Annotated in this window: 46 protein-coding genes and 1 pseudogene (1 of these 47 running past the window's edge); 31 read left to right on the forward strand and 16 right to left on the reverse strand. The window is 75.2% G+C overall.

Features of this window, described 5'->3' with window-relative positions; translation table 11 throughout:
• From D476_RS0107150 to truA, 3 genes are all read left to right on the forward strand, one after another.
• Positions 1–724 (forward strand): DNA-directed RNA polymerase subunit alpha (locus D476_RS0107150; RefSeq protein ID WP_017623265.1); only part of this gene is annotated, 724 nt, incomplete at its 5' end.
• A gap of 66 nt (positions 725–790) precedes the next feature.
• Entirely contained in the window at positions 791–1306 is a 516-nt protein-coding gene (rplQ, locus tag D476_RS0107155) for a 50S ribosomal protein L17 (protein ID WP_026123316.1), read from the forward strand.
• Positions 1307–1397: 91 nt separating this feature from the next.
• Positions 1398–2216, forward strand: a complete 819-nt coding sequence (gene truA, locus D476_RS0107160; protein ID WP_017623267.1) for a tRNA pseudouridine(38-40) synthase TruA — start codon at positions 1398–1400, stop codon at positions 2214–2216.
• A 47-nt stretch (positions 2217–2263) separates the two neighbouring features.
• Here the strand turns inward: truA and D476_RS0107165 are convergent, their stop codons facing one another.
• Positions 2264–3160, reverse strand: coding sequence for a hypothetical protein (locus D476_RS0107165; protein ID WP_239648620.1), 897 nt, complete (start codon positions 3158–3160; stop codon positions 2264–2266).
• Positions 3161–4444: 1284 nt separating this feature from the next.
• Here D476_RS0107165 and rplM point away from each other — a divergent pair.
• The 3 genes from rplM (at position 4445) to glmM (ending at position 6945) form a co-directional block, all read left to right on the forward strand.
• Entirely contained in the window at positions 4445–4894 is a 450-nt protein-coding gene (rplM, locus tag D476_RS0107170; protein WP_026123317.1) for a 50S ribosomal protein L13, read from the forward strand.
• 37 nt (positions 4895–4931) lie between these two features.
• Positions 4932–5441: a 30S ribosomal protein S9 gene (gene rpsI / locus D476_RS0107175; protein WP_017623270.1), complete on the forward strand. Its 510-nt coding sequence runs from the start codon at positions 4932–4934 to the stop codon at positions 5439–5441.
• Positions 5442–5604: 163 nt separating this feature from the next.
• Positions 5605–6945, forward strand: a complete 1341-nt coding sequence (glmM, locus tag D476_RS0107180; protein WP_026123318.1) for a phosphoglucosamine mutase — start codon at positions 5605–5607, stop codon at positions 6943–6945.
• Between the two features lie 74 nt (positions 6946–7019).
• Here the strand turns inward: glmM and D476_RS0107185 are convergent, their stop codons facing one another.
• Positions 7020–8540 carry a M1 family metallopeptidase gene (locus D476_RS0107185; RefSeq protein WP_026123319.1) on the reverse strand — a complete coding sequence of 507 codons (1521 nt, stop codon included), beginning with the start codon at positions 8538–8540 and terminating at the stop codon, positions 7020–7022.
• A gap of 152 nt (positions 8541–8692) precedes the next feature.
• The gene (glmS, locus tag D476_RS0107190) at positions 8693–10546 is read right to left on the reverse strand and encodes a glutamine--fructose-6-phosphate transaminase (isomerizing) (RefSeq protein WP_083939430.1); all 1854 of its coding nucleotides are present in this window, start codon (positions 10544–10546) and stop codon (positions 8693–8695) included.
• A gap of 299 nt (positions 10547–10845) precedes the next feature.
• On the opposite strand from glmS, the gene coaA reads away from it, so the two are divergent.
• The 3 genes from coaA to D476_RS0107205 all read left to right on the forward strand — a co-directional run bounded on the left by coaA (position 10846) and on the right by D476_RS0107205 (position 13450).
• Positions 10846–11751 carry a type I pantothenate kinase gene (gene coaA / locus D476_RS0107195; protein ID WP_017623274.1) on the forward strand — a complete coding sequence of 302 codons (906 nt, stop codon included), beginning with the start codon at positions 10846–10848 and terminating at the stop codon, positions 11749–11751.
• Positions 11752–11865: 114 nt separating this feature from the next.
• A complete protein-coding gene (locus D476_RS0107200; protein ID WP_017623275.1) occupies positions 11866–12273 on the forward strand; it encodes a hypothetical protein in 408 nt (135 codons plus the stop codon).
• 10 nt (positions 12274–12283) lie between these two features.
• Positions 12284–13450: a glutathionylspermidine synthase family protein gene (locus D476_RS0107205; RefSeq protein WP_017623276.1), complete on the forward strand. Its 1167-nt coding sequence runs from the start codon at positions 12284–12286 to the stop codon at positions 13448–13450.
• On the opposite strand, the gene D476_RS0107210 is transcribed toward D476_RS0107205, so the two are convergent.
• Positions 13418–13969 carry a DUF4913 domain-containing protein gene (locus D476_RS0107210; protein WP_017623277.1) on the reverse strand — a complete coding sequence of 184 codons (552 nt, stop codon included), beginning with the start codon at positions 13967–13969 and terminating at the stop codon, positions 13418–13420. The genes D476_RS0107205 and D476_RS0107210 overlap by 33 nt on opposite strands.
• 182 nt (positions 13970–14151) lie before the next feature.
• Here D476_RS0107210 and D476_RS32380 point away from each other — a divergent pair.
• Positions 14152–15611 (forward strand): annotated as a pseudogene (locus D476_RS32380) (NAD(P)H-hydrate dehydratase).
• Between the two features lie 36 nt (positions 15612–15647).
• Here the strand turns inward: D476_RS32380 and D476_RS0107220 are convergent.
• Positions 15648–16193 carry an NUDIX domain-containing protein gene (locus tag D476_RS0107220; RefSeq protein WP_017623280.1) on the reverse strand — a complete coding sequence of 182 codons (546 nt, stop codon included), beginning with the start codon at positions 16191–16193 and terminating at the stop codon, positions 15648–15650.
• A gap of 106 nt (positions 16194–16299) precedes the next feature.
• Between D476_RS0107220 and D476_RS0107225 the strand changes: the two genes are divergently transcribed.
• The 6 genes from D476_RS0107225 to tsaD are packed head-to-tail and all read left to right on the forward strand — an operon-like array spanning position 16300 to position 22362.
• Positions 16300–18480: a protease PrsW gene (locus D476_RS0107225; protein WP_020380438.1), complete on the forward strand. Its 2181-nt coding sequence runs from the start codon at positions 16300–16302 to the stop codon at positions 18478–18480.
• A 35-nt stretch (positions 18481–18515) separates the two neighbouring features.
• Positions 18516–19646 carry an alanine racemase gene (gene alr, locus D476_RS0107230; RefSeq protein WP_017623281.1) on the forward strand — a complete coding sequence of 377 codons (1131 nt, stop codon included), beginning with the start codon at positions 18516–18518 and terminating at the stop codon, positions 19644–19646.
• Between the two features lie 46 nt (positions 19647–19692).
• Complete coding sequence (gene tsaE, locus D476_RS0107235) at positions 19693–20145, forward strand: tRNA (adenosine(37)-N6)-threonylcarbamoyltransferase complex ATPase subunit type 1 TsaE (RefSeq protein WP_017623282.1); 453 nt, start codon at positions 19693–19695, stop codon at positions 20143–20145.
• Positions 20146–20156: 11 nt separating this feature from the next.
• Complete coding sequence (tsaB, locus tag D476_RS0107240) at positions 20157–20852, forward strand: tRNA (adenosine(37)-N6)-threonylcarbamoyltransferase complex dimerization subunit type 1 TsaB (protein WP_017623283.1); 696 nt, start codon at positions 20157–20159, stop codon at positions 20850–20852.
• The gene (rimI, locus tag D476_RS0107245) at positions 20840–21325 is read left to right on the forward strand and encodes a ribosomal protein S18-alanine N-acetyltransferase (RefSeq protein WP_017623284.1); all 486 of its coding nucleotides are present in this window, start codon (positions 20840–20842) and stop codon (positions 21323–21325) included. Before tsaB ends, rimI begins: the two co-directional genes overlap by 13 nt.
• Positions 21322–22362 carry a tRNA (adenosine(37)-N6)-threonylcarbamoyltransferase complex transferase subunit TsaD gene (gene tsaD, locus D476_RS0107250; protein WP_017623285.1) on the forward strand — a complete coding sequence of 347 codons (1041 nt, stop codon included), beginning with the start codon at positions 21322–21324 and terminating at the stop codon, positions 22360–22362. Before rimI ends, tsaD begins: the two co-directional genes overlap by 4 nt.
• A gap of 78 nt (positions 22363–22440) precedes the next feature.
• On the opposite strand, the gene D476_RS0107255 is transcribed toward tsaD, so the two are convergent.
• Positions 22441–24477 carry a hypothetical protein gene (locus tag D476_RS0107255; protein WP_020380439.1) on the reverse strand — a complete coding sequence of 679 codons (2037 nt, stop codon included), beginning with the start codon at positions 24475–24477 and terminating at the stop codon, positions 22441–22443.
• 375 nt (positions 24478–24852) lie between these two features.
• Positions 24853–26124, reverse strand: a complete 1272-nt coding sequence (locus tag D476_RS0107260) for a THUMP-like domain-containing protein (RefSeq protein ID WP_040725524.1) — start codon at positions 26122–26124, stop codon at positions 24853–24855.
• Between the two features lie 192 nt (positions 26125–26316).
• On the opposite strand from D476_RS0107260, the gene groES reads away from it, so the two are divergent.
• The 8 genes from groES to D476_RS0107300 all read left to right on the forward strand — a co-directional run bounded on the left by groES (position 26317) and on the right by D476_RS0107300 (position 36501).
• Positions 26317–26625 (forward strand): co-chaperone GroES, encoded by a 309-nt coding sequence (gene groES / locus D476_RS0107265; protein ID WP_017623287.1) that lies wholly within the window; start codon positions 26317–26319, stop codon positions 26623–26625.
• 105 nt (positions 26626–26730) lie between these two features.
• The gene (gene groL / locus D476_RS0107270) at positions 26731–28347 is read left to right on the forward strand and encodes a chaperonin GroEL (protein WP_017623288.1); all 1617 of its coding nucleotides are present in this window, start codon (positions 26731–26733) and stop codon (positions 28345–28347) included.
• 140 nt (positions 28348–28487) lie between these two features.
• Positions 28488–29114, forward strand: a complete 627-nt coding sequence (locus tag D476_RS0107275) for a sigma-70 family RNA polymerase sigma factor (protein ID WP_020380440.1) — start codon at positions 28488–28490, stop codon at positions 29112–29114.
• A 166-nt stretch (positions 29115–29280) separates the two neighbouring features.
• Positions 29281–30774, forward strand: coding sequence for an IMP dehydrogenase (gene guaB / locus D476_RS0107280; RefSeq protein WP_017623290.1), 1494 nt, complete (start codon positions 29281–29283; stop codon positions 30772–30774).
• Positions 30775–30802: 28 nt separating this feature from the next.
• The gene (locus D476_RS0107285; RefSeq protein WP_017623291.1) at positions 30803–31909 is read left to right on the forward strand and encodes a GuaB3 family IMP dehydrogenase-related protein; all 1107 of its coding nucleotides are present in this window, start codon (positions 30803–30805) and stop codon (positions 31907–31909) included.
• 124 nt (positions 31910–32033) lie between these two features.
• A complete protein-coding gene (locus D476_RS0107290) occupies positions 32034–33725 on the forward strand; it encodes a glycerol-3-phosphate dehydrogenase/oxidase (RefSeq protein WP_017623292.1) in 1692 nt (563 codons plus the stop codon).
• Between the two features lie 113 nt (positions 33726–33838).
• Positions 33839–36067 carry a glycosyltransferase family A protein gene (locus tag D476_RS0107295; RefSeq protein WP_239648622.1) on the forward strand — a complete coding sequence of 743 codons (2229 nt, stop codon included), beginning with the start codon at positions 33839–33841 and terminating at the stop codon, positions 36065–36067.
• A 134-nt stretch (positions 36068–36201) separates the two neighbouring features.
• Entirely contained in the window at positions 36202–36501 is a 300-nt protein-coding gene (locus tag D476_RS0107300) for a hypothetical protein (protein ID WP_017623294.1), read from the forward strand.
• Between the two features lie 176 nt (positions 36502–36677).
• Here D476_RS0107300 and D476_RS0107305 read toward each other — a convergent pair whose 3' ends face one another.
• On the reverse strand, positions 36678–37628 hold the full coding sequence (locus D476_RS0107305) for an NADP-dependent oxidoreductase (RefSeq protein ID WP_017623295.1): 951 nt from the start codon (positions 37626–37628) through the stop codon (positions 36678–36680).
• Between the two features lie 188 nt (positions 37629–37816).
• On the opposite strand from D476_RS0107305, the gene D476_RS0107310 reads away from it, so the two are divergent.
• From D476_RS0107310 to guaA, 5 genes are all read left to right on the forward strand, one after another.
• The gene (locus D476_RS0107310; RefSeq protein WP_017623296.1) at positions 37817–39223 is read left to right on the forward strand and encodes a 3' terminal RNA ribose 2'-O-methyltransferase Hen1; all 1407 of its coding nucleotides are present in this window, start codon (positions 37817–37819) and stop codon (positions 39221–39223) included.
• On the forward strand, positions 39220–41823 hold the full coding sequence (locus D476_RS0107315) for a polynucleotide kinase-phosphatase (RefSeq protein ID WP_017623297.1): 2604 nt from the start codon (positions 39220–39222) through the stop codon (positions 41821–41823). The genes D476_RS0107310 and D476_RS0107315 overlap by 4 nt, the downstream gene beginning before the upstream one ends.
• Positions 41824–41900: 77 nt before the next feature.
• On the forward strand, positions 41901–42920 hold the full coding sequence (gene galE, locus D476_RS0107320; protein ID WP_017623298.1) for a UDP-glucose 4-epimerase GalE: 1020 nt from the start codon (positions 41901–41903) through the stop codon (positions 42918–42920).
• Between the two features lie 86 nt (positions 42921–43006).
• A complete protein-coding gene (locus tag D476_RS0107325; protein WP_017623299.1) occupies positions 43007–44584 on the forward strand; it encodes a succinic semialdehyde dehydrogenase in 1578 nt (525 codons plus the stop codon).
• Between the two features lie 59 nt (positions 44585–44643).
• Positions 44644–46230: a glutamine-hydrolyzing GMP synthase gene (guaA, locus tag D476_RS0107330; protein ID WP_026123323.1), complete on the forward strand. Its 1587-nt coding sequence runs from the start codon at positions 44644–44646 to the stop codon at positions 46228–46230.
• Between the two features lie 40 nt (positions 46231–46270).
• Here guaA and D476_RS38410 read toward each other — a convergent pair whose 3' ends face one another.
• The 7 genes from D476_RS38410 to D476_RS0107370 all read right to left on the reverse strand — a co-directional run bounded on the left by D476_RS38410 (position 46271) and on the right by D476_RS0107370 (position 54591).
• Positions 46271–47110 (reverse strand): hypothetical protein, encoded by an 840-nt coding sequence (locus tag D476_RS38410; RefSeq protein WP_204366961.1) that lies wholly within the window; start codon positions 47108–47110, stop codon positions 46271–46273.
• A 1251-nt stretch (positions 47111–48361) separates the two neighbouring features.
• Positions 48362–49153 (reverse strand): SRPBCC family protein, encoded by a 792-nt coding sequence (locus tag D476_RS0107345; protein WP_017623302.1) that lies wholly within the window; start codon positions 49151–49153, stop codon positions 48362–48364.
• Positions 49154–49155: 2 nt separating this feature from the next.
• Positions 49156–50019 carry an FAD binding domain-containing protein gene (locus tag D476_RS0107350; RefSeq protein ID WP_017623303.1) on the reverse strand — a complete coding sequence of 288 codons (864 nt, stop codon included), beginning with the start codon at positions 50017–50019 and terminating at the stop codon, positions 49156–49158.
• Positions 50016–52382, reverse strand: a complete 2367-nt coding sequence (locus tag D476_RS0107355; protein ID WP_017623304.1) for a xanthine dehydrogenase family protein molybdopterin-binding subunit — start codon at positions 52380–52382, stop codon at positions 50016–50018. Before D476_RS0107355 ends, D476_RS0107350 begins: the two co-directional genes overlap by 4 nt.
• Positions 52379–52903 (reverse strand): (2Fe-2S)-binding protein, encoded by a 525-nt coding sequence (locus tag D476_RS0107360; RefSeq protein WP_017623305.1) that lies wholly within the window; start codon positions 52901–52903, stop codon positions 52379–52381. The genes D476_RS0107355 and D476_RS0107360 overlap by 4 nt, the downstream gene beginning before the upstream one ends.
• 109 nt (positions 52904–53012) lie before the next feature.
• On the reverse strand, positions 53013–53219 hold the full coding sequence (locus D476_RS0107365) for a hypothetical protein (protein ID WP_017623306.1): 207 nt from the start codon (positions 53217–53219) through the stop codon (positions 53013–53015).
• A complete protein-coding gene (locus D476_RS0107370) occupies positions 53206–54591 on the reverse strand; it encodes a PspC domain-containing protein (RefSeq protein WP_017623307.1) in 1386 nt (461 codons plus the stop codon). Before D476_RS0107370 ends, D476_RS0107365 begins: the two co-directional genes overlap by 14 nt.
• Before the next feature lie 171 nt (positions 54592–54762).
• Here D476_RS0107370 and D476_RS0107375 point away from each other — a divergent pair, with 171 nt between their 5' ends.
• Both D476_RS0107375 and D476_RS0107380 read left to right on the forward strand, forming a co-directional pair.
• Complete coding sequence (locus D476_RS0107375; protein WP_017623308.1) at positions 54763–55971, forward strand: ATP-binding protein; 1209 nt, start codon at positions 54763–54765, stop codon at positions 55969–55971.
• Positions 55972–56078: 107 nt separating this feature from the next.
• Positions 56079–56747 carry a response regulator gene (locus D476_RS0107380; RefSeq protein ID WP_026123325.1) on the forward strand — a complete coding sequence of 223 codons (669 nt, stop codon included), beginning with the start codon at positions 56079–56081 and terminating at the stop codon, positions 56745–56747.
• 155 nt (positions 56748–56902) lie between these two features.
• Here D476_RS0107380 and D476_RS0107385 read toward each other — a convergent pair whose 3' ends face one another.
• Positions 56903–57671, reverse strand: partial view of a nucleoside hydrolase gene (locus tag D476_RS0107385; RefSeq protein WP_017623310.1) — the 3' portion only. 167 nt of this gene lie beyond the right edge of the window; the window shows 769 of its 936 coding nt (coding positions 168–936); its start codon lies beyond the right edge, outside the window; its stop codon occupies positions 56903–56905.

Here is a 57671-nt window from a genome sequence, read left to right on the forward strand (position 1 = left end):
GCAGGGGCCCGGTGTGGTGACCGCCGCGGACATCGCGCCGCCGGCGGGGGTCGAGGTGCACAACCCCGACCTGCACATCGCCACGCTGAACAGCAAGGGCAAGCTGGAGATGGAGCTGACGGTCGAGCGCGGCCGCGGGTACGTCTCGGCGACCCAGAACAAGCAGCCCGGCCAGGAGATCGGCCGTATCCCGATCGACTCCATCTACTCGCCGGTGCTGCGGGTCACCTACAAGGTCGAGGCCACCCGCGTCGAGCAGCGCACCGACTTCGACCGGCTCATCCTGGACGTCGAGACCAAGCCGAGCATCCGGCCCCGCGACGCCGTGGCCAGCGCCGGCAAGACGCTGGTGGAGCTGTTCGGGCTGGCGCGCGAGCTCAACGTCGACGCCGAGGGCATCGACATGGGCCCCTCGCCCACGGACGCCGCCCTGGCCGCCGACCTGGCGCTGCCGATCGAGGACCTCAACCTCACGGTGCGTTCCTACAACTGCCTCAAGCGCGAGGGCATCCACACGGTGGGCGAGCTCGTCGCCCGCTCCGAGCAGGACCTTCTGGATATAAGGAACTTCGGTGCCAAGTCCATCGAGGAGGTCAAGCAGAAGCTCGTGGACATGGGCCTCTCGCTGAAGGACTCCCCGCCCGGGTTCGACCCGAGCAGCGCGGCCGACTCCTACGGTTCCGACGACGACGACCAGTCCTACGTCGAGACCGAGCAGTACTAGAAGACGTCGCCCCGAGGACCGCGGCCGTTCTGCGGCCGCGGCCCGCACCACTAGGAGAAGTACACGATGCCCACGCCGACGAAGGGGCCTCGCCTGGGTTCCGGCCCGGCCCATGAGCGGCTCATGCTGGCGAACCTGGCGACCTCGCTGTTCCAGCACGGCCGCATCAAGACCACCGAGGCCAAGGCCAAGCGCCTGCGCCCCTACGCGGAGAAGCTCATCACCCTGGGCAAGCGCGGCGACCTGCACGCGCGCCGCCAGGTGCTGCGCACCATCCGCGACAAGGCGGTCGTGCACGAGCTGTTCACCGAGATCGGCCCGCGCTACGAGAACCGCGAGGGCGGCTACACCCGCATCACCAAGATCGGGCCGCGCAAGGGCGACAACGCCCCCATGGCCGTGATCGAGCTGGTGGAGGCCCTCAACCGCCCGGCCGTCAAGAAGGCCAAGGCCGAGGAGGCCGCGGCCGCCGAGGCCGCGCCCGCCGAGGAGAAGGCGGAGGACAAGGCCGAGGACCAGGCCGCCGAAGCGGCCCCCGAGGCCGCGGCGGAGACCGCCGAGGACAAGAAGGACGAGGAGTAAGGGGACGCCCCTTGCCCGCTCGACCGCCGGTGCCCGGCCCCCGCAGGGGGCCGGGCACCGTTGTTTCGCCGCACACCAGGAAGGTCCCACGATGATCCGCCTGCGCCTCGACCTCGCCTACGACGGTTCGGGCTTCTCCGGCTGGGCCGAGCAGCCCGACCGCCGCACCGTGCAGGGGGTGCTCCAGGAGGCGCTGGCCAAGGTGCTGCGCCTGCCGCGGGAGCGGGCGCAGCTGACGGTGGCCGGGCGCACCGACGCCGGTGTGCACGCCGGGGGGCAGGTCGCCCACCTGGACGTGCCGGAGGAGGTGTGGGAGGCCGAGGGCGAGCGGGCGGTGCGCCGCCTGGCCGGGGTGCTCCCGCCGGACGTGCGGGTGCGGTCGGTGGCCCCGGCGCCGGAGGGCTTCGACGCCCGCTTCTCCGCCCTGCACCGGCGCTATGTGTACCGGGTGAGCGACGCGCCGTGGGGGGTGGAGCCGCTGTGGCGGCACCACGTGCTGTGGCACAAGCGGCCCCTGGACGCCGACCGGATGAACCTGGCCGCCGCGCAGCTGACCGGCGAGCACGACTTCGCCGCCTACTGCCGCAGGCGGGAGGGGGCGACCACGGTCCGCGAGCTGCTGCGCATGGAGTGGGTGCGCGAGGAGGAGCACCTGCTGGCCGGGACGGTGCAGGCCGACGCGTTCTGCCACAACATGGTGCGGGCCCTGGTGGGGGCGATGCTGGCGGTCGGGGACGGCCGCCGGGACCCGGACTGGCCCGCCGGGGTGCTGCGGGCGGGCGTGCGCGACTCGGCCGTCCACGTGGTGGCCCCGCACGGGCTGAGCCTGGAGGAGGTGGCCTACCCCGCCGGTGAGCTGCTGGCCGCCCGCGCGCGGGCGACCCGGCGGGTGCGCACCCTGGAGCGCTGATGAGCGGCCGCCGCCCCGGGTCCGGTGCAGGGGCGGCGGCCGCGGGCTCAACCCACCTGGTCGGCGAGGGAGCCCAGGGTGGACTCGACGAACCCGGGGGCGGCGTCCTCCAGGTCCGAGCCGTCTCCGGGCGGTGTGCCGTCGGCGTTGGCCGCGTACGAGAACAGCAGGTAGGGGCCCCACTGCCCGCCGGAGCCGATGCCCGGGGCGGTGTCCATCCCCTCGGCGCCGCTGCCGTCGGTGCCCTTCAGCCCGGCGAACCAGTCACCGGCCTGGAGGTCCTGGGCCTCCAGCGCGGCCCCGGCGTCGTCCGGTGAGCCCATCGCGGCGACCCCGGCGGTGACGGCGGTCTCCCCGCCGTCGGAGACGTAGGTCGCACGGATGACCTGGCGGCACCCGGCCTCGTCGAGGGCGGCGCCGTAGCCGCCGCGCCCGACGGTGGCGCAGTCGTCGGTGTCGTCGACCAGCGCCAGCGTGTACTCCTGCCCGCCGATCTCCAGGGTCTCGGGGAACAGGTCCCCCGACTCCAATTGCTGCGGGTCGGACGGCGCCTCGGCCGCCTGGGCGCCGCCGCCGTCCCCGCCGTCCCCGCCGCCGTCGGTGGAACCGCTTCCGGCCAGCATGAACGCGGCCGTGCCCGCGACGCCGAGCAGGGCGAGGAATCCCACTCCGGCCAGGACCTTGGCGGCCGTCCCGCCGCGCATCCCGGCGCCGCGGCGGCCGCGGCCGCGCGGACCCGGGTCCAGGTCCTCCATCTCGGACAGGTCGATCTCGGCGGTGGTGCCGCCCGGGTTCGGGGACTCGTCGCGGAACATCGGGCGCCCGCCGAACTCCTCGGAGGACGCGGGGGCGCCGGGGGCCGCCGCTCCGTCGGCGGGGACGGCGCCGATGGTCTGTGTGGCCTCCTCGTCCACGACGAGGGGTTCGTCATCGGCCGCGGGCATCTGCCCCGGACCGACCACGCGCCCCTGGAGCGGGGAGGCGGCGTCCTGCGGAGGCCGCGGAGGGCCGTCCGGTCCGGGAGGGTTCGGGCCGGGGGCGTTCGGAGGCGGGGGAGGCCCAGGCCGCGGCCCCGGGGCCCCGCCGGGAGGCGGTCCCTGCGGTGCGCCGGGCGGCGGACCCGGACGTCCGCCCGGAGGCGGGGGCGGGCCCTGCGGCCGTCGGCCCTGCGGCCCCGGCGCCCCCGGAGGCGGGGGCGGGCCCTGGGGGCCGTGGGGCGGCGGTCCCTGCGGTGCACCCTGCGGCGCCGCGGGTGGTGGGCCCTGTGGCGCGCCGGGCGGCGGACCCGGCCGCGCCCCCTGCGGGGGCCGGGGCCCCTGAGGCGCCTGCGGACCGCTGTTCGGCGCGCCCGGAGGCGGGCCGGGGCGCCGGGCGCCGGGCGGCGGCAGCGGGCGCTGCCCGCCGGTGGGGCCGCCGGGACCCGGGGCGCCTGGGACACCCGGAGCACCCGGGGCGCCGGGCGCGCCCGGGGGGAGCGCCCGCGGTGGTCGCGGAGGCGGTCCCTGCGCGGGGCCTTGCGCGCCGCCGGGCGGCGGGGGCGGCGGAGGGGGCGGCCCCTGGGGGCGCGCCCCCTGCTGCGGGCCGGGAGGGTTCGGCTCCTGGTTCATGTCGGGCTCCTGTCGCCCGGGCGCGCCGTCTCCGGGGCCGGGGCGGCCGTCGCTGGGCTCGTTCGGATGCGGTGAGATGGGACTCCTCCGTGGGCGTCCGGGAAAGGGAAGGCCGCGGGCCCGACGGGGTGAGCGCGCGGCCCGGGGGCGGGCGGAGTCGGCACGGGCGGCGAACGGCGGTGCCGGGCGCGTCGCCGGTGCGTTCGGCGCGCGGGAACGGTAGGCTCACCGCCGACTTTAGCGCCCGTCCCGCGCCGGTGCTTCCGCGCCCCGTGTGTGCGGGGCACGGCCTTCGCGCGCGCGGGGCGGACGAAGCACTCGCGCGGCGGGGCATAATGAGAGAAGGAGTAGTCACGGTAGGCGGGCCGCCGGACGGGGTCCGGCGCAGCCGCAGGCCGTTTTGACCTGCGGTGTCGTATGCCGATAGGATACTCCGTCGTTGTGCGTTGAGTTGCCGTGGGTTCCCGCGAGTCGTCGCCGGGCGCCGATCACGCATCATCGTCCGCGCACTCAACACCGGAACGCCTGGGTCCCGCCCGAGGCGGCCGGCCCAGGAATAAGTCCCCGGCCCTTCGCGCAGGAGGGTACGGACCACGCCGACAGAGACGAAGGCTTACGATCGTGCGCACATACAGCCCCAAGCCCAGCGATGTCCAGCGTCAGTGGCACGTCATCGACGCAAGCGATGTCGTGCTCGGCCGGCTGGCCAGCCACGTCGCAACGCTGCTCCGAGGCAAGCACAAGACCTACTACGCGCCGCACCTCGACACGGGCGACTTCGTGATCGTCGTGAACGCCGACAAGGTGGCGCTGACGGGTCGCAAGCGCGAGCAGAAGCGCGCGTACCGGCACTCCGGCTACCCGGGCGGTCTGCGCAGCGTGAGCTATGCCGAGCTTCTCGAGAAGCGCCCCGACCGCGCCGTGGAGAAGGCCGTGAAGGGCATGCTCCCCAAGGGCTCTCTCGGCCGCCAGATGGCCAAGAAGCTGAAGGTCTACGCCGGGCCGGAGCACCCGCACCAGGCACAGCAGCCGGTGCCTTTCGAGATCAGCAAGATCGAGCAGCCCGCCTAGGCGTTCGCGAGAGCCAACAGGAAGTACGAGGAGAACCGTGGTCGAGCCCACCGGCATCGAAGACGTCACCCAGGAATTCGACGGGAGCGAGGAGTTCCCCGCCGAGTACACCACCGAGTCGCCCGAGGCGCCCGACGCGGCCTACGTCCCCACGGCTTCCGGCCCGGGCGCCGGCACCGGCCGCCGCAAGCAGGCCGTGGCGCGCGTGCGCATCACCCCCGGGGCCGGGGAGTGGAAGATCAACGGCAAGCCGCTCGAGGTCTACTTCCCCGACAAGGTGCACCAGCAGGAGATCAAGGAGCCGCTGGTCAGCCTCGGGTTCGAGGGCGCCTACGACGTGTTCGCCCGCCTGGACGGCGGCGGCACCAGCGGCCAGGCCGGCGCCCTGCGCCACGGGCTGGCCCGCGCCCTGGCCGGGCTGGACCCGGAGAACAACCGCCCGTCGCTGAAGAAGTCCGGCTTCCTGACCCGCGACGCCCGCGAGGTGGAGCGCAAGAAGGCCGGTCTGAAGAAGGCCCGCAAGGCTCCGCAGTTCTCCAAGCGCTGACGCGCTGCCGAGGACACCGGCGCCCCTCGCGCCGCAGGCTGTGGCCCGCCGGTCCCCCGTACCACCGGGGTGGCCAGTGCGGGCCACAGCTGTTTCCCGGCTCCTGTCGGCGGCATCCCCTCTCCCTGACCCTTTTCCGCTTCGATTGAAGGGGCTATTCGCTGTGGCTCGCTTGTTCGGTACCGACGGGGTTCGGGGGGTCGCCGGGCGCGATCTCACCGCCGCCCTCGCACTGGATCTGTCCGCCGCCGCCGCGCGCGTCCTGGGGCGCGGGGCCGGTCCCGACCGCCGCCCCACCGCGGTGGTCGGGCGCGACCCCCGCGCCTCCGGCGAGTTCTTGGAGGCGGCCGTGGTGGCCGGCCTGGCCGGGGCCGGCGTGGACGTGGTCCGGCTGGGGGTGCTGCCCACCCCGGCGGTCGCCCACCTGACCGGCGAGCTCGGCGCCGACTTCGGCGTGATGCTCTCGGCGAGCCACAACCCGGCCCCGGACAACGGGATCAAGTTCTTCGGCCGGGGCGGGCAGAAGCTGCCCGACGCGGTGGAGGACGAGATCGAGGCGGCCCTGGCCGAGCCCGCCGAGGGGGCCGTCGGCGAGGGCGTGGGCCGGGTGAGCGAGGCCGGAGACGGCGCCGAGCGCTACATCGCGCACGTGCTCTCCGCGCTCCCGACCCGCCTGGAGGGCCTCAAGGTCGTGGTCGACTGCGCCAACGGCGCGGCCACCGCGGTGGCGCCGGAGGCGCTGCGCCGGGCCGGGGCCGAGGTCGTCACCATCGGCGACCGGCCGGACGGGCTGAACATCAACGCCGGGTGCGGCTCCACCCACCTGGAGGCGCTGCGCGCCGCGGTGGTCGAGCACGGCGCCGACGCCGGGCTGGCGCACGACGGCGACGCCGACCGCTGCCTGGCGGTGGCCGGGGACGGTTCGGTCGTCGACGGCGACCAGATCATGGCGATCCTGGCGCTGGAGCTGCAGGAGGCCGGGCGCCTGGCCTCCTCCACCCTGGTGGTCACGGTGATGAGCAACCTGGGCCTGAAGCAGGCCATGGCCCAGGCCGGGATCGCGGTGGTGGAGACGCCGGTCGGCGACCGGTACGTGCTGGAGGCCATGCGCGAGGGCTCCTACTCGCTGGGCGGCGAGCAGTCCGGACACGTGGTGCTGCTGGACCACGCGACCACCGGCGACGGCCTGCTGACCGGGATGCTGCTGCTGGGGGCGGTGAGCCGCCGCGGGCTGGCCCTGGGCGAGCTGGCCAAGGCGATGGTGCGGCTGCCGCAGGTGCTGGTGAACGTGCGCGGGGTGGACAAGGGCCGGGCCGCCGACGACGAGGGGGTGGCCGCGGCGGTCGCCCGCGCCGAGGCCGAGCTCGGCGGCGAGGGCCGGGTGCTGCTGCGCCCCAGCGGCACCGAGCCGATGGTGCGCGTCATGGTGGAGGCCCCGTCCCAGGACCGGGCGGCCGAGGTGGCCGAGGCCCTGGCGGGGACCGTGCGCGAGCGCCTGGGCTGACCCGGAGCGGAACAGCGGAACGGGGCGCCCCTCGCAGGGGGCGCCCCGTTCCGTCGTTGTTCCCGGGGGACCGGCTAGTGGTCGCCGTGCCCGCCGTGCTGTCCGTCGTGGAACAGCTCGCGGTTGCGCTGGATGGTGTCCCAGGACTCCGGCTTCGCGGGCGCCGATTCGGCGGCCGCGGCGGTGCGCAGGGTGCCCGGCGCGGACTCGGGCCGCTCAGGGGTGAACAGCCAGGTGTCGAACACGGGGTCGAGATCCTTGCCGGAGATCTTCTCCGACAGGTCGATGAAGTCCTGGACGGTGGCGTTGCCGTGCGCGTGCTCCTGCTGCCAGGCGTACAGGATCCGGTAGAAGGTCCGCTGGCCCACCTCGGCGCGCAGGGCGTGCACCGCGAGAGCGCCGCGGTCGTAGACGGCGGGGTGGAAGACGTTCTCGGAGCCGGGGTCGCCCGGGGTGACCGTCCAGAAGCCGCTGTCGGCCGGATAGGCGTCGTAGGTGTACTCGGCGAGCTCCTGCGCGGTGCCCTCGCCCTCGTGCTCCGACCACATCCACTCGGCGTAGCTGGCGAAGCCCTCGTTCAGCCAGATGTCCTGCCAGGTGTCGACCGACACGTGGTCGCCCCACCACTGGTGGGCCAGCTCGTGCGCGACGACGTAGGTGTTGGAGCCGCGGGAGAAGAACACGTGGCTGTACACCGGCCGGGTCTGGGTCTCCAGCGCGTACCCGAGGTCCGCCTCGGGCCCCGCCACCACGCCGCCCAGGGCGTTGTAGGGGTAGGGGCCGAAGGTCCTCTCCTGGAATTCCAGGATCTCCCCACCGCGCTCGATGCTGGCCCGCGCCGGACCGGCGAGCCGTCCGAGGTCGGGGGCGTAGGCGTTGTACACCGGCAGGCCCGAGGCGGTCGTATCCTCGTGCACCTCGTACCGGCCGACCGCCAGTGTGGCGAGGTACGTGGCGGCGGGCTGGTCCTGCCGCCAGAGGTAGATGTCCTTGCCGCCGCGGGTCTGGCGCCCGGTGAGCTCGCCGTTGCTGATCGCCTCGTAGCCTTCGGGGACCTGCACGCGCACGTCGAAGGTGGCCTTGTCACGGGGGTGGTCGTTGGCGGGGAACCACCACCAGGAGGCCTCCGGCTCGCCGAGCGCGATCGCGCCGTCCGAGGTGCGGTGCCAGGCGCTGGGCACGTCCTGCCAGCTCGCCTCGGAAGGACGGTCCTCGTACTTGACGACGACCGTCATCTGCCGGTCCTCGGCCACCGGACGGGAGGGGGCCACGGTCAGCTTGTGGCCCTCGGAGGAGAAGTCGGCGGGGCGGCCGTTGACCCGGACCGAGTCGACGTCCAGCAGGAAGTCGAGGGTGAAGGAGTCCAGCTCCTCGGTGGTGCGGGTGACCAGGGTCGCCGTCCCCTTGAGGAGGTCGGTGTCCGGCGCGTAGTCCAGGCGCAGGTCGTAGTGGCCGACGTCGTAGCCGGTGTTGCCGTAGGAGGGGAAGTACGGGTCGCCGATCCCGCCGGCGGGGTCGGCGGAGGCGGCGGTCGTCGCCGGGACCAGGGCGGTCAGGACGGCGGCCGCCATGGCGGCGCCTCTTCGCACTCGCATGGGCGTCCTGTTCGTCTCGGGGTCGGGGATGCGCGCGCGGCTCTCCCGCACACGCATCCCCAATTACCCCTGTGCGCCCGGGGCCAACCGGCCCCTTGGGGCCCATGGCCCCATCCGGCCGCGCCGCGCGGCCGCACCCGCGCCAGGCGCCCCTACTCGACGGTGACGCTCTTGGCCAGGTTGCGGGGCTGGTCCACGTCGTTGCCCTTGGCCAGCGCCAGCTCGCAGGCGAACACCTGCAGCGGCACCGTGGAGACGATCGGCTGCAGGAGCGTGGGCACCGCCGGGATCTCCACCAGCTCGTCGGCGAACGGGCGCACCGCCTCGTCGCCCTCCTCGGCGATCACCACGGTGCGGGCGCCGCGCGCCCGGATCTCCTGGATGTTGCTGACGATCTTGTCGTGCAGCACGCCCCGGCCCTCGCGGGAGGGCACCACCACGACCACCGGCAGGCCGTCCTCGATCAGCGCGATCGGGCCGTGCTTGAGCTCGCCGGCGGCGAACGCCTCGGCGTGCATGTAGGCGAGCTCCTTGAGCTTGAGCGCGCCCTCCATGGCCACCGGGTAGCCCACGTGGCGGCCGAGGAACAGCACCGTGTCGGCGTCGGCCAGGGAGCGGGCGAGCGCGCGCACCGGGTCGACCGTGTCCAGCACCTTCTCCACCTGCTCGGGCATGTGCGCGAGCTGGCCGATGACGGTGTTGATCTCGTCGCCGAACTTGTGCCCGCGCACCTGCGCCAGGTACAGGCCCACCAGGTAGCAGGCGGCCAGCTGGGTGAGGAAGGTCTTGGTGGCGGCCACCCCGACCTCCGGACCGGCGTGGGTGTAGAGCACCGCGTCGGACTCGCGGGGGATGGTGGAGCCGTTGACGTTGCAGATGGCCAGCACCCGGGCGCCCTGCTCGCGGGCGTAGCGCACCGCCATCAGGGTGTCCATGCTCTCCCCGGACTGGGAGATGGCGATCACCAGGGTCTGCCGGTCCAGGATCGGGTCGCGGTAGCGGAACTCGCTGGCGACCTCCACCTCGCAGGGGATGCGGCACCAGTGCTCGACCGCGTACTTGGCGATCATCCCCGCGTGGTAGGAGGTGCCGCACGCGATGATCACGATCTTGGAGATCTCGCGCAGGTCGGAGGGGGTGAGCCGCATCTCGTCCAGGGTGAGGGTGCCGTCGGCGGCGACCCGGCCCAGCAGGGTGTCGGCGAGCGCCCGGGGCTGCTCGACGATCTCCTTGAGCATGAAGTACTCGTAGCCGCCCTTCTCGGCGGCCGAGGCGTCCCAGTCCACGTGGTACTCGCGCACCTCGGCGGGGCGGCCGTCGTAGTCGGTGACGCGCACCGAGTCCGCGCGCAGCTCCACCACCTGGTCCTGGCCCAGCTCGATCGCGTCGCGGGTGTGCGCGATGAACGCGGCCACGTCGCTGGCCAGGAAGTTCTCGCCGTCGCCGCGCCCGACCACCAGGGGGGAGTTGCGGCGCGCGGCCACGACCAGGCCGGGGTCGCCGGCCTCCATGGCGACCAGGGTGAACGCGCCCTCCAGACGGCGGCACACGGTGCGCATCGCGGCGGCCAGGTCGCCGTCGCCGCGGTCCTTGAGCTCCTCGCCGAGCAGGTGTGCGGCCACCTCGGTGTCGGTCTCGGAGGTGAACTTGCAGCCGCGCTCCTCCAGCTCCACGCGCAGGGCGGCGAAGTTCTCGATGATCCCGTTGTGGATGACCGCGACCCGCCGGTCGCCGTCCACGTGCGGGTGGGCGTTGACGTCGGTCGGCGCCCCGTGGGTGGCCCAGCGGGTGTGCCCGATGCCGATGCCGTCCGCCTCCGGGGGCGCCGCCTCCAGGGCGGCGCGCAGGTTGGCGAGCTTTCCGGCCCGCTTCTCGGTCTGCAGGCGGCCGCCGCTGAGCACGGCGATGCCCGCGGAGTCGTATCCGCGGTACTCCAGCCTGGCGAGGCCGTCCACCACGACCTGTAGCGCCGGTTGCGGCCCGACGTAGCCAACGATTCCGCACATGGCCGCCAGAGTAGTTCAGCCGGGGGCGTATTTCGCCCCGTCGTGGACTGGACCACTGGCCGTTTTCGCAGGTAGCGGTATAGACCAGTTGGCACCCGGCGGCGAGGAGGCGCAGGTGGGGGCACCCGGGCGGGCGCCGAGTGGGCGCCGCGCCCCGCGTGGCGAAGCACTCAAAAAAGACACGGCCGGATCCGGCGCGCCGCCCCGGGGCCCGCCCCGGTCGGCCGGGGCCGGGCAGGGCTCATCTAAAGTGGGCAGACGTGTCACAAGCGACGAAGAACGGCTTCTCGACGCCGTACGTGGAGCTGGACCGCGGCGGATGGGCGGCCCTGCGCGACGCCACCCCGCTGGCCCTGACCGAAGCCGAGCTGGAGGTGCTGCGCGGCACCTCCGACCCGACGTCGCTGGACGAGGTCAGGGACATCTACCTCCCCCTCTCCCGGCTGCTCAACCTGTACGTCAAGGCCACCCGGCAGCGCCACGGGGCGGTGCGGGCGTTCCTCGGCGAGGACGACCGTCCGGTGCCCTTCGTGATCGGCGTGGCCGGGAGCGTCGCGGTGGGCAAGTCCACCGCGGCCCGGCTGCTGCGCGCCCTGCTCGCCCAGTGGCCCGACCACCCCGACGTGGAGCTGGTCAGCACCGACAACTTCCTCTACCCCAACCGCGTCCTGCAGGAGCGCGGGATCATGAACCGCAAGGGGTTCCCGGAGAGCTACGACCGGCGGGCCCTGGTGCGCTTCGTGCAGGAGATGAAGGCCGGGGCGCCCGCCAAGGACATCCCCGTCTACTCGCACCTGCACTACGACATCGTCCCCGGCGCGGCGCAGACCGTGCACCGGCCCGACATCCTCGTGGTGGAGGGCATCAACGTGCTCCAGCCCCCGCTGGCCGGGCACCTGGCGGTCTCGGACTTCTTCGACTTCTCCATCTATGTCGACGCCAAGCCCGAGCACATCCGCACCTGGTACCTGGACCGGTTCCTGGAGCTGCGGCGCACCGCCTTCTCCGACCCCCGCTCCTACTTCCACTCCATGGCCACCACGGTCGGCGAGGAGCGCGCCAAGGAGTTCGCGATGAACACCTGGCGCAGCATCAACGAGGTCAACCTGGTGGAGAACATCCAGCCCACCCGGGCGCGGGCCACCCTCGTCCTGCACAAGGGGCCCGACCACCGGGTGCGGCGGGTCCGCCTGCGCAAGACCTGAACCCCGCCCGGTTCGGGCCCATCGGCCGTTTCCGGACACGCCCGGTGCGGAACGGGGCCGCCGCGCGCCGCGTCCCACCGGGGTGGGACGCGAGCGGAAAGGGGCCCACGGAGCATGATCCCCCAGGACGAGCAGGACCGAGGGAGCTTCCGGACGACGGGGCGCAAGAGCTCGGCGACGGTGTTCGTCAGCGCGCTGAGCGCGCTGTCGCTGGCCGTGGCCGGGTGCGGCAGCCCCGACACGGTGACCGCCCGGTGCGTGGACAAGGACCGCCGGCCGGACGGGTCGTACCGGGTCGTGAACGAGGACCGGTGCGACGACGACTCCTCCTCATCGTCGAGCAGCAGCGGCGGCAGCGGCGCCCGGACCGGCGGCTACTTCTTCTACTACGGCGGGAACGCCGACAGCGGGCGGGTCAGCGGCGGGAGCACCACCCGGCCCTCCGACGCGCGCGTGGTCACCGAGAGCGGCCGGGTCATCCAGCGGGGCGGCATGGGCGGCCGCGGCGGCAGCGGCGGCTGAGGAGGAGCGCGTGAAGAGGAGCAGCGGCAACCCGGTGCGGCCGGGCTGGCCGGACATCGTCGAGGAGCAGGGGCTCGGGTTCCACGTATCGGTGCACCCCGAGCACCTCACCCGGCCCTACTGGGACGAGTCGGTGCACTACGAGTTCGCGATGGAGGAGGTCCTCGCGCTCGAGCGGACCGTCGAGGAGCTGCACCGCATGTGCCTGGAGGCGGTGGAGTTCGTCGTCGCCGGGAAGCGCCACGCCGACTTCGGCATCCCCGACTGGGCGGCGCCGTTCATCCGGGACTCCTGGCGGCGCGGCGACCCCTGCCTGTACGGGCGCTTCGACCTCGTCTACGACGGGAGCGGGCCCGCCAAGCTGCTGGAGTACAACGCCGACACCCCCACCGCCCTGGTGGAGGCCGCCGTCGTGCAGTGGCACTGGATGCAGGACGTCCACCCCGGCCAGGACCAGTGGAACTCGGTGCACGAGCGGCTGGTGGAGCGCTGGGCCGAGATCGCGCCGCGCCTTCCGGGGGAGCGGGTGCACTTCGCCTGGACCAGCGAGGACGAGACCGGCGAGGAGGCGCTCACCACCGCCTACCTGGAGGAGACGGCGCGCGCCGCCGGGGTCGCCACCCGCGACACCGCACTGGAGGACGTCGGCTGGCACCAGGGGGAGCAGGCCTTCGTCGACCTGGACGCCCAGCGCATCCGGGCGGCGTTCAAGCTGTACCCGTGGGAGTGGCTGATCCACGACCGGTTCGGGCCGCTGGTGCTGCAGAACCTCGACACCACCGCCTGGGTGGAGCCGGTGTGGAAGATGGTGCTGTCCAACAAGGCCCTGCTGGCGGTGCTGTGGGAGATGTACCCGGGGCACCCCAACCTGCTGCCCGCGCGGCTGGGCGACCCCGGCGGCATGGACGCCTACGTCGCCAAGCCGCTGCTGGGGCGGGAGGGCGCGAGCACGGCCATCACCGTCCCCGGCGGTGAGCTGGAGCGCAGGCCCGGCGAGTACGGGGCCGAGGGGTATGTGTTCCAGGAGTTCGCGCCGCTTCCCGCCTTCGACGGGCAGCACCCGGTGCTGGGGGCGTGGGTGGTCGGCGACGGGGCGGCGGGCCTGGGCATCCGGGAGACCGAGAACCTCATCACCGACGACACCTCATCCTTCGTCCCGCACCTGATCCGGCTGTAGGGCCGCCGCCCGCGGCGCGGGCCGCCGCCGCTCCACGTGTCCGGCCCCGCCCAGGCAGCCGGAGAACGGCCCGTCGTCGGCGAGCAGCCGGGCCAGCAGCGGGTCCAGGTGCTCGGCGTGCCAGCGGGCCGGACCGGCCGGCCCCGCGGAGGCGGTGTCGGCCAGCTCGGTGTAGGCCAGGCGCAGCGCGTGCAGGCGGCCGACCGCCTCGTGGTGCTCCCACCAGGCGGGGCACCAGGCGGCGGCGTCGCCGACGTAGACCGGGACCAGGAAGCCGTCCACCCACCGGACGAGGGCGGCCAGCTCGGCCTTGTAGGCCTCCCGGGACATGTTGAAGATGAACGGCGCCGGCGCCTCGCCGGGCTCCGGCTCCTCCTCGGGGCGGGCCGCGGCGACGTCGGCGAGCTGCGTCTGCAGGCGGATGACGTCCGCGCCGAGCTTGTGCATGGCGTTCTGCAGGTGGGTGACGCGTTCGGCGAGCGCGTCGCCGGTCGCGGTGCGTTCATCGGTCGAGGTCATACGGGTGTGTCCTGTGCCGTCCCGTGGTACTCGGTTTCGCGGGCTTCAGGCAAGTAAATCAGCCGTGTCCGGTGTCCGGTGACACGCCCTCGGCGGGGTCGGGCGGCCCCGCGCGGGGCATGCTCCTGGGGGCCGTCGAGGACACACGGGCCGGACGGACGGACGGTGGAACGGAGGAACGGATGCGCAGGGCGCACACGGTGGAGGTCGTGCGGGCGGCGGAGGAGGCGCTGATGGCGCGCCTGCCCGACGGGGCGCTGATGGCGCGGGCGGCGGCCGCGCTGGCCGCGGTGTGCGCGCGCACCCTCGCCCGCGTGTACGGCGCGCGGGTGGTGCTCCTGGTCGGCGGCGGCGACAACGGCGGGGACGCGCTGTACGCCGGGGCGCACCTCGCCCGCCGCGGGGCCCGGGTCCGCGCGCTGCTCGCCGGGTCGACGGCCCACGAGGGGGGCCTGGCCGCGCTGCGCGCGGCCGGGGGGCGGGCCTGGCGCCCCGACGAGGCGCCGGAGCGGACGGAGGGCGAGATCGGCGGCGCCGACCTCGTCGTCGACGGCCTGGTGGGCATCGGCGGGCGCGGCGGCCTGCGCCCGCCGCACGCCCGGCTGGNGCGGCGCGGCGGGCGGCCGCGCCGGTGGTGGCGGTCGACCTGCCCAGCGGTGTGGACGCCGACACGGGGCGGGTGGAGGGGGAGGCCGTGCGCGCCGACGCCACGGTCTGCTTCGGCACCGGCAAGCCGGGCCTGTTCGTCGACCCGGGTGCCGGGTACGCGGGGCGGGTGGTCGCGGCCGACATCGGACTGGGGCCGGACCTTCCCGCGCCGGAGCTGGAGGCCTTCGACGACGCGGACGTCGCCGCCCTGCTGCCCGCGCCCGGCCGCGACGACGACAAGTACCGGCGCGGCGTGCTGGGGGTGGCCGCGGGGTCGGACGCCTACCCGGGGGCGGCGGTGCTGTGCACCGGCGGGGCGCTGCGCACCGGCACGGGGATGGTGCGCTACCTGGGGGCCGAGTCCGTGGCCGCGCGGGTGCTGGACCGCTGGCCGGAGGCGGTGGTCGGCCGGGCGGACCCGGGGGCGCGGGTCGCGGCGTGGGTGATCGGCCCCGGGCGCGGGACGGACGCCCCCGCGGCGGAGGAGCTGCGGGGCGTGTTCGCCTCGCAGGTCCCGGTGCTGGCGGACGCCGACGCCCTCACCCTGATCGCCCGGGAGGAGGCCGACCCGTCGGGCCGGGGGGCGCCGACCCTGCTCACCCCGCACGCGGGGGAGCTGGCACGGCTGCTGGGGGCGGACCGGCAGGAGGTGGAGGCGCGCCGGTTGGAGCACGTGCGGCGGGCGGCGGAGCGGTTCGGGTGCACGGTGCTGCTGAAGGGGGCGGCGACCCTGGTGGCGACCCCGGGCCGCCCGGTGGCGGCGGCCACCGCGGGCACGCCGCTGCTGGCGACGGCCGGGAGCGGCGACGTGCTGGCGGGCATCGCGGGATCGCTGCTGGCCGCGGGGGCGGCGGCCCATGAGGCGGCGGTCTGCGCGGCCCACCTCCACGGCCGCGCGGCGACCGCGGCGCGTCAGGGCGCCCCGATCTCGGCCACCGACCTGTGGGAGGGCATCCCGAAGGCGGTGGCGGGGCTGGGCGGGGGAAGCCGGTAGGCGCGGCGACACGGGCGGGGGGCGGCTCCGCCCGTGTCAGCCCGACCGCCCCGCGCCGTCCGCCAAGCCCAGGGCGCGGGCGGCCGCGAGGCCCTTCTGCACGATGTCCGCGATGAAGTACTCGCCCGGGTCGCGGTCGTCGTGCAGGAGATGCACCTGCTCCTCCTCCACCCACATGAACCCGGTGTGCTTGCCCTCCTCCAGCCGGGGCGCCGACAGGTCGCCGTCGACGCGGACGAGGTAGTCCACCTCGTGCCGCTCCACACCGTCGTCCGGGGTCCACACCAGGCGGTACAGCTCCGCCTCGACCGAGCGCAGCCTCCACCCCGTCTCCTCGGCGATCTCGCGGGCCAGCGCACGCGGCGCCGACTCGCCCGGCTCCACGTGCCCGCCCACCACGTCCCAGCAGTTCGGGAACGCCTTCCGGTCGGGGGAGCGGCGCTGGGCGAACGCCCTCCCGCGCCCGTCCACCACCACGGCGCCGACCACCCACCGGTGCCCGTCCCCGGTGTCCGGGAAGACGATCCCCTCCCGCACCCGCACGCCGCCCGACCCTGTACCGTCCGTGTCCGTGCCGTCCATGACCGCGACCGTACCCGGCGCCCGAGCCTTCCGGCGGCCGCAGGGGCCGCGATAGCGTAGGCGCCCCTGACGCGTAGGCGACCCCCGAGCCGGCACGAGGGAGACGATGGACGTCCAGCCCATGCTCACCCGCGACCTGGTCCTGCGCGTATGCGCCAACTCCACCGAGTTCGCCGCCGCGTGGACCGACGACGGGCGCAAGGTCGTCGCCCCCTTCCTGGCGCCCCGCGACACCGCCCTCATCGACGCGGTCGTGCGCGGCGCGGCCGCCATGGGGGTGGAGCGGCTCCTGGTCTGCCGCACCCGCGCCGAGCACGCCTACGAGCCGGTCACCGACGCCCCCGCCACCACCGGCGGCATCGTGGAGGTCATCCGCGGGTGGGGCGAGGACCCCACCGACCTGGTGCTGGCCGTGGAGGACCTGTCGGCGGCCGTGCTGGTCACCGCGGACGAGCTGACCGTCGCGGCCGGGCCCGACGCCTTCGTCCGCGCCGTCGTGGGCACCGACGTCCCCGGGGTGCGCGCCGGGTTCGCCGAGGAGGCCCAGGACCGGCGCGACCCCGAGCTGATGCGGTCGGCCCAGCGGTACGGGTGCCTGGAGCCGGGCGGCCGGCACGCCCGCACCTCCCGCGCCCCCGGCCCCGACCTGGCCGAGCGGCTGGCCGAACGCGGGCGGTCGCTGCGCGAGAACGCCCCCGGGACCGCCCGCACGCTCCGCGCCCTGCGCGGCACCGCCTGCTGGGCGCTGCTCATCGTGCTCGGGATCGCCGCCGTGTTCGCCCCCGGCGTGTCCGCGGCCGTCCCCGCCGCCTTCGGCATGCTCTGGCTGCTGGTGCAGCTCGCGGTCCCCGCGCGCTCCCGCACCGTCGGCTTCGGCACCCTGGTGCGGATCGTGCCGCTGGGGGCGCTGGTGCTCTGGCCGGTCGCGTTCGTGCAGCAGACGCTGGGCGAGGCCCTGGGGCCGGCGGCGATGGACGCCGGAGCCGGGGTCTACGTGGCCGTCTACACCGAGGAGATCGGCAAGCTGGTGCCGCTGCTGGTGCTGTGGCCGGTCGCGCGCCGCCGGCTCCGCCGCCTGGCCGCCGTCGACTACCTGCTGCTCGGCGCCGCCTCCGGCGCCGGGTTCCACCTGGCCGAGCAGGGCCTGGCGGCACTGGCGAGCCGCGGCGCGCTCGTCGCGGGCGCGAACCACGAACTGTTCACGCTGCTGCCCGGGTGGAGCCGGATCGTCCCCGACGGCCCCGTCTTTCCCGGGCACGCGGTGCTGACCGCGCTGGTCACCGGGGCGTTCGGGCTGGCCGCGGTCGGGCGCCGCTCCCACGGGGCGTGGCTGTGGGCGCTGCCGGTGCTGGCGGCGGGCACCGCCGCCATCGTGCACACCCGCTACAACGCGGCGGCCGAGGGGCTGGCCGTCGACCCCTTCGGGCTCTTCCTGGCGGCGCTCACCGGCGACGGCGCACTGGTGCGGTGGATGCTGCTCGCGGTGCTGGCCGCCGCCGTGTTCCTGGACTACCGGCTGGTGCGGCCCACCGCCGACACGACGCCCCCGCTGCCCGGGGACGAACCGCTGGCCGGTCTGACCCGCGCCGCCCGCGGCCGCCAGGTGCGGGCGGGGGTCCGGGTGCCCGGCGACATCGCCCCGGTGTTCCGCCGGGCGGCGCTGGCCGCCATCCGGCTGCCGGTGACGCTGGCCACCGGCGTGGCGGCGATGGCCCACGAGCTGGGCGTGCAGTGGCGGGCGGCCCGGACGGGCCCCTCGGCGCTCTTCGACTCCTGGCGCTTCCTGCGGCACCGCCGCGCCCACGCGATGGGCGCGGCCCGCGCGGCGGGGCGCCCGTGGCGCCGGTACCCGTCGTACTCCCGGCTGGACGCGGCCCGGCGCCGCTTGGAGTCGGGCGCGCCCGCGGCCGGAGCCGCGGCGGTGGTGGGGACCGCGGCCGCCGCCGCGGCCGCCGTGCCCGCACCGCCCCCGATCGCGGCCGAACCGCAGGGGGCGGCGTACGCCCTGCCGGTGCTGCGGTCGGCGCTCGACACGCTGGCGAACGCGCCGGGCGCGGAGACGGCCTGGGCGCTCGTCGGGGCGGCGGCGCTCCTGGCGCTGGCCGTCGGCGGGTGGGCGGTCCCGTGGTCGCCGCCCGCGGCACGGACCCTGCTGCGCAGCCCGGGGCGGGCGGCCATGGAGATCATGGGCATGGCGGCGCCGGGGCAGCTGGCCTACGCGGCCGCCGGTCTGGCGTGCCTGCTGGTCCCGCGCCCCCGCCGTGAGCACCGTCCCGCGCCGATGTGACCCGGGCGGCCCGCCCACCGTGCAAAACTGAATCCATGCCACCGAACTCCGCCGAAGCCCGCGTCGACCTGGGGGCCATCGCCGAGAACACCGCGCTGCTGGCCCGCCGGGCGGGCGGCGCCGAGGTGATGGGGGTCGTCAAGGCCGACGGCTACGGGCACGGCATGCTCCCCGCCGCCCGCGCCGTGCTCGCGGGCGGCGCCACCTGGCTGGGCACGGCGTTCGTCGAAGAGGCCCTGGAACTGCGCGCCGCCGGGATCACCGCCCCCGCCGTGGCGTGGATCCTGCCGCCCGGCGCCCCGCTCCGCGCGGCCGTCGCCGCCGACATCGAGCTCGGCGTCTCCGCCGGGCACGTGCTCGACGACGCGGTCCGTGCCGCCCGCGCCGAGGGCCGCCCCGCGCGGGTGCACCTCAAGGCCGACACCGGGCTCAACCGGGGCGGGGTCACCGCCGCGGACTGGCCCGCCCTCACCGCCGCGGCCGCCGCCGCCGAGGCCTCCGGCGAGATCGAGGTCACCGGCGTGTTCTCGCACTTCGCCTGCGCCGACGAGCCGGGCCACCCGTCCATCGCCGGGCAGGTCTCCGCCTTCTCCGAGGCCCTGGAGATCGCCGAGAAGGCCGGGCTGCGCCCCCGCGTGCGCCACTTCGCGAACTCGGCCGCCACCCTCACCCTCCCCGAGACCCACTACGACCTGGTGCGCCCCGGCATCGCCTCCTACGGCCTGTGCCCGATCCCGGGCATGGAGGTGCCCGGGCTGCGCCCGGCGATGACGATGCGCGCCCGCGTCGCCCTGGTCAAGCGGGTCCCCGCGGGCAGCGGCGTCTCCTACGGCCACCGCTACACCACCGCGGCCCCCGCCAACCTCGCGCTGGTGCCGGTCGGGTACGGCGACGGGGTCCCCCGGGCCGCGACCAACACCGCCGAGGTCCTGGTGGCCGGGCGCCGCCGCACCGTCTCCGGGACGGTCTGCATGGACCAGTTCATGGTGGACCTGGGGGAGGACACCGCCGAGCCCGGCGACTGGGCGGTCCTGTTCGGCGACCCCGCGCGGGGCGAGCCCGGCGCCCGGGACTGGGCGCGGGCGCTCGGCACGATCCCCTACGAGATCGTCACCCGGGTGGGGCCCCGGGTCGCACGCGTCTACACCGGCCCCGGGGCGCCCTGACCCGTTCCGGTCCCGGAACGCGCCGGGGCCGCCTACCCTGGTATCCGTGAAGCAGACCGACGTGATCCCGACCGATGCCGCCATGCGCGACCTGGGCGTGCGCCTGGCCGGGGTGCTCGCCGCGGGCGACCTGGTCATCATGTCCGGGCCGCTCGGGGCGGGGAAGACCACCCTCACCCAGGGGCTCGCCGAGGGCATGAAGGTCCGCGGCCCCATCACCTCGCCGACCTTCGTGATCTCGCGCATCCACCCGCCGCTGGCCGGCGGCCCGTCCCTGGTGCACGTGGACGCCTACCGGCTCTCCGGCGCCGACGAGCTCGACGACATCGACCTCGACATGACCCTGCCCGACGCGGTGACGGTCGTGGAGTGGGGCGAGGGCGTGGCCGAGGGGCTGAGCGACGAGCGCCTGGAGGTGGCGATCGACCGCCGCCCCGACGACACCCGCGAGGTGCGCCTGACCGGCATCGGCGCCCGCTGGGACGGCGTGCGGCTGTAGGCTGGGCGACCGTGCTGCTTCTGGCTTTCGATACCGCGACCCCGGCCGTCACCGCCGCGGTCTGCCAGGCCCCCGAGGGCGGGGGCCCACACACCGTCCGCACCGCGGCCGCCTCCTCCTCGGTCGACGCGCGCCGCCACGGCGAGCTGCTCGCCCCGGCGATCCGGGACGTCCTCGCCGAGGCCGGCGCCGGGCCGGGCGACATCGCGCACATCGCCGTGGGCGTGGGCCCCGGCCCCTACACCGGGCTGCGGGTCGGCCTGGCCACCGCCCTGTCCCTGGCCGACGCCCTGGGGGTGCCCTGCCACGGGGTGCCCACCCTGGACGCGGTCGCCTACGCCTCCGGGCGCACCGGCCCGTTCATCGCGGCCAGTGACGCCCGCCGCAAGGAGGTGTTCTGGGCGCGCTACGCCGACGCCTCCACCCGCACCGGGGAGATCGCCGTGGACCGCCCCGCGGAGGTGGACACCGGCGGGCTGCCGGTGATCGGCCACGGCGCGGCGCTGTACCCCGCCGCCCTGGGCGGCGGATCCGAGGAGACGGCCGCGTTCGAGCCGCTCTACCCCTCGGCCTCGGCCCTGGGCGAGCTGGCCCTGCGCCGCCTGCTGGCCGGGGAGGACCTGGACCCGCCCCGGCCGCTGTACCTGCGCCGCCCCGACGCCGCGGAGCCGTCCGCGCCGAAGAGGGTGGGCCAGTGGAAGGCGTGAGCGCGGTCCGGATCCGCCGCATGGACGACGAGGACGTCGCGCCGGTCATGGTGCTGGAGCGCGCCCTGTTCCCCAAGGACGCCTGGACCGAGGACATGCTCCGGGGCGAGCTGTCCGAGCCCACCCGGCACTACTACGTCGCCGACCGCGGCGGCGAGCTGCTCGGGTACGCGGGCCTGCGCGCGGTGCCGCCCGAGGGCGACGTGCAGACCATCGCGGTGCGCGCCGACGCCCAGGGCCACGGCCTGGGGGCGCGCCTGCTGACGGCGCTGCTCGCCGAGGCGCAGGAGCGGGGCGTCACCGAGATGTTCCTGGAAGTGCGCTCGGACAACCCGCGGGCGCGTGAGCTCTACCGCCGCTTCGGCTTCGGCGAGATCGGGGTGCGCCGCAAGTACTACCGGGACGCCGACGCGGTCGTGATGCGCCGCTCGGCGACGGCGGCCGAGCGGTCGGGCGAGGAGAGGATCCGATGAGCCGAGACGACCTCCCACTGGTCCTGGGCATCGAGACGTCGTGCGACGAGACCGGGGCGGGCCTGGTGCGCGGCTGCACGCTGCTGGGCGAGGACGTCGCCTCCAGCGTGGAGCAGCACGCCCGCTTCGGCGGCGTGGTGCCGGAGGTGGCCAGCCGCGCGCACCTGGAGGCGATGGTGCCCACGGTGCGCCGCGCCCTGGACAAGGCCGGGGCGGCGCCCTCCGACGTGGACGCGGTGGCGGTCACCGCGGGCCCGGGGCTGGCCGGCGCCCTTCTGGTGGGGGTGTCGGCGGCCAAGGCGTACGCGATGGCGCTGGACGTGCCGCTGTACGGGGTGAACCACCTGGTCGGCCACGTGGCCGTGGACCAGCTGGAGCACGGGCCGCTGCCCAAGCCCGCGGTGGCGCTGCTGGTGTCCGGCGGGCACACCTCGCTGCTGCTCGTGGAGGACCTGGCGACGCGGGTGCGGTCGCTGGGCGACACCGTGGACGACGCCGCCGGTGAGGCCTACGACAAGGTCGCCCGCCTGGTCGGACTGCCCTACCCGGGCGGCCCGCCGATCGACCGCGCCGCCCGCGAGGGCGACCCGGAGGCGATCCGGTTCCCGCGCGGCAAGTGGGGCGACGGGACCTACGACTTCTCCTTCTCGGGGCTGAAGACGGCGGTGGCCCGCTGGGTCGAGGACGCCGGGCGCACCGGGGAGGACCTGCCGGTGCCCGACATCGCCGCGGGGTTCCAGGAGTCGGTGGTGGACGTGCTGACCCGCAAGGCCGTCGACGCCTGCGTGGACAACGGCGTGGAGCACCTGGTGATCAGCGGCGGCGTGGCGGCCAACTCGCGGCTGCGCGCGCTGGCCGCGGAGCGCTGCGCCGCGGCCGGGGTGGAGCTGCGCGTGCCGCGCCCGAAGCTGTGCACCGACAACGGCGCGATGATCGGGGCCCTGGGGGCCGAGGTGGCGGCCGCCGGGCTGCCCCCGTCCCGCCTGGACCTGGCGACGGACACCTCGCTCCCGGTGGAGCTGCCCCTGGCCCCCTGACGGGGGCGGGGACGGCGCACGGGGACGGCGAAGGGGGCGGGCCGACGGCCCGCCCCCTTCGCCCGCGTCCGATGCGCCCTACTCGTCGTCGTCATCGTCCTCGTCGCGGCGGCGCCGCTTGCGGCCGTCCTTGCCGCCCGGGCGCAGCAGCGCCTCGGCCAGCGCCAGCATCGTCTCCTCCAGCGCCGCCAGCCGCTTGGTGACGTCGTCGTGCGAGGTCTCCACGGCCTCGCTCAGCGCCTCCTCGAACTCGTGGCGGTCCGGGCGGGCCTGGACGTCCTTGGCGATCGGGGCCAGCGCACCGGTCAGCGCCTTCTCCAGGGCGTCCAGGCGGTCGCCGTGGTCGACCACGGGCCGCTCCACCAGTTCGGACAGCCGCCGGTGCAGCTCGGAGACCTCCATCACCGACGGGAGCTGCGACAGCCGCTGGTTGAGCGCCTCCAGCCGGTCGTCCACCGCCTCCAGGCGCCCGTCCACGCCGTCGATCTGGCCGTCGACGCCGTCCAGGTGGCCGGTGACCCCCTCGAACTTGCCCTCGACGCCGCCGAGCCGCCCCTCGATGCCCTCCAGGCGCCCGTTGACCCCGTCGAAGCTGCCCTCGAAGTGGCCCTCGAAGGTGTCGAACCGGTCGCTCAGCCGTCCGAGACCGCCGTCGAACCGGCCGCTGATGGCCTCCAGGTGCCCGTCGATGCGCTCGCCCACCGACGCCCTGTGCTCCTCGGCCTTGGCGGTGAGCGCGCCGATGCCCGACTCCAGCGCGGCCTTGAGGGACTCCAGCTCGGCCGCGGCGGCCGCCCGGTCCTCCTCGGCCTGCGAGCGCAGGGAGCGCGCGGTCTCCTCCAGCCGCTCGGCCAGGTGCTCGCGGTACTGGTCGTCGCGCTCGCGCAGCTCCGAGCGGTGCAGTTCGAGCTGCTCGTGCAGCTCGCCGAGGCGCTCGCGCATGTGCGTACGCAGCTCGCCCAGCCGCTCCTCGGTGGAGGCGGCCAGCTTGCCCAGCGCGCCGGAGACGTCGGCCACCGCCGCCGTCGCCTCGGCGTGGTTCTCCTCGTTCTGGGCGGTGAGCTTGGCGGCCGCCTTGGCGAGCTCGGAGGTGAGCGCCTCGCGCTGCTCGCCCAGCGCGGCGGTCAGCGCCTCGTGGTTCTCCGCGGCGCGCGTCTCCAGCGATTCGCGCTGGCCCTGGAGGGCGGTGGTGACGGCCTCGTGGTTCTCGGTGACACGGGTCTCGAGCGCCTCGCGCTGCTCGTTCAGCGCGGTGGTGAGCGCCTCGTGGTTCTCCGCGGCGCGCGTCTCCAGCGATTCGCGCTGGCCCTGGAGGGCGGTGGTGACGGCCTCGTGGTTCTCGGTGACACGGGTCTCGAGCGCCTCGCGCTGCTCGTTCAGCGCGGTGGTGAGGGCCTCGTGGTTCTCCGCGGCGCGCGTCTCCAGCGACTCGCGCTGCTCCTGGAGCGCGGTGGTCAGCGCCTCGTGGTTCTCACCGACCTTGGACTCCAGCGTGTCGTGCCGCTCGGCCAGGGCGGTGGTCAGCTCCTCGGCGCGCGTCCTCTCGGCCTCCGAGAGCGACCCCAGCGCCGACTCCAGCGACGCGACCCGCTCGGCCAGCGCGGCCACGCGCTCCTCCGTCGCCTCCGAGAGCGCCTGCACGCCCCCGCCGACCTCCTCGACCCCGGTGCCCACCTCGTCCAGGCGGGTGCGGGTGCGGGCCTGCTCGTCGGAGAGCTCCTTGATCCGGTCCAGCGCGGTGGTGACGTGGTCGGCCACCCCGCGCACGTCGGCCCGCAGCGCCGGGATCTCGGCGAGCGGCTTGACCCGCTGGCCGACCATCTCGATGTGCTCGGCGAGGGTCTCGGCCCACTCCGGCGGGCGCGCCCCCAGCTCGTCGACCTTGCCCTGGACGGCGGCGACCGCCTCGGCCAGCGTGGTGAACTCGCGTTCACGGAACTCGCGCAGGAGCCATTCCATGCCCTCCAGGCGCTGGCGCATCTCCTCGGTGACGGCGCCCTGGGACTTCTGCTCGGAGACCTGCTCCTGGGCGGCCCGGGACAGCAGGTCCCGCATCCGGTCGGAGATGCCGGTCTGACCTCCTCCGTTGAGGAAGTTGTGGCTGCTCTGTTCCACCGAGGCGCTCCTTATGTGCTCTGGAGAGGGCCCCCGGCCCGGACGGATGGGACGGGGGCGGGAGAGGTCGGGACGTCGGCGCCGGGGCGGCGGGGCGCATCACCCGGCGCCAGTGGTCGAACGCGTGCGGTGACCGTCGCGGGCGCGGCGGCCCACCGGGGCGCACCGGGCCCACGGGCCGCCGCCGGACGCATCCGCCGGAAGGGAGACGCCGACCGCGCGGGCCAGTTTAACGACATGGGCCTCGCTCGCCGCGGTCGAGTACCGAAGATCGCTTCCCTCCTGGAAGGTCCACACCGCAACGCTAGTACCGGAATCATCGGGAGTCACCGTCGTTCCGTGGAATTTCCGGAAAGCGAATTTCGCCCCTTTCGTTCACGGTGCGGCGCTGACCTCGGAACACAGCAGGCAGAACGGCTTATCGCCGATCCGGGTGAGCACGACCACCACGGATCCGGGCCCCGACGGCCGGAGGTCGCGGCGCAGCCGCTCCACGTCCACGGCCGATCCGCGTTTCTTAATCGTTACGGTCCCCGCCCCCCGGGCGCGCACCGCGGCGCGCAGCCGCTTCAGCGAGAACGGCATCGCCTCGTGCACTTCATAGGCGCGGCAGAACGGCGTCTCCACCCGTTCATCGGAGGCGATGTAGGCGATCCTCGGGTCCAGCAGCCCCCCGCCGACCAGCGCGGCGGCCTCGGCCACCAGGTGCGCCCGCACCACTGCGCCGTCCGGCTCGTACAGGTACCGGCCCACCCGGCCGGTCGGCGCCTGGGCCTCCTGGACCCCGCCGGACAGGGTGTCGGCGCGGCCGCCGCGCAGCAGCGTGGCCCGGCGCGCCGCCCCGTCGGCCAGTCCGCCGAACCACAGGGCCGCCTCCTTCACGTCGCCGCCGACCGACACCCACTCGGCCGACACCCCCTGCGGGATCCGCTCGTAGGGCAGTCCGGGCGCGGCCTTGACGCAGGCCGCGGGGGCCGACGCCGCCAGCGCGCACACCGTGTCCCAGGCGGGGGAGTAGGCGTCGGGGTCGAATACCCGCCCCCGCCCCCCGCGCCGCGCGGGGTCGCAGAAGACCGCGTCCGTGTCCGGCCCGGGCGCCCAGTCCGGGCCGACCGTGCCGACGCGGGCGCGCGCCCTGCCGCCCACGCCCAGCGCCGCGAAGTTGGCGGCGGCCACGGCCGCCGTGGAGGGGTCGGCGTCCACCGCGTCCACCCGCATCCCGGCCTCGGCCAGGGCCGCCGCGTCCGCCCCGATGCCGCAGCACAGGTCGGCCACCTGGGCCCCCGGGCCGAGCGCGGAGGCGAACCGCGCGGCCCGGTGCCGCGCCGCCTCGGCGCGGGTGGCCTGTTCCAGTCCGTCCCGGGTGAAGAACATGCGGTCGGCGCGCCCGCCGAACTTCTCCCTCGCGCGTGCGCGCAGGCGCGCCTGGGTCAGCGCCGCCGCGGCGACGTCGGCGGGGGAGTGCCCGCCCAGCTCGTCGGCGTGCTCTTCGGCGAACGCCCGCAGCCGGGTCGCGGCGCGCAGCGCGTCGGCGCCCGCCCCCTCCTGTGCGGCCCGCTCCAGCAGCCGTGCGCCCACCGGTGTGAGCAGCGCCGTCAGCGCCCCCGACGCCGTTCCGCCCTGCTCACCAGGCCCTGTCTCGGGCAATGCTTTCCCCCTGTGACCAGTTGTTTGACGCGCCCGAGAGGCCGGGCTAATGTTCGGTACTGGCACTCTCGACGGTAGAGTGCTAACCGCGACGAGGCCGGTCTGGCACCCGCGACGGCAGGCCGCCGTGGTCGCCCCTTTTGACAAGAATGCCGTCCCGCATCATCGAACCTGAAGGGGGAGGTCACACCCGTGTCGACCGCCACCAAGACCGTCCTGAAGCCGCTTGAGGACCGCGTCGTCGTCAAGACCCTCGAGGCCGAGCAGACCACCGCCTCCGGCCTGGTCATCCCGGACACCGCCAAGGAGAAGCCCCAGGAGGGCGAGGTCCTGGCCGTGGGCCCGGGCCGCCTCGACGACAACGGCAACCGCGTCGCCCTCGACGTCAAGGTCGGCGACGTCGTCCTGTACAGCAAGTACGGCGGCACCGAGGTCAAGTACGACAACGAGGAGTACCTCGTCCTCTCCGCCCGCGACCTGCTCGCGGTCGTCGAGAAGTAGGACCTCCTCGCCCGCGCCCCGCGCGCGGTGCACCAGCCCCGGCCGGCCCCCGCGCCGGGCGGGGCTTTCGCACATCACCGTACTTGCACGAAAGAGGCAGCGCCCATGCCCAAGATCCTGGAATTCAAGGAGGAGGCCCGCCGCTCCCTGGAGCGCGGTGTGGACCGCCTCGCCGACGCCGTCAAGGTGACGCTGGGCCCCAAGGGCCGCAACGTCGTCATCGACAAGAAGTTCGGCGCCCCGACCATCACCAACGACGGCGTCACCGTGGCCCGCGAGGTCGAGCTGGAGGACCCCTACGAGGACCTGGGGGCCCAGCTCGTCAAGGAGGTCGCGACCAAGACCAACGACGCCGCCGGCGACGGGACCACCACCGCCACCGTGCTGGCCCAGGCCCTGGTCAAGGAGGGGCTGCGCAGCGTCGCCGCCGGCGCCTCCCCGGTCGCGCTGAAGAAGGGCATCGCCACCGCCGCCGAGGCCGTCTCCGCGGCCCTGCTGGAGCGCGCCCGCGAGGTCGGCGAGCGCGCCGACATCGCCTACGTGGCCACCAACTCGGCCCAGGACGCCCAGATCGGCGACCTGATCGCCGAGGCGTTCGACAAGGTGGGCAAGGACGGGGTCATCACCGTCGAGGAGTCCCCGGCCATGGGCCTGGACCTGCAGTTCACCGAGGGGCTGCAGTTCGACAAGGGCTACGTCTCGCCCTACTTCGTCACCGACGGGGACCGCCAGGAGGCGGTCCTGGAGAACGCCCTGATCCTGATCCACCAGGGCAAGATCTCCAACCTCAACGAGCTGCTGCCGCTGCTGGAGAAGATCGTCCAGCAGAAGAAGCCGCTGCTGATCATCGCCGAGGACATCGAGGGCGACGCGCTGGGCGCGCTGGTCCTGAACAAGATCCGCGGCGCCCTCAACGTCGCCGCGGTCAAGGCGCCCGGCTTCGGCGAGCGCCGCAAGGCGATGCTGCAGGACATCGCGGTCCTCACCGGCGGCCAGGTCATCGCCGAGGAGGTCGGCCTGACCCTGGAGAACGCCGAGATCGACGTGCTGGGCAGCGCCCGCCGCATCACCGTCACCAAGGACGACACCACCGTGGTCGACGGCGGCGGCGAGCAGTCCGAGGTCGACGACCGGGTCCGCCAGATCCGCAAGGAGATCGAGGCCAGCGACTCCGACTGGGACCGCGAGAAGCTCCAGGAGCGGCTGGCCAAGCTGGCCGGCGGCGTCTCGGTGCTGCGCGTGGGCGCGGCCACCGAGGTCGAGCTCAAGGAGAAGAAGCACCGCCTGGAGGACGCGATCTCGGCCACCCGCGCCGCGATCGAGGAGGGCATCGTCCCCGGCGGCGGCGCCTCGCTGGTGCACGCCGCCGCGGCCCTGGACGGCCTGGAGCTGTCCGGCGACGAGGCCACCGGCGCCGACATCGTGCGCCGCGCCCTGCCCGAGCCGGCCCGCTGGATCGCGGTCAACGCCGGCGCCGAGGGCTACGTGGTCACCTACAAGATCGCCGAGATGGAGCCCGGCCACGGCTTCAACGCCGCCACCGGGACCTACGGCGAGCTGATGTCGCAGGGCATCATCGACCCGGTCAAGGTCACCCGCTCGGCGGTGGAGAACGCCGCCTCCATCGCCGGCATGCTGCTCACCACCGAGGTGCTGGTGGTGGACAAGCCGGAGGAGGACGAGGGCGAGGCCGCCGGACACGGCCACGGCCACGGGCACTAGAGCCCGCGCCGCATTACCATGCGTGCCCCGGGGTCCCACCCGGGGCACGCGTGTTTTACCCGGCATTTCCGCCAAATGTGATCATTCTGTATCCGCGGTTCGTGACGTTAAGGGGCCGTGCTCGGGGCATGATTCGGAGCGTGACGGATCAACGCGCCGCCGGGGCCACGCTGGCCAGGCGTTCGGCACCCCGGCGCCCAGCGGCCGATGACGCGGAGCTGGGGCGGCTGACCTCGCTCGCGGTCCAGGGGGACCACGGCGCGGTCGACTCGCTCCTACGCGAGATCCGCCCCATGGTGGTGCGGTACTGCCGGGCACGGCTCTCCCGGGTCTCCGGGTACGCCCACTACACCGACGACGTGGCCCAGGAGGTGTGCATCGCGCTGCTGTCGGCCCTCCCCCGCTACGAGGACATGGGCCGCCCCTTCGCCGCGTTCGTCTTCGGGATCGCCGCCCACAAGGTCGCCGACGCCCTGCGCACCTCCACCCGCGCCGACGTGCCTACCGACGCGGTCCCCGACCGGCCCGACGAGGGCCCCTCGCCCGAGGAGGCGGCGGTGCGCAGCGTCGAGGCCGAACGGGCCCGGGCCCTCCTGGAAGAACTTCCCGAGCAGCAGCGGCGGCTGCTCGTCATGCGCGTGATTGCGGGACTATCAGCAGATGAGACCGGACATGTACTCGGAATGTCGGCGGGCGCGGTACGGGTTGCCCAGCACCGAGCTCTTGCTCGGCTTCGGCATGTGGCCGTGGCGAACCGCCTCTTCTGAGCGGCCCGGCCACGCCCCCCGCACCCCCGGCCCGCGCGGCTGCCGCCGCCCCTCCCGCATCCCCGCCGACCGCTGGTGCCGCGCCCACCTGTGACCCCGTTCACGGGGTGTCGGCCTGTCCCATGGATCTAGGATGGACGGGCACGCGCGAGTGGTTGGGATATCCATGACACAGCTTTACACGGGGGAGGGCGGCAAGGTCCTTCCGCCCGGACTCACCTACGACGACGTCCTGCTGGTGCCGGCGTACTCGGACCTGCAGCCCGGCGAGGCCGACACCTCCACACGGCTGTCCCGCGGCATCGAGCTGCGCATCCCGCTGCTCTCGGCGGCCATGGACACGGTCACCGAGGCGCGCACCGCGGTCGCCATGGCCCGCCAGGGCGGCGCCGGGGTGCTGCACCGCAACCTCACCGGCGAGGAGCAGGCCGCCCAGGTCGACCTGGTCAAGCGCTCCGAGGCCGGGATGGTCACCGACCCGGTCACCTGCGCCCCCGACGACACCCTCGCCGACGTGGAGCGCCTCAGCGCCCACTACCGCATCTCCGGGGCCCCGGTCACCGACTCAGGCGGCCGCCTGGTCGGCATCGTCACCAACCGCGACATGCGCTTCGAGGTGGACCGCAGCCGCCGCGTCCGGGACGTGATGACCCCCATGCCGCTGGTCACCGCTCCGGTGGGGGTCGGCCGCGAGGAGGCGCTGCGCCTGCTGCGCGAGAACAAGGTGGAGAAGCTCCCGCTGGTCGACGCCGAGGGGCGGCTGCGCGGACTCATCACCGTCAAGGACTTCATCAAGAGCGAGCAGTTCCCCGACGCCACCAAGGACGCCGACGGGCGCCTGGTGGTCGGCGCGGCCGTGGGGGTGGGCGGCGACGCCGTCGAGCGCGCCAAGCTGCTGGTCGAGGCCGGGGTGGACTTCCTGGTCGTGGACACCGCGCACGGCCACTCCTCCGGCGTGCTGGAGACCGTGTCCACCCTCAAGGGCAACGCCGACGTGGACGTGGTGGCGGGCAACATCGCCACCCGGGACGGCGCGCAGGCGCTCATCGACGCCGGCGCCGACGGCGTCAAGGTCGGGGTGGGCCCCGGCTCCATCTGCACCACCCGGGTCGTCGCCGGGGTGGGCGCCCCCCAGGTCACCGCCGTGATGGAGGCCGCCAAGGCGGCCGGGCCCGCCGGGGTGCCGGTCATCGCCGACGGCGGCCTGCAGTACTCGGGCGACATCGCCAAGGCGGTCGTGGCCGGGGCCAGCACCGTGATGCTGGGCAGCCTGCTGGCCGGGGTCGAAGAGAGCCCGGGCGAGCTGATCTTCATCAACGGCAAGCAGTACAAGACCTACCGCGGCATGGGGTCGCTGGGCGCCATGCGCGGCCGCTCCTTCTCCAAGGACCGCTACTCCCAGGCCGAGGTCACCACCGAGGAGAAGCTCATCCCCGAGGGCGTGGAGGGCCAGGTGCCCTACCGCGGGCCGCTGGAGGCCGTCGCCCACCAGCTCGTGGGCGGGCTGCGCCAGTCCATGTGGTACGCAGGGGCGCGCACCGTCGACGAACTGCGCGAGCACGGGCGCCTCATGCAGATCACCGCGGCGGGGCTCAAGGAGAGCCACCCGCACGACATCCAGATGACCGTCGAGGCGCCGAACTACAGCGGCCGCAAGTAGCAGCGAGGAGAGCGAAGCGTTGGCTCAGGTGGAGATCGGGCTGGGCAAGAACGGGCGCCGGGCGTATGAGCTCGACGAGATCGGGATCGTCCCCGCCCGCCGCACCCGCGACCCCGAGGAGGTGTCGATCGCCTGGCAGATCGACGCCTACCGGTTCGAGATGCCGCTGGTCGCCAGCCCCATGGACAGCGTGTCCTCGCCGGAGACCGCGGTCGCCCTGGGGCGCCACGGCGGGCTGGGCGTGCTGGACCTGGAAGGGCTGTGGACCCGCTACGAGGACCCCGAGCCGCTGCTGGCCGAGATCCGCGAGCTGGGCGACGAGGCCGCCACCGAGCGCCTGCAGGCGATCTACGCCGAGCCGATCAAGGAGGAGCTGATCGGCCGCCGGATCGAGGAGATCCGCTCGGCCGGCGTGGTCGCCGCCGCACGGCTCTCCCCGCAGCGCACCGCCCAGTACCACAAGGCGGTGCTGGACGCGGGGGTGGACCTGTTCGTCATCCGCGGCACCACCGTCTCCGCCGAGCACGTCTCCGGCCGCGCCGAGCCGCTCAACCTCAAGCAGTTCATCTACGACCTGGACGTCCCGGTCGTGGTGGGCGGCTGCGCCACCTACACCGCGGCGCTGCACCTGATGCGCACCGGCGCCGCCGGGGTGCTGGTGGGCTTCGGCGGCGGCGCCGGGCACACCACCCGGTCGGTGCTGGGCGTGGCGGTGCCGATGGCCAGCGCCGTGGGCGACGTGGCCGCGGCCCGCCGGGACTACCTCGACGAGTCCGGCGGCCGGTACGTGCACGTCATCGCCGACGGCGGGATGACCGGCAGCGGCGACATCGCCAAGGCGCTGGCGTGCGGCGCCGACGCGGTGATGGTCGGCTCCCCGCTGGCCCGCGCCGCCGAGGCCCCGGGCGGCGGCTACCACTGGGGCAGCGAGGCGCACCACGGCGAGCTGCCCCGCGGCGAGCGCGTGCACGTGGGCACCGTCGGCGACCTGGCGGCCATCCTCGACGGCCCGGCGCACGCCGGGGACGGCTCGATGAACCTGCTCGGCGCGCTGCGGCGGACCATGGCCACCGCGGGCTACTCCGACCTGAAGGAGTTCCAGCGGGTCGAGGTCGTCGTCAACCCGCACCGGTAGCGCCGCGCCGCCGACGCGCCCGTCCCCGCCCCGACGTGTCACCCGGGCCCCACGGGAACCCCGGGTTAGCCTGAGGGGCGGGGAGTAGCGGCAGGGGGCAGTCGGGGGGNCGGCGACCACACGCATGGGACCGGAGGAGCGGGCCGGGAGCCTGGCCCGCATGGCGACCGAGGAGCTGGACGTCCTCGTCGTCGGCGGCGGCATCGTCGGGGCGGGCACCGCCCTGGACGCGGTGGCGCGCGGGCTGAAGGTGGGCCTGATCGAGGCCCGCGACTTCGCCTCGGGCACCTCCAGCAGATCCAGCAAACTCATCCACGGCGGACTGCGCTACCTGGAGCAGCTCGACTTCGAGCTGGTCCGCGAGGCCCTGACCGAGCGCGGGCTGCTGCTGCAGCGCATCGCCCCGCACCTGGTGCGGCCGGTGCCGTTCGTCTTCCCCTTCACCCACCACTGGGAGCGGCCCTACATCGGGGCCGGCGTCGCCCTGTACGACACCCTGTCGATGACCATGGGAACCTCCCGCGGGCTGCCGCACCACCGCCACCTCACCCGGTCGGGGGCGCTGCGGGTGTTCCCCGCGCTGCGCCGCGACGCCCTGGTCGGCGCGGTGCAGTACTGGGACGCCCAGGTCGACGACGCCCGCTACGTGGTCACCGTGCTGCGCACCGCCGCCGGGCTCGGCGCCCGGGTGGCCTCCCGGGTGCAGGCCACCTCCTTCCTGCGCGAGGGCGAGCACGTCACCGGCGCCCGCGCCACCGACCTGGAGACCGGCGAGGAGCTCCAGATCCGCGCCAAGCAGGTGGTCAACGCCGCCGGGGTGTGGACCGACGACATCCAGGAGATGGTCGGCGGGCGCGGGCAGATCCACGTGCGCGCCTCCAAGGGCATCCACCTGGTGGTGCCGCGCGACCGCATCCAGGCCTCCTCCGGGCTGATCCTGCGCACCGAGAAGAGCGTGCTGTTCCTCATCCCGTGGGGGCGGCACTGGGTGATCGGCACCACCGACACCTCCTGGGACCTGGACAAGGCGCACCCGGCCGCCAGCCGCAGGGACATCGACTATCTGCTCGACCACGTGAACCGGGTGCTGCGGGTGCCGCTGACCCGGGACGACGTGGAGGGGGTCTACGCGGGGCTGCGGCCGCTGCTGTCCGGCGAGTCCGACGAGACCTCAAAGCTGTCCCGCGAGCACACGGTGGCCCACCCGGTGCCGGGGCTGGTGCTGATCGCCGGAGGCAAGTACACCACCTACCGGGTGATGGCCAAGGACGCGGTGGACGCCGTCGCGCACGGGCTGGACGGGCGCATCCCGGACTCGGTGACCGACCGGCTGCCGCTGGCCGGGGCGGACGGGTACGCGGCGCTGTGGAACCAGCGCCGCGCGATCGCCCGCGACGCCGACCTGCACCCGTCGCGGGTGGCGCACCTGCTGCGCCGGTACGGCTCGATGGCCTCGGAGGTGCTGGAGCTGATGAAGGGCGACCCGGAGCTCAAGGAGCCGCTGGCCGGGGCCGACGACTACCTGCGGGCCGAGGTGGTCTACGCCGCCCGCAGCGAGGGGGCGCGCCACCTCGACGACGTGCTGACCCGGCGGACCCGCGCGGCGATCGAGACCTGGGACCGGGGCATCGCCGCGGCCCCGGAGGCGGCGCGCCTGATGGCGGGCCCGCTGGGGTGGGACGACGCGCAGGTCGAGCGCGAGGTGGAGTACTACCGCAAGCGCATCGAGGCCGAGCGCGCGGCCCAGGAGCAGGACACCGACCAGGAGGCGGACGCCGCGCAGCACGGCGCGCCGGAGGTCGTCCCGGAGGACTGACCCGCCCGCCGCCGTCCGTCGTCGGTGGTCCGTCGTTCGTCCTTTGTGGTCCTTTGTCGGACTTTTGCCCGTGGCCCGGGACGCCCGCCCGGGCCGCGTCCTAACCTGCAGACGTGGCCGTACTCAGCGCAGTCGTGTGCGTCGCGGGCACCGGGGAGGAGCGTGCGGACCCCCGGGAGTGCCTGCGCTCGATCGCCGGGCAGACCCTCAGCGGCGTGGAGACCATCGTCGTCGAGGCGGCCGACGGCGGGCCCGGGGCGGTGCGCAACGCCGGCGCCGCACGCGCGAGCGGGGAGTTCCTCGCCTTCGTCGACGCCGCCGACCGCCTGCCGCCCTACGCCTTCGGCGCCATGGTCAACGGCCTGCGCGCCTCCGGCTCCGACTTCGCCACGGCCGCCCCGTGCGCCGCCGCGCCCCGCGTACCGGAGGCGCCCGTCCTGGGCACCCACATCAGCGAGCGGCCCGAACTGCTCGGCGACCACTCCGCCACCGGCAAGGTGTGGCGCCGCGCCTTCTGGGAGTCCGAGGGCCTGGCCTTCCCCGAGCACGCCGGGCGCACCGCCGAGATGCGGCTGGTGGTCCCGGCGCACTTCGCCGCCGGGGCCGTCGACGTGCACACCGGCCGCTTCGCGCTCGGGCCCGACCCCGCCGCGGCGGCCGCCGAGGCCCCGCCCGAGGAGCTGTTCGCCGTCGTACGGGCCACGGCCGGCGCCGTCGCCGCGGCGGCGGGCGAGGCCGACCGGGGCGACTGGGACGCCCACGCGCTGACCGGGGTGCTCGCCGATGCGCTGCGCCGGGCGGCCGCCGACGGCGACGGCGCCGGGCTGGGCGCCTTCGGCGAGGTCGCCAACTCCTACCTGGACACCGTGGACCCGCGGGTGCTGCGGCGGCTCCCGGTGCTCGACCGCCTCGCCTGGTACCTGGTCCGCCGGCACATGCCCGACGAGCTGCAGCGGCTGCTCGCCTTCGCCCGCGAGGCCGGGCCCGAGGGCCTGCGCGCGCACGCCTACGCGGTGCGCCACGGCACCCGCTGGTACGCCGACTACCCCTTCCACGACGACCCGCTGGCCGAGGTGCCGCAGGCCCTCTACCGGCTCGACTCCGAACTCGACATCTCCCAGCGCGCCGAGGAGGCGCGCTGGGAGGGGCCGCGGCTGGCCGTGCGCGGTCGGCTGCGCCTGGGGTTCCTGCCGCCGGACGGGCGGTTCCGCCAGTACCTGCGGGCCCGCGCGGTCAACCGCGGCACCGGGGCCAAGGCGCGCGTGCGCGTGTGGATCCGCCCGGCCAACACCTTCGACGAGCCGCGCGGGGCCGTCACCGCCCGCCGCGACTGGGGCGGGTACGAGCTGCGGCTGGACGCGCGCGACCTGACGGCCAACGGGACCTGGCGCCCGGGGGAGTGGAACGTCGACCTGTGGGCGGTCAACCGGGGGGTCACCCGCCGCGCCCGGCTGGCCGGGCCCGAACACGGCGCGGCGTGCCGCCCCCCGGCCACGGAGGTGGAGCCGGGCGTGTGGGTGCGCCCGGAGTGGCGCCGCGACGGGCTGGTGCTGGTCGTCGACCCGCTGCGGGCGCGCATCGACTCCTGCGCGTTCGAGGACGGGCGGCTGGAGCTGTCCGGCCCCGTCGCCGCCGAGGTGCTCGACCGGACGCGGCTGCGCCTCACCCGGCGGCCCGGCGACGCCGTGCTGGACGTGCCGATGGAGCGGGACCGCTCCCAGGGGCGGTTCACCGCGCGGGTGCCGGTGGACGGGCTGACCGGGGGGTTCGCCGAGCGCAGCGCCGCCCCGGGAGGGCCGGAGTCGGCCGAGCTGTGGGACTGCGCCCTGGTGGTGGACGGCAGGGTGGAGGCCCGCGTCGCCCTGGAGGGCGACAAGGCCGAGGGCGCCGGACAGGTGGGGCCGGACCGCGCGGTCTCGGTGGAGCACGACGGGCCCGGCTGGGCGGTGCTCCGCGTCGGGCTGACGGCGCCGGTGGTGGCGGGCGCCGAGTGGCGCGACGGCGAGCTGCGACTGTCCGGACCGTTCCCGGTCCCGGCGGCCGCCGCCGAGCTGGTGCTGACCGACGCGGCCACGGGCGCGTCCACCCGGGCGCCCGCGAGCGTGGACGGCGAGCACTTCTCCGCGGTGGTCCCCGCCGACCTGCCGGACGGCAGGCACCGGGCCGTGCTGGACCTCGCCCGCGACGACGGCTCCCGGGAACGCCGCCCGCTGGTGGTGGAGGGGGCCCTGCTCGACGAGCTCCCCTTCGCCGGTTCGGTCGCGGGCGGCCGCCCGCTGTCCCTGGACGCGGACTCCCCGAGGGAGCCCCTGCTGGTCGCGGGCCCCGACGCGCTGCCCTGACGTGCCTTCTTGACCGATCCTTTGCCCGGGGATGGCCGTGTCGCGGTTCAGGGGGACGGGGCGGGGGAGGAGGGTGGGACGCGACCACCCGGAAGCCTCCGGACCGATGTACTGAGAAGGCGAGGCGAGCGGAGATGACCGCGCTCGACCACCGCGTCCACGAGGGACACGGCCACACCCACGGCCGCGACTGCGGGCACGTGGCGGTGCCGCACCAGGACCACACCGACTACGTGCACGACGGGCACCTGCACCGTGACCACGACGGCCACGTCTGCGAGTGCGACCCGTCCGGCCACAGCGCGCACGACGACCACCCGCACGCCCACGGGCCGGGCTGCGGCCACGTGGCCGTGCCGCACGGGGACCACACCGACTACATCCACGACGGCCACCGCCACGCCGCCCACGACGGCCACTGGGACGAGCACTAGGGCCTGATGATCCACTAGGGCGTGTTGATTGGATCATGACCTACTGCGCGGCGCCCAGGCACGCCCCTCGCTGCGTTCTCATCAGTCGACAGCGCGCCCAGGCTGACTCCTTCTTCGGCCTTGCGACGGACGCACCTGGACACCGCTCGCTACGGCCATGATCCAATCAACACGCCCTAGATCCGCAGCACCGTCTTGCCCCTCGCGCCTCCCGAGCGGAGGCGGGTCAGGGCCGACGGGGCGTCCGCCAGGTCCGCTTCGTGGTCGATGCGCACCTGCAGCCGCCCCGCGTCGATCAGGTCGGCCAGGACCGCCAGCAGGCGCGCGCTTCCCCGGTTGCTGTAGTTGATCCCGGTGATGCCCCGCTCGGCGAGGGCGGCCGTGTCCACCGCCCCCTGGGTGCTGGCCACCGTCCCGCCCGGGCGGTGCACCGCCGGGAGCAGCGACGCCACGCCCCCGGCGTCCTGCACCAGGTCGATCACCGTGTGCACGCCGTCGGGGCACAGCTCCAGCAGGCGCTCGACGATCGGGCCCCGGGTGTGGTCGAGCACCTCCGAGGCGCCCAGGTGGCGCATCCACTCCTCGGCCTCGGCGCCCGCGGCGGTGGCGGCCACCACCGCCCCGCGGTCCCGGGCGAACTGCACCGCCGACTGGCCCACCCCGCCGGTGGCCCCCACCACCAGCACCTTCTGCCCGGCGTCCACCCCGGCCGCCTCCACCAGCCCGTAGGCGGTCATCGTGGCCGTGGGCACCGCCGCCGCCTGGGTGAACAGCATCCCGTCGGGCATCCGCGCGACCGCGTCCTCCTCGGTCGCCAGCGCGTACTCCGAGTAGCTGCCCAGCCCCTGCGGCAGCCGCAGGAACTGCCCGTACACCCGCTCGCCCGGGCGGAAGGCGCTCACCCCGTCGCCGACGGCGTGCACCGTCCCCGCGCCGTCGCTGCCCAGGATCAGCGGGAAGGAGTGGTGCACGGCCCTGCGCAGCAGCCCCTCGGCCACCTTCCAGTCGAACGGGTTCATCCCGGCCGCGCGCAGGTGCACCAGGAACTCCCCGGGGCCCGGCACCGGCTCGGGCAGGTCCATCACTTCGGGTTCGGCGCCGAAATCGGCGACGGCGACGGCACGCATCGGATGACCCCCCTGAAACAGCACGCGCGAGAACGCGGCTTGTGCCCCCTGACGTGGGAAATCGTCCCCGCGCCGGGGAGCGGTCAACCCTTCTGGGCCCCTCGGGGACCTCTTTCGGCCAGGGAAAGGGCCCACCGCGGGGAAAATTCGGTCGAAACCCTCGCACCGGGTGGGCCACACTCGGACGCGTGCTTCTGACGATCACCGCCCGATTCCGACCCGCCACCGATCTGGGGTACCTGCTGCACAAGCACCCCGACCGGGTGCAGGAGTTCGCGCAGACCCACGGCACGGCCCACGTGTTCTACCCCGAGGCCGGGCCCGACGCCTGCACGGCCGCCCTGCTGCTGGAGGTCGACCCCGACCGGCTGCGGCGCGCCCGCACCCACACGGCCGCCGCCTCCTTCGCGCTGGCCTCCTACGTCAACGACCGCCCGTACGCGGCCTCGTCGCTGATGTCGGTCGCGATCGGCGACGTGTTCCGCACCGCCCTGAAGGGCCGCTGCGCCGCCCGCCCCGACCTGGCCGCAACCGCCCTCCCGCTCACCCTGGAGCTGCCCGCCGTGCCCTGCCGCGGCGGCCCCGACGAGGCCCACGCGCTCTTCGAGCCCCTGGGGTGGCGGGTGCGGGCCGACCCGGTCCCGCTCGACCCCGGCCTGCCCGACTGGGGCGACTCGCGCTACATCTCCCTCACCCTGACCGGGGAGCAGCGCCTGTCCGAGGCCCTGTCCCACCTGTACGTCCTGCTGCCGGTGATGGACGGCGCCAAGCACTACTGGGTGGCCGACGACGAGGTGGACAAGCTCGTCCGCAACGCCGGGGGATGGCTGGCCGCGCACCCGCTGCGCCCCCGCATCACCTCCCGCTACCTGGCGCGCCGCCGCCACCTCCACCGGCGGGCCGACGCCCGCATCGACGCCCTGGGCGCCCTGGAGGACCTGCCCGAGGAGGCGCCCGCGGAGCGGCCCCCCGAGGAGGAGGCGCGCGAGCGCGAACCCACCCTGGCCGACCGCCGCGCCGGGGCGGTGCTCAGCGCCCTCAGGGCCGAGGGCGCCCGCACCGTCCTCGACCTGGGCTGCGGCGGCGGGCAACTGGTGCGCCGACTGCTCGACGACGCCGGCATCACCCGCGTCACCGGGGCCGACCCGTCCGCGGACGCGATCGCCGCCGCCCACCGCCGCCTGCGCACCGCGCGCATGTCCGAGCGGGAGAGCGCCCGGCTGGACCTGTTCTGCGGCTCCGCGGTCTACCGCGACCCGCGGTTCCGGGGCCACGACGCCGCCGTGCTGATGGAGGTCGTCGAGCACCTGGACCCGTGGCGGCTCCCCGCCCTGGAGTACGTGGTCTTCGGCGACGCCGCGCCCCGCACCGTCGTCGTCACCACGCCCAACGCCGAGTACAACGCCAACTACCCGGGCCTGGAGGGCGGCCGGATGCGCCACCCCGACCACCGCTTCGAGTGGACCCGGGCCGATTTCGCGGCCTGGGCCGGGCGGGTCGCCGCCGCCCACGGCTACCGGGTGCGGCTGCTCCCGGTCGGCCCCGAGGACGCCGCGACCGGATCACCGACGCAGATGGGGGTGTTCACCCGATGAGCGAGGAGCGCGAGAGCGCCGAGGGCGCCGGGCGCGTGCTGCGCGTGCCCGACGCCGGGCTCGTGCTGCTGGTCGGGGTCTCCGGCTCCGGCAAGTCCACCGCGGCCGCCCGCTGGTTCCGCCCCACCCAGGTGGTCTCCTCCGACGCCTGCCGGGCGCTGGTCAGCGACGACGAGAACGACCTGGCCGCCACCGGCGACGCCTTCGAGCTGGTGCACGCCATCGCCGCCAAGCGCCTCAAGCGGCGCCTGCTGACCGTGGTCGACGCCACCAGCGTGCGCAAGGACGACCGCGCGAAGCTGGTGCGCATCGCCAAGGAGCACGACCTGCCCGCCGCGGCGGTCGTGCTGGACGTGTCCGAGGGCACCGCCAACAAGCGCAACGCCGAGCGCACCGACCGCGACATCCCGCCCCGCGTGGTCGCCCGCCAGCGGCGCGACCTGCGGCGCGACCTCAAGCGCATGGACCGGGAGGGCTTCCGCCGCCTCCACGTGCTGCGCGGAGAGGAGGAGATCGACGCCGCGCGGGTCGTCCCCGAGCGCTCCTGGAACGACAAGCGCGACCTGGCCGGGCCCTTCGACATCATCGGCGACGTGCACGGCTGCCGCGCCGAACTGGAGGAACTGCTCGGCAAGCTCGGCTACGGCATCGAGCGCGACGGCGGGGGCCGCGCGGTCGGGGCCCACCACCCCGAGGGGCGCACCGCCGTGTTCGTCGGCGACCTCGTCGACCGCGGCCCCGACTCCCCGGGGGTGCTGCGCCTGGCCATGGGCATGGTGGAGGCGGGCGACGCGCTGTGCGTGTCCGGCAACCACGAGGCCAAGCTGGTGCGCGCCCTCAAGGGGCGCAACGTCAAGCGCACCCACGGCCTGGCCGAGACCCTCGACCAGCTCGCCGCCGAGGACGAGGGGTTCAGCGCCCGCGCGCTGGAGTTCTGCGACCGGCTCGTCTCCCACTACCTGCTGGACGGCGGGAACCTGGTCGTGGCCCACGCCGGGCTCAAGGAGTCCTACCACGGCCGCTCCTCCGGGCGGGTGCGCTCCTTCGCCCTGTACGGCGACACCAGCGGCGAGACCGACGAGTACGGGCTGCCCGTCCGCCACGACTGGGCGGCCGAGTACCGGGGCCGGGCCGCCGTCGTCTACGGCCACGTGCCCACCCCCGAGGCCGAGTGGGTCAACAACACGCTGTGCCTGGACACCGGGTGCGTGTTCGGCGGGCGGCTGACCGCGCTGCGCTACCCCGAACGGGAGACCGCCGCCGTCGACGCGCACGCCACCTGGTACGAGCCCACCCGGCCGCTGCGCCCCGCGGCCGCCCCGGCGGACACCGCCGCCGGGGCCGAGGCGCCCGGCGTGGTGGACGCCGCCGTGCTGGGCGTCCTCGGCCGGGGCGACGGCACCGCCGTGGAGACCGCCCACGGCAGGGTGCGCGTGCCCGAGGCCAACGCCCTGGCCGCGCTGGAGGTGATGAGCCGGTTCGCCGCCGACCCGCGGTGGCTGCTCTACCTGCCCCCGACCATGGCGCCCGCGCCCACATCGGCCGACCCGGCGCTGCTGGAGCGGCCGCAGGAGGCCTTCGAGCGGTTCCGCGCCGACGGGGTGGCCCGCGTGGTGTGCCAGGAGAAGCACATGGGCTCGCGCGCCGTGGCCGTGGTGTGCCGCGACGCCGAGGCCGCCCGGCGCCGCTTCGTGCCCGGCGCGACCGGCGCCGTCTACACCCGCACCGGCCGCCCGTTCTTCTCCGACCCGGCCGCCGAGCGGGAGGTGCTGGAGGAGCTGCGGGCCGGGCTGACCGCCTCGGGGGCCTGGGAGCGGCTCGGCACCGACTGGGTCGCCCTGGACGGGGAGATGCTGCCCTGGTCGGCCAAGGCGGAGGGGCTCATCCGGGAGCAGTACGCCGCGGTGGGCGCCGCCGCCCGCGCCGCGCTGCCCGCGGCGGCCGGGGTGCTGGAGCGCGCCGCCGGGCGCGGCCTGGACCTGGGCGCCCTGGGCGCGCGGGTGGCCGCCGCGCAGGAGGACACCGAGGCCTTCAGCGCGGTCTACCGCCGCTACACCTGGCCGACCGAGGGCGCGGCGGGGCTGCGGTACGCCCCGTTCGCGGTGCTGGCGGCCGAGGGGGCGGCGTTCACCGGCCGCGACCACCTGTGGCACATGCGGTTCACCGAGTCCCTGGCCGAGCACTGCCCCCTGGTGCGCACCACCCGCTACCTGGTGGTGGACGCCACCGACCCGGACGCCGTCGCCGAGGCCGTCCGCTGGTGGGAGGGGCTGACCGGGGCCGGGGGCGAGGGCATGGTGGTCAAACCCTTCGACGGCGCCGAGGCCGCCGGGGCCAAGGGGCTCGCCCAGCCCGGGCTGAAGGTGCGCGGGCCGGAGTACCTGCGCATCATCTACGGCCCCGACTACCTGCGCCCCGAGCGGTTGGAGGGGCTGCGCGGGCGCAGCCTGGGCCGCAAGGCCTCGCTCGCTCTGCGGGAGCACCGCCTGGGCCTGGAGTCCCTGGCCCGGCACGCCCGGGGCGAGGGGCTCGCCCGCGTGCACGAGCCGGTGTTCGGGGTGCTGGCCCTGGAGTCCGAGCCGGTCGACCCGCGCCTGTAGCACCGGTGCGCGCCGGTGCCCGGGCGCGGGCACCGGCGCGCATATGCTGGTGGGCGAACCGACGAGGGGAGCGGAACGTGAAGGTCCTGCTGACCGGGGGAGCGGGCTACATCGGCACCCACACCGCGGTCGAACTGGCCGCGGCCGGGCACGAGCCGGTGGTCTTCGACGCGCTCTACAACAGCCGCGCCGAGGCGGTGCGCAGGGTGGAGCGGATCACCGGCCGCACCGTCCCCTTCATCGAGGGCGACTGCGCCGACCGCGCCGCCGTCGAGCGGGCCTTCGACGCGTACCGCCCCGACGCGGTCGTCCACTGCGCCGGGCTCAAGGCGGTCGGGGAGTCCACCGAGCGGCCGCTGGCCTACTACCGCAACAACCTCGACGGTGTGCTCGCCCTGTGCGAGGTGATGGCTGAGCGCGGCGTATTCCGCCTGGTGTTCAGCTCCTCGGCCACCGTCTACGGCGACCCGGCCACCGTCCCCATCACCGAGGACATGCCGCTGTCGGCCACCAACCCCTACGGCGCCACCAAGCTGTTCGCCGAGCGCATCCTGGCCGACGCGGCCGCCGCCGACCCGCGCTGGCACGCGGTGTCGCTGCGCTACTTCAACCCGATCGGCGCCCACCCCAGCGGCCTCATCGGGGAGGACCCGCGCGGCGTGCCCGCCAACCTCTTCCCCTACATGTCCCAGGCCGCCACCGGCCTGCGGGGCGCGCTGCGGGTCTTCGGCGACGACTACCCCACCCCCGACGGCACCGGGGTGCGCGACTACCTGCACGTGGTCGACCTGGCCCGGGGGCACGTGGCCGCCCTGGAGCACCTGGACGACGCGCCCGGCCACCGCGTGTACAACCTGGGCACCGGGCAGGGGACGTCGGTGCTGGAGGCGGTGCGCGCCTTCGAGGAGGCCACCGGCGCGCGGGTCCCGCGCGAGGTGGTCGGCCGGCGCCCCGGCGACATCGCCGTCTGCTACGCCGACCCCTCGGCGGCCCTGCGCGACCTGGGGTGGAAGACCGAGCTGTCGATGGCCGAGGCGTGCGCCGACGCCTGGCGGTGGCAGAGGCGGAACCCGGGCGGGTACGCGGCCGCGGAGTAGCGGTGCCGGGGCGGGCGCCCCCGACCTCGGCGGATCATGGTTACCGAACGGTAGTCAGGGAACGCCCGCCGAACTATGCTCCCCGCATGGGTACCGACACGCGAACCACCGCAGAGCCCCCCGTCCTGGACCCCGCGCTGGTCGACCGCCTCACCGGACGCGTGCAGAGCACCACCGGCCACACGGCGGCCACCCACGCCCCCTTCACCGGCAAGCCCCTGGCCGAGCTGCCGGTCTCCTCCGCCGGGGACGTCGCCCGCGCCTTCGAGCGGGCCCGCGCCGCCCAGCGCGCCTGGGCCGAGCTCACCCCGGCCGAGCGCGCCGCCCCCGTCCTGCGCTTCCACGACCTGGTGCTCGACCGCCAGCGGGAGATCCTCGACATCATCCAGCTGGAGACCGGCAAGGCCCGGCGGCACGCCTTCGAGGAGGTCTACGACGCCGCCGCCGGCCCGCTGTACTACGCCCGCAGCGCCCCCCGCCTGCTCGGCCGCCGCCGCGTCCCCGGCGCCGTCCCCGGGGCCACCCGCGCCTACGTGCACCACCAGGCCAAGGGCGCCGTCTCGGTCATCACCCCCTGGAACTACCCGCTGGCGCTGCCGGTCAGCGACGCCGTCCCCGCCCTGCTCGCCGGGAACGCCGTCGTCGCCAAGCCCGACACCCAGACCGCCCTCACCGCCCTGTGGGCCATCGACCTGCTGGTCGAGGCCGGGATCCCCGAGGACCTGTGGATCCCCGTCATCGGCGAGCCCGCCGAGATCGGCGACCCGCTCATCGACCACGCCGACCACGTCGCCTTCACCGGATCCAGCGCGGCCGGGGCGTCCATCGCCCAGCGCGCCGCCGCCCGCCTCATCGGCTGGTCGGCCNCCGAGCTCGGCGGCAAGAACCCGATGATCGTGTGCGAGGACGCCGACGTCGAGTGGACCGTCGAGGGCGCGCTGCGCTCCTGCTTCAGCAACGCCGGGCAGCTGTGCATCGCCACCGAGCGGATGTACGTGCACGACGCCGTCTACGACACCTTCGTGCCCCGTCTGGCCGAGGCGGTGCGGAACATGGAGCTGTCCACCGCCTTCGACTTCTCCGCCGACATGGGGTCGCTCACCTACAGGCGCCAGTACGACCGGGTCGTCCAGCACGTGGAGGACGCCCGCGCCAAGGGCGCCGAGATCCTCACCGGCGGCCGCCCCCGCCCCGACCTGGGCCCGCTGTTCTACGAGCCCACCCTCATGGCCGGGGTCGAGCCCGCCATGGAGGCCTGCGGCGGCGAGACCTTCGGCCCCGTCGTCTCCCTCTACCGCTACCGCGACGACAACGAGGCCGTGGACCTGGCCAACGACACCGACTACGGCCTCAACGCCAGCGTGTGGACCCGCGACACCGCGCGCGGGCGCCGCCTGGCCGAGCGCATCCGCTCGGGCACCGTCAACATCAACGAGGGCTTCGCCGCCGCCTGGGCCAGCTACGGCGGCCCCATGGGCGGCATGAAGCGCTCCGGCCTGGGCCGCCGCCACGGCGCCGAGGGGCTGCTGCGCTTCACCGAGCCGCAGACCATCGCCAGCCAGCACTACGTCGGCTTCGGCGGCCCGCCCGGGATGGACTACGAGAAGGTGGCCGCGCTCATGACCACCGGGGCGCGGCTGATGAAGCGGTTCCGTATCCGATGAGGCCCTGATGAGGCCCTAAACTGGTGTCGATCCACATCTACCTGCGGGAAGGCCGATACGTGTCCCTTGCCGGTGCTGGCGACAGCACGTTCGACACCGTTCTCGTCGTCGACTTCGGCGCGCAGTACGCGCAGTTGATCGCGCGGCGGGTGCGCGAATGCCACGTCTACAGCGAGATCGTCCCCTCCACGATGCCCGTCGAGGAGATGCTCGCCAAGAAGCCCAAGGCGATCATCCTGTCCGGCGGCCCCTCGTCGGTGTACGCCGACGGCGCGCCGCAGGCCCCCGAGGGCCTGTTCGGCACCGGGGTGCCCACCTTCGGCATCTGCTACGGCTTCCAGGCCATGGTGCAGGCCCTGGGCGGCACCGTCGCCCGGACCGGGCTGAGTGAGTTCGGCCGCACCCGCGCCGAGCTGGGCACCGACTCCGTGCTGTTCACCGGGATGCCCGCCGAGCAGTCGGTCTGGATGTCGCACGGGGACTCGGTCACCGAGGCGCCGGAGGGCTTCCGCACCACCGGCACCACCGCGGGGGCGCCGGTCGCCGCGATCGAGGACACCGGGCGCGGCCTGTTCGGCGTGCAGTTCCACCCCGAGGTGATGCACACCGAGCACGGCCAGGAGGTGCTGCGCCGCTTCCTGTACGAGGGCGCCGGGTGCCGACCCACCTGGACGATGGTGAACATCGTCGATGAGCAGGTGGAGCGCATCCGCGCCGAGGTCGGCTCGAAGCGGGTCATCTGCGGGCTCAGCGGCGGCGTGGACTCGGCCGTCGCCGGGGCGCTCGTCCAGCGCGCCGTCGGCGACCAGCTCACCTGCGTCTTCGTCGACCACGGGCTGCTGCGCAAGGGCGAGGCCGAGCAGGTGGAGAAGGACTACGTGGCCGCCACCGGGGCGCACCTGTTGGTCGTCGACGCCCAGGACCGGTTCCTGGAGGCGCTGGCCGGGGTGAGCGACCCCGAGGAGAAGCGCAAGATCATCGGCCGGGAGTTCATCCGCGTCTTCGAGCAGGCCGCCCGCGAGGTGGTCGCCGAGGCCGGGGCCGGGGGCGAGGAGGTCGAGTTCCTCGTCCAGGGCACGCTCTACCCGGACGTGGTCGAGTCCGGGGGCGGCACCGGCACCGCCAACATCAAGTCCCACCACAACGTCGGCGGGCTCCCCGACGACCTGGCGTTCACCCTGGTCGAGCCGCTCCGCGAGCTGTTCAAGGACGAGGTGCGCCGCGTCGGCGAGGAGCTGGGTCTGCCCGCGGAGATGGTGTGGCGCCAGCCCTTCCCCGGCCCGGGGCTGGGCATCCGCATCGTGGGCGAGGTCACCCGCGAGCGCCTGGAGGTGCTGCGCGAGGCCGACGCGATCGCCCGCGAGGAGCTCACCCGCGCCGGGCTGGACCGCGACATCTGGCAGTGCCCCGTGGTGCTGCTGGCCGGGGTCCGGTCGGTGGGCGTGCAGGGCGACGGGCGCACCTACGGCCACCCCGTGGTGCTGCGCCCGGTGAGCAGCGAGGACGCCATGACCGCGGACTGGTCGCGGCTGCCCTACGACGTGCTGTCCACCATCTCCAACCGGATCACCAACGAGGTGCGCGAGATCAACCGGGTGGTGCTGGACGTGACCAGCAAGCCCCCGGGCACCATCGAGTGGGAGTGACCTGAGGGCGGAGGGCCCCGGCGGCCGCCGGGGCCCTCCGTCAGTCCAGCCGGATGAAGTCGGCGCGCTGCACGAGGTCGGGGTAGTCGAGCGCGCAGGAGCCCGCGTCCTCGCTGTCGCGCAGGACCTCCACGGTCGCCGCCGTCGCCAGGCCGCAGTACCAGCCGTCGACGTCCTCGACCACGAACCCGGTGCCGGTCTTCTGCTCCTCGGGCATGCCCAGGTAGGTCTCGGCGGCCTCGCGCGCCGACGCGCAGGACACCTCCTGCGCGGTGCCGACGAGCATCGCCTCGCCCACCCGGGGGACACCGCCCACGGTGCCGCACAGCCAGGTGTCCAGCTCCCCGTCGAACCCCGAGTAGTCCAGCGTGAAGGCCGGGGCCTGCGGGTCCGGGCCGTACTCCAGCCGGATCGGGCGGCCGTCCCGCCCCACCCACAGGGAGAAGCCGTTCTCGGCCTCCCCCTCCGGCGTGGAGCGGGTGAAGGTGCCGGTGAACCGGGTGGCCTCCCGGCCGTCGACCTCCTCGTCGGCGCGCCCGTCGGCCTCCATGGACCCGGCCAGGTCGGTGAAGGGCGCCGCGGCCGCCTCCCGGTCCAGCCGCTCCATCCCCGGCACGCCCTCGACCTGCGCCCGGACGTAGTGGTCGGCCTGGCCCCGGTTCAAGGCGGGGTCGGAGTGGACGCTGCGCCGCTTCCCGGCGCCCGAATCGGGCAGCCACAGCGTCTGGGTGCCCGGCTCCCCCTCCTCGATCAGCAGGAACGCGTCCGGGTCGGCGCGGAAGACGAGCTCGGAGCGGCGCGGCTCCCCTCCGCCCCCGTCGGTCTCCTGCTCCACCCGGTAGGAATCGGTCTCCTCGAAGAGGGTGACGATGCCGTCCACGACCTCCTCGGCGCTGCCCAGCTCCGGGGAGGGGCTGGGCGAGGGGGACGGCGCGGGGGCGGAGGAGCCCCCGGCGACCGTCCCGGCGGTGTACAGGCCGCCGACTCCGATCCCGGTGGTGCCCAGGACCGCCGCCGCGACGACCGCCGCCAGCTTCCCGGCGGGGATCCTGCCCATGGCGGCGGGGCGCGCGGGCGCCCNGGCGCGGGGGAGCCCGGCCCCGCGGCCGCGCCCCAGTCGCCGTCGGGCCATCCGGCCGCGGTGCGGGCGACGTCCGCCCACAGTGACGAGAGCAGGCCGCGCAGGGTGTCCGCCAGGTCCTCGGTCGGCACCGAGCGGATGTCCTCGTCGACCGCGAAGTCGACCAGGCCCCGGTAGATCGACTCGGCCTCCGGGCGTGCCGGGGCGCGCGCGTCCATGGCCGCGCTCAGCATCGGCTGCAGTGCGGCGGGGACGCCCTCCAGGTCGGGGGCGCCGTCCGGCCCGAAGGGGGAGCGCCCGGTCCCGGCCGCGGCGACCAGGGCGCCCCACGCCGCCACGTCGGCGGCGGCGTCGGCGCCCGGACGCGGCGCACCGGTCCCCGCCGGACGCGGGCCGTCGGGGGCGAGCACGACCCGGGCCGGGCGCAGGTCGCCGTGGACGACGCCGACGGCGTGCATCCGGGCCACCGCCTCGGCGGTCGCCATGGCGAAGGCGAGCAGCGCGTCCCGGCCGAGGGGGCCGTGCGCGCGCAGGTAGGACTCCAGGTCCGGCCCGGGGGCGTGGGCGGTGGCCGCCCACGGGGGATCGGCCGCCGGGTCGGCGGCCACGACCTCGGGGGCGCAGACACCGCCGACCCCCTGCAGGGCCGCGGCGCGGTGGGCGAACGCCCCGCGCGCGGCGGGGTCGGAGGCGAACGCGGGGGCGAGCACCTCCACGGCGAGACGGCGCCCCGCGCCGTCCAAGGCCCCGTACACGGTTCCCCAGCCGCCCTGCCCCAGCCGACCGGCCAGGCGGTAGGGGCCGATGCGTGCGGGATCGCCCGGCACCGGCGGTCCGAGTCCGGCCATGAGCGTCTTCCTTACTAATGCGGGGAGCCCGCACGAGCACGGAGGGAGGGGGATGGGGGCTCGCACGGGGTGTCAGGCACGTGTGCGAGCCGATCCTACGCCGAACCGGTGAACCGTAAGGGGAGTTGCCCGTGAGACGGGGCCGACCCGGCCGGGAGCGGACCGCCGCCCGGCAGGGGCGCCCACCGGGCGGCGGTACCGCTCACCGGGCGGCCTGCCCGCGTCTTCTCCGCCTGCCACGGCGCCTCAGCCAGCGGGCGCCCAGGAACAGCACCAGGACCCCCACGGCCAGCGGGGCCAGGCGCTTGAGCACCGGCGCCCCGGCCGCCCGCAGCACGTCCAGGGCCTCCTCCTCGGCCTCCGCCGCGCGGTCGGCGGCCCGGTGCACCGTGTGCTCCGTAGGCTCCGTGTGCTCCGTGGGCACCGCGTGGACGGCGCGGACCGCGCTCGCGGCCTCCTGGGAGGGGGCCCTGCCGTCGCTGTCGGCTCCCGGGGACCGCGGGGCGGACGCGGCCGGGGACGGGGCGCTCTCCTGCTCCCCGCCCTCTCCGGCGGACAGCTCCTCGGCCAGGGACTCGGCGAACCTGTTCACCAGGCGGCCGCTCACGTCCGCCACCACCCCGCGCCCGAACTGGGCCACCCGGCCCGTCACCTTCAGGTCCGCCGTGACCTCCACCCGCGTCGCCCCGGCGCCGTCGTCGGCCAGCGCCGCCACCACGGACGCCGACGCCGTGCCGCTGCCCCTGGCCTCCTTGCCCGAGGCCTCGATGCGCACCCTGCGCGCCCCGGCGTCCTTCTCGGTGAAGCGGGCCTCGCCGCGGTAGGTCACCGTGATCGGCCCCACCTTCACCTTCACCTTCCCGGTGACGGTGTCCCCCTCGACCGACTCCAGGGTCGCCCCGGGCACGCACGGCGCCACCCGCTCCGGGTCCAGCAGCACCTCCCACGCCCGCCCGACCGGGACCGGCACCCCGAACTCGTGCTCCAGTCGCATACTCACGCCTGTACCGCCTCCATTCCGGCCGCCCGTGCCAGCGCCCGCCCGGCCAGCACCCCGGCCAGGTGCCGCCGGTAGTCGGCGCCGCCGTTCAGGTCGCTCGGCGGCGACCCCGCCCCCTGTGCCAGGGCCCCGGCGGCGCGCAGGTCCTCGGCCCCGGCCGCGCCGCCGCAGGCCCGCTCGGCCTCCCCGGCCCGGACCGGCACCGGCGCCATGTTGGCCAGCCCGACCCGCGCCTCGGCCACGGCCCCGTCCTCCCGCCGGACCGCCGCGGCCACCCCCACCACCGCCCACGCCTGGGCGGTGCGGGTGAACTTCTCATAGTGGAACCCCCAGCCGGTGAGCTTGGGGACCCGCACCGCCGCCAGCACCTCTCCCGGCTCCAGGGCGGTGGTCAGGTAGTCGGCGAAGAACTCCGGCGCCGGGACGGTGCGGGCGCCGTCCGGCCCCTCCACCTCCATCTCCGCGCCCAGCGCCAGGGCGGCCGCGGGCAGGTCGGCGGCCGGGTCGGCGTGCGCCAGCGACCCGCCGAGCGTGCCGCGGTGGCGCACCGCCGGGTCGGCCACGGTGCGCGCCGCCATCGCCAGCAGCGCGCAGTGCTCGGCCACCAGCGGGTCCCGGGCCACCTCGTGGTGGGTGGTCAGCGCGCCGATCCGCAGCGCGTCGCCGTCGTCGGCCACCCCGCGCAGCCCGTCCACCCCGGACAGGTCCACCACGGTGGAGGGGGCGGCCAGCCGGAACCGCAGCAGCGGCACCAGGCTCTGCCCGCCCGCCAGGGCCTTGGCGTCCTCGTCGGCGGCCAGCGCCGCGACGGCCGCGCCCAGCGAGTCCGGGCGCACATGGTCGAACGGGGCCGGGATCATCGGCCCTCACCTCCGTTCCGGGCCTGCCGGGCCTCCTGGAGCGCCCGCCACACCCGTTCGGGCGTACAGGGCATGGGCACGTCGCGCACCCCGAAGGGCCGCAGGGCGTCCACCACCGCGCCGACCACCGCCGGGGTGGAGGCGATGGTGCCCGCCTCGCCCACCCCCTTGGAGCCCAGCGGGTTGGTGGTGGACGGGGTCACCGTCCGGTCGGTGGTGAAACCGGGCAGGTCGGACGCGGACGGCAGCAGGTAGTCCGCCATGGTCGCGGTGACCAGGGTGCCGTCGGCGTCGTGCACCGCCTCCTCGTACAGCGCCTGGCCGATGCCCTGGGCCAGTCCGCCGTGCACCTGCCCCTCCACGATCAGCGGGTTGATGACGGTGCCCACGTCGTCCACGGCCGTGTAGCCGGAGATGCGCACCGCCCCCGTCTCGGTGTCCACCTCCACCGCGCACAGGTGCGTGCCGTGCGGATAGGAGAAGTCGGACGGGTCGTAGGCGGCCTCGGAGTCCAGGGACGGCTCGGCGCCCTCCGGCAGGTCGTGCGCGGCGAACACGGCCAGCGCCACCTCCTGGATGGTGGCCGACGGCCGCCCGGTGCCGCGCACCCGGAACCGCCCGCCGTCGAACTCCAGGTCGTCCTCGGCGGCCTCCAGCATGTGCGCCGCCACCGCCCGGGCCTTGTCCACCACCCGCTCGCAGGCGCGGACCAGCGCCGACCCGCCCACGACCAGCGACCGCGACCCGTAGGTGTCCAGCCCGCGCGGGGAGACCCGGGTGTCGCCGTGCAGCACCCGCACGTCCTCCACCGGCACGCCCAGGCGGTCGGCGGCGATCTGCGACCAGGCGGTCTCGTGCCCCTGCCCGTGCGCCGAGGAGCCCGTCACCACCTCGACCTTGCCGCTGGGCAGCATCCGCACCGAGGCGTGCTCCCACCCTCCGGCGCCGTAGTTCAGCTCGCCCAGCATGCGCGACGGCGCGATCCCGCACATCTCCGTGTACGTCGACACCCCGATGCCGAGCTGCACCGTGTCGCCGCCCTTGCGCCGCCGCTCCTGCTCGGCCCGCAGCTCGTGGTACCCGAACAGCTCCAGCGCGCGGTCGGTGGCCGCCTCGTAGTCCCCCGTGTCGTAGGTGAGCCCGGCGACCGTGGTGTAGGGGAACTCGCCGCTGCCGATCCAGTTGCGGCGCCGCAGCTCCACCGGGTCCATTCCCAGCTCGGCGGCGAGCTCGCCCATGATCCGCTCGATGGCGTAGGTGGCCTCCGGCCGCCCCGCGCCCCGGTAGGCGTCGGTGGGCATGGTGGTGGTGAACACCCCGGTGCAGGTGAACGCGTAGGCGTCCATCTTGTAGATGCCCGGGTACATGAACGCGCCCAGCAGCGGCACCCCGGGCGTGACCAGCATCAGGTAGGCGCCCATGTCGGCGAGCAGGTCCACCTTCAGCGCGCGCAGCCGCCCGTCGGCGTCGGCGGCGATGGACACGTCCTGGACCTGGGCCCGCCCGTGGTGGGTGGTCTGGAACCCCTCGGACCGCGTCTCGGTCCACTTCACCGGGCGCCCCAGCCGCCGGGCGAGCAGGAGCAGCAGCACCTCCTCCGCCGTCACCTGCAGCTTCGACCCGAAGCCGCCGCCCACGTCGGGGGCGACCACCCGGATGTCGTGCTCGGGTATGCCCGTGACCGTGGCCAGCATCAGCCGCAGCACGTGCGGGATCTGCGTCGCCGACCACAGCGTGTACCCGCCCTCCTCGGGCCGGCACACCACCGAGCGCGGCTCCATCGCCGCGGGGATGAGCCGCTGCTGCCGGTAGCGCCGGGTCAGCACCACGTCCGCGCCGGAGAACGCCGCGTCCACGTCCCCGTTGGAGAAGGGCCACACATAGGCCCGGTTGGTCCCGGCACCGGCGTGCACCGGGTCGGCGCCCTCGGCCAGCGCCTCCTCCAGGTCGAGCACCGCGGGCAGCGGCTCGTAGTCGACGTCGATCCCCTCCAGGGCGTCGGCGGCGCTCTCCGCGTCGCGGGCGACGACGCAGGCCACCGCCTCCCCGGCGTAGCGCACCTCGTCCACGGCCATCGGCGGGTGCGGCGGCGTGACCATGTCCTCGGTCACCGGCCAGGCGCAGGGCAGCGACCCCTGCTCGTCGGCGACGTCGGCCCCGGTGAACACCGCGGCGACGCCGGGCATCTCCCGCGCGCGCGAGGCGTCCACGCGCCCGACCCGGGCGTGCGCCATGGGGCTGCGCAGGAACGCCACGTGGAGGGTGCCGGGGGGTTCGATGTTGTCGGTCCAGCGGGTGCGCCCGGTGAGCAGCCGGGCGTCCTCCTTGCGCGGCAGCGGGCGGCCGGTGTGCGCGGCGGTCATGCGGCGCCACCCCCCACCGGGGTGCGCCCGGCCGGGGCCTGCGCCGCGGCCGGGCCGTCCGCGCGCATCTCCGCCGCGGCGTCGAGGACGGCCGCGACGATGTTCGCGTAGCCCGTGCACCGGCACAGGTTGCCCTCCAGGCCCTCGCGGACCTCCGCCTCGGTCGGGTCGGGGTTGTCCTGCAACAGGTCGGAGGCGGCCATGAGCATGCCGGGGGTGCAGTAGCCGCACTGGAGCGCGTGGCGGCGGTGGAACGCGGTCTGCAGAGGGTGCCAGGCGCCGTCGGCGGCCATGCCCTCGACGGTGCTGATCCGGCTGCCGTCGGCCTGCACGGCCAGGACGGTGCAGCTCTTGACGGATACGCCGTCCATCAGGACGGTGCAGGCGCCGCAGTTGCTCGTGTCGCACCCCACAGGGGTGCCGACCTTCCCGAGGCGGCGGAGATGGTGGACGAGGAGTCGGCGGGCTTCGACCTGGTCGTCGTAGCGCACGCCGTCGACGGTGACGCGGATGTCGGGCATGGGGGCGCGGCCTCCCGTTCCGGATCGGCGGTCGCGCCCCAACCTAAATCAAAGTGATATGGATCACTAGAGGCTGCAGGGGCCGGGCCGCCGCGGATCCGGGGCCCCGCTATCGGCCGTCGGCGGACTCCCGGTCGCGCGAGCGCACCATCGCCCGCGCGATCCCCGCGAGACCCAGACCGACCGCCAGCGCGGGCAGCACCCACACCAGGTCGAACCCCCACCCGCCGGTCCCGCGCACCAGGAAGGCCGCGCCGAGGACGACGAAGCACAGGCCCGCGATGAGCGAGCCCCAGTCGGTCCTATGCCTTTTCACGCCGCACCTCCAGGTCCCCCACGTAGGAGGACAGCGTCACGTCCAGCAGCGGGGCGTCCCCGGCCGCACCGTCGGCGGCGCCGGGCTCCATCGTCTCCCGCACGTCCAGCCGCGGCCCGGACCGCATCGACTCGTCCACGCGGATCTCCCCGAACGCGGACGTGCCGTGCACCCGCACCCGCGCCTCCGGCGGCACCACGACCTCCATCCCGCCGAAGCCGACCTTCGCGCGCACCGCCACCTCCTCGCCCGGCTCCAGCTCCATCCCGGTCAGATCGATCGCGGCGGAACCCCCCGTCAGCTCGAACGGGCGCTGCGCCTCGGCGACCGTCCGCGGCCGCCACTCGGCCTCGCCGAAGCGCAGCCCCGTGATGTCGGCGGCCGACGCCGCCACCAGCAGCCCCGCCACCAGTACCCCGACGACCGCCAGGCCCCGCGGGTCGCCGACCCACGCCCCCGCGACCAGCGCCAGTCCGATGATCACCGCGACGCTCCCCAGATAGAGCGGCCCCGTCTGGGGCCCGACCAGGGCCGCGAGCGAGAAGTCGCCCGTGGCGAGCATGAACCCGCCGGCGGCGGCCACCGCCGCCCAGAACGCGAACGGCAGCAGCCGGGCCCCCCGCGCGCGCTTGCGGCGCGGCCGCCGCTTCTCCGGACACCCCGGCGCATCCCGGGCCCCCGTCCCGGTGCCGGTGTCGGCAGTGTTGTCGGCCGTGGCCCCGGTCCCGCCACCGGCACCGGCACCGGCGTCCTCGGCGGCCCCGGGGGGCACCGCGCCCCCCGGCGCCCCGCCGCCCAGCACCGCCAGGTCGATCGGCCCCGCCGGGGCCTGCGCCCACGGCTGCGCCGGGTTGTAGTACGCCGGGCCCGGTTCCGGCTCCGGCGCCGACGGCGGCGGCGCGTGCCGCCGCAGCAGCGACGGCAGCGCGCGGAACTCCTTCTGCAGCACCACGCCCCGCCCGTGCGCCGTCAGCAGGCCCAGCACCAGCGGCGCCGCCAGCACCAGCGTCCCCCAGGCCACCCCGCCCACCAGGCTCAGCGCCGTGGCCACCGCCAGCGCCGCCGCCAGCAGCGTCGGCACCGTCCGCGCCGGCACCCGCCGGTTGAGCAGCTGCTCGGCCATCGCCGGTCCGCCCTGGGCGTCCCGCATCGCCAGCCAGGCGCCCACGTACAGCAGCACCCCCACCAGCGCGGACAGCCCGGTCAGGCAGAACGCCACCCGCCACAGCACCGGGTCCGTCCCGGTGTAGCGGCCCAGCCCCGCGCACACCCCCGTGAGCACGCCCGCGTCGGGGCGGCGGCGCAGCCCCTCGTCCGCGGCCGCCTCCCCGGCGGCCGTGCCTCCGGCGGCCGTGTCCCCAGCGGTCTCCATGCTCTCCATCGTCGCCCCCCGACGGCCCCGTGCCCATCCGGGACCACCCTGACCCCTCCCTGAGGCGCCCCCTCCCCACCCCGGCCGCGCCTTCCGGGCGCGCCCCTGATGCCCCGCCCCCCGCCCCCGGGGCATCCTGGAGGTCCGCGGAGGAAAAGGGGAGCACAGGCGATGTCGGACACGGCGGCGGCCGAGGACACGCCGCGCATGCGGCGCGCCCGCGACGGGCGGCTGGTCGCGGGTGTCGGCGCGGGCATGGCCCGCCACCTGGGGGTGTCCACCACGGTCGTGCGCCTGGCGCTGCTCGCCCTCGGCTTCGCCGGGATCGGCATCGCCGTCTACTTCGCCCTGGTGTTCTTCGTCCCCGCCGAGGCCGAGGCGGACCCGCGGGAACGCGCCGAATCCGCCCGCCGCCAAGGCCGCGACCTGGCCCAGCTGCTCGCCTACCTCGCCGTCGCCGGGGTCCTCGGCCTGCTCTTCCTGCTCTTCGGCGGGCTGTTCGACCCGCTGCTGTGGCTCATCGTCTTCGGCGCCATCGGCGGCGCCATCCTCTGGCAGCAGGCCAACCCCGCCCAGCGCGACGAATGGGTGTCGGCCACCTCCCTGCGCACCCGCACCGGCGTGCTGCGCGCCGGGGCCGGGATCCTCCTCATCGTCATCGGGGTCTTCGGCTTCCTCGCCTTCCAGCAGCAGCTCCACGAGGCCCGCGCCGGGCTCACCTTCGCCGTCGCCACCCTCGCCGGGATCAGCCTCGTCGCCGCGCCCTGGATCGTCGGCCTCATCCGCGAGCGCGACAAGGAGCGCCGCGAACGCATCCGCAACCAGGAGCGCGCCGAACTCGCCGCGCACATCCACGACTCGGTGCTGCACACCCTCACCCTGATCCAGCGCCGCGCCGAGGACCCCCGCGAGGTGCAGCGCCTGGCCCGCGTCCAGGAGCGCGCGCTGCGCGGCTGGCTCTACCAGCGGCCCGCCGACGCCGAGACCACCGTCAAGGCCGCCCTGGAACGCGTCGCCGCCGAGGTGGAGGAGGTGCACGGCGTGCCCATCGACGTGGTGTGCGTCGGCGACGGGGACATGGACGACGCGATCCACGCCGAACTGCGCGCCGCCCGTGAGGCCATGGTCAACGCCTCCAAGTACGCGGGCCCCGAGACCGTCTCCGTCTACGGGGAGGTGGAGCCCGAGCAGGTCCTGGTGTTCGTGCGCGACCGCGGCCCCGGGTTCGACCTGGACGCGGTCCCGCCCGACCGCATGGGGGTGCGCGGCTCCATCGTCGGGCGCATGGAGCGCCACGGCGGCAGCGCCCGCATCCGCACCTCCCCGGGGGAGGGCACCGAGGTACAGCTCACCATGCCCCGCATCAAGGGCGCCGAGTGAGCGCCGGGGTGCCCGCCGCGCCCGTCGGGTCCGCGGCGCCCGTACGCGTGTGGCCGGGGTCGGGCAGCGGCGCCGCATCGGAGGCCCGGGTGGGTACAGTCGCCTATGTGGGAGACAACGAGACCTTTGCCGAAGGCGCGGCGGTTCCCCGCGTCGTGATCGTCGACGACCACCGGCTGTTCCGCAGCGGGGTGCGCGGCGAGCTGGGCGACGCCGTCGAGGTCGTCGGCGAGGCCGGAGACGTCGACTCCGCCGTCCGCGTCATCGCCGAGCACACGCCCGACCTGGTACTGCTCGACGTGCACCTGCCCGGCGGCGGCGGGGTGGAGGTGCTGCGCCGTGTCCTGGCCCGCCAGCCCGATGTGCGGTTCCTGGCGCTGTCGGTCTCCGACGCGGCCGAGGACGTCATCGGCGTGGTGCGCGGCGGCGCCCGCGGCTACGTCACCAAGACCATCTCCGGCCGGGAACTGGCCGACGCCATCGTGCGGGTGGCCGACGGCGACGCCGTGTTCTCCCCGCGGCTGGCCGGGTTCGTGCTGGACGCCTTCGCCGCCACCGACGCCCCGCCCATGGACCCCGAGCTGGACCGGCTGACCCAGCGCGAGCGCGAGGTGCTGCGGCTCATCGCCCGCGGCTACGCCTACAAGGAGGTCGCCAAGGAGCTGTTCATCTCGGTCAAGACCGTGGAGACCCACGTGTCGTCCGTGCTGCGCAAGCTCCAGCTCTCCAACCGCCACGAACTCAGCCGCTGGGCCACCGCCCGCAAACTGGTCTGACCGGTCTGAATGGTCTGAGCGGTCTGAGTGGCCGGTGCGGGCCGGGCGGCCGGTGCGGCCACCCGACGGCGAACGGGGCCCAGACCATCGCCTGGACCCCGTTCCGCGTCCGCTGAGCCGTTCCGCCCGGCGTCCCGTCCGCCGCGGCGCCCCGCTCACCGCAGCGCGTCGGCCATCCGCTCCAGGAAGGTCTCGGCGTCGGCGTCCTGCACCAGAGTCACGCAGGGGCGGTCCTCGTCGTCGGGCTGCGAGAACGGGCGCAGGTCGGCGATGGTCAGCCCGCGGGTGTACTCGCCCTTCAGCTCCACCCGGATCGGGCGCTCCACCGACCGGGTCACCAGCTTGGGGTCGAGGAGGATGCCCGCGGCCAGCGGGTCGTGCATGGCGCTCTGCCGGACCCCGAAGACGCTGCTGTACCAGCCGAAGTAGAAGTCCAGGAAGTCGGCGGTGCGCTGCGCGCGCTCACCCGCGACCCCGCGGAGCGCGTCGAGCCAGGACCCCGGCATGACCGCCTTCATCGTCACGTCCAGCGCCACCAGCGTCAGGTCGAACCCGGCGGCGAACACCCGCTCGGCCGCCTCCGGGTCGTTGGAGGTGTTGGCCTCCGCCCACGGGGTGACGTTGCCGGGCTCCTGGACCGCGCCGCCCATCACCACGACGCGGCGCAGCAGCTTGGGCAGCTCCGGCTCCAGCCCCAGGGCGAGCGCGATGTTGGTCAGCGGCCCCACAGCGAGAAGGTCGATCTCGCCCGGGTGGCGGCGGGCCAGCCGGACCAGCAGCTCGGCCGCCGACTCCTCCACCGGGGCCCCCTGGGGCGCGGGCAGATCGACGTCGCCCAGCCCGTTGGCGCCGTGCACCGACTCGGCCAGCGACGGCTCCTGCACCAGGGGGCGCCCGGCGCCGCGCGCCACCGGCACCTCGGGG

Source organism: Nocardiopsis chromatogenes YIM 90109 (assembly GCF_000341185.1).
Classification (GTDB): domain Bacteria; phylum Actinomycetota; class Actinomycetes; order Streptosporangiales; family Streptosporangiaceae; genus Nocardiopsis_A; species Nocardiopsis_A chromatogenes.

Bases quoted from the DNA above. Each gene is read 5' to 3' on its own strand.
- tsaD (WP_017623285.1), top strand. From the start codon at position 21,322: ATGAGCCGAGACGACCTCCCACTGGTCCTGGGCATCGAGACGTCGTGC.
- D476_RS0107210 (WP_017623277.1), bottom strand. From the start codon at position 13,969: ATGACCTCGACCGATGAACGCACCGCGACCGGCGACGCGCTCGCCGAA.
- D476_RS0107345 (WP_017623302.1), bottom strand. From the start codon at position 49,153: ATGCGACTGGAGCACGAGTTCGGGGTGCCGGTCCCGGTCGGGCGGGCG.
- D476_RS0107220 (WP_017623280.1), bottom strand. From the start codon at position 16,193: ATGGACGGCACGGACACGGACGGTACAGGGTCGGGCGGCGTGCGGGTG.
- D476_RS0107375 (WP_017623308.1), top strand. From the start codon at position 54,763: ATGTCGGACACGGCGGCGGCCGAGGACACGCCGCGCATGCGGCGCGCC.
- D476_RS0107225 (WP_020380438.1), top strand. From the start codon at position 16,300: ATGGACGTCCAGCCCATGCTCACCCGCGACCTGGTCCTGCGCGTATGC.
- D476_RS0107185 (WP_026123319.1), bottom strand. From the start codon at position 8,540: ATGCGAGTGCGAAGAGGCGCCGCCATGGCGGCCGCCGTCCTGACCGCC.
- D476_RS0107315 (WP_017623297.1), top strand. From the start codon at position 39,220: ATGAGCGAGGAGCGCGAGAGCGCCGAGGGCGCCGGGCGCGTGCTGCGC.
- D476_RS0107165 (WP_239648620.1), bottom strand. From the start codon at position 3,160: ATGCCCGCGGCCGATGACGAACCCCTCGTCGTGGACGAGGAGGCCACA.
- guaB (WP_017623290.1), top strand. From the start codon at position 29,281: ATGACACAGCTTTACACGGGGGAGGGCGGCAAGGTCCTTCCGCCCGGA.
- truA (WP_017623267.1), top strand. From the start codon at position 1,398: ATGATCCGCCTGCGCCTCGACCTCGCCTACGACGGTTCGGGCTTCTCC.
- rplQ (WP_026123316.1), top strand. From the start codon at position 791: ATGCCCACGCCGACGAAGGGGCCTCGCCTGGGTTCCGGCCCGGCCCAT.
- groL (WP_017623288.1), top strand. From the start codon at position 26,731: ATGCCCAAGATCCTGGAATTCAAGGAGGAGGCCCGCCGCTCCCTGGAG.
- D476_RS0107305 (WP_017623295.1), bottom strand. From the start codon at position 37,628: ATGCGTGCCGTCGCCGTCGCCGATTTCGGCGCCGAACCCGAAGTGATG.
- glmS (WP_083939430.1), bottom strand. From the start codon at position 10,546: ATGTGCGGAATCGTTGGCTACGTCGGGCCGCAACCGGCGCTACAGGTC.
- D476_RS0107360 (WP_017623305.1), bottom strand. From the start codon at position 52,903: ATGCCCGACATCCGCGTCACCGTCGACGGCGTGCGCTACGACGACCAG.
- D476_RS0107300 (WP_017623294.1), top strand. From the start codon at position 36,202: ATGACCGCGCTCGACCACCGCGTCCACGAGGGACACGGCCACACCCAC.
- alr (WP_017623281.1), top strand. From the start codon at position 18,516: ATGCCACCGAACTCCGCCGAAGCCCGCGTCGACCTGGGGGCCATCGCC.
- D476_RS0107200 (WP_017623275.1), top strand. From the start codon at position 11,866: ATGATCCCCCAGGACGAGCAGGACCGAGGGAGCTTCCGGACGACGGGG.
- D476_RS0107350 (WP_017623303.1), bottom strand. From the start codon at position 50,019: ATGATCCCGGCCCCGTTCGACCATGTGCGCCCGGACTCGCTGGGCGCG.
- D476_RS0107290 (WP_017623292.1), top strand. From the start codon at position 32,034: ATGGGACCGGAGGAGCGGGCCGGGAGCCTGGCCCGCATGGCGACCGAG.
- D476_RS0107355 (WP_017623304.1), bottom strand. From the start codon at position 52,382: ATGACCGCCGCGCACACCGGCCGCCCGCTGCCGCGCAAGGAGGACGCC.
- D476_RS0107370 (WP_017623307.1), bottom strand. From the start codon at position 54,591: ATGGAGACCGCTGGGGACACGGCCGCCGGAGGCACGGCCGCCGGGGAG.